The 56,289-nt window shown below is 64.4% G+C and carries 52 protein-coding genes and 1 riboswitch (2 of these 53 running past the window's edge); of the genes, 19 read left to right on the top strand and 33 right to left on the bottom strand.

The genetic code is table 11. The annotated features are described in order from the left end of the window. The 4 genes from spoT to BM279_RS02290 all read right to left on the bottom strand — a co-directional run. Positions 1-1,970 carry the 5' portion of a bifunctional GTP diphosphokinase/guanosine-3',5'-bis pyrophosphate 3'-pyrophosphohydrolase gene (gene spoT, locus BM279_RS02305; protein ID WP_093500558.1) on the bottom strand. It extends 139 nt beyond the left edge of the window, so only the first 1,970 of its 2,109 coding nucleotides appear in the window; the start codon lies at positions 1,968-1,970; the stop codon falls past the left edge of the window. Between the two features lie 60 nt (positions 1,971-2,030). Beyond that, positions 2,031-2,294 (bottom strand): DNA-directed RNA polymerase subunit omega, encoded by a 264-nt coding sequence (gene rpoZ, locus BM279_RS02300; RefSeq protein WP_013789418.1) that lies wholly within the window; start codon positions 2,292-2,294, stop codon positions 2,031-2,033. 177 nt (positions 2,295-2,471) lie between these two features. Continuing rightward, on the bottom strand, positions 2,472-3,092 hold the full coding sequence (gene gmk / locus BM279_RS02295) for a guanylate kinase (RefSeq protein WP_093500556.1): 621 nt from the start codon (positions 3,090-3,092) through the stop codon (positions 2,472-2,474). Between the two features lie 45 nt (positions 3,093-3,137). Further along, a complete protein-coding gene (locus BM279_RS02290) occupies positions 3,138-4,001 on the bottom strand; it encodes a YicC/YloC family endoribonuclease (protein ID WP_093500554.1) in 864 nt (287 codons plus the stop codon). A 163-nt stretch (positions 4,002-4,164) separates the two neighbouring features. Between BM279_RS02290 and rph the strand changes: the two genes are divergently transcribed. The 3 genes from rph to BM279_RS02275 all read left to right on the top strand — a co-directional run bounded on the left by rph (position 4,165) and on the right by BM279_RS02275 (position 6,419). Further along, complete coding sequence (gene rph, locus BM279_RS02285; RefSeq protein ID WP_093500552.1) at positions 4,165-4,887, top strand: ribonuclease PH; 723 nt, start codon at positions 4,165-4,167, stop codon at positions 4,885-4,887. Between the two features lie 26 nt (positions 4,888-4,913). Further along, complete coding sequence (locus BM279_RS02280; RefSeq protein ID WP_093500550.1) at positions 4,914-5,288, top strand: DUF4870 domain-containing protein; 375 nt, start codon at positions 4,914-4,916, stop codon at positions 5,286-5,288. Between the two features lie 132 nt (positions 5,289-5,420). Further along, positions 5,421-6,419 (top strand): hypothetical protein, encoded by a 999-nt coding sequence (locus BM279_RS02275; protein WP_093500548.1) that lies wholly within the window; start codon positions 5,421-5,423, stop codon positions 6,417-6,419. Positions 6,420-6,425: 6 nt separating this feature from the next. Here the strand turns inward: BM279_RS02275 and BM279_RS02270 are convergent, their stop codons facing one another. The 11 genes from BM279_RS02270 to BM279_RS02220 all read right to left on the bottom strand — a co-directional run bounded on the left by BM279_RS02270 (position 6,426) and on the right by BM279_RS02220 (position 15,633). After that, complete coding sequence (locus BM279_RS02270; protein WP_093500546.1) at positions 6,426-6,749, bottom strand: DUF3392 domain-containing protein; 324 nt, start codon at positions 6,747-6,749, stop codon at positions 6,426-6,428. A gap of 77 nt (positions 6,750-6,826) precedes the next feature. Next, positions 6,827-7,981 (bottom strand): radical SAM family heme chaperone HemW, encoded by a 1,155-nt coding sequence (gene hemW / locus BM279_RS02265; RefSeq protein WP_093500544.1) that lies wholly within the window; start codon positions 7,979-7,981, stop codon positions 6,827-6,829. 84 nt (positions 7,982-8,065) lie between these two features. Beyond that, on the bottom strand, positions 8,066-8,659 hold the full coding sequence (rdgB, locus tag BM279_RS02260; protein WP_093500542.1) for an RdgB/HAM1 family non-canonical purine NTP pyrophosphatase: 594 nt from the start codon (positions 8,657-8,659) through the stop codon (positions 8,066-8,068). After that, on the bottom strand, positions 8,656-9,060 hold the full coding sequence (locus BM279_RS02255) for a DUF4426 domain-containing protein (RefSeq protein WP_093500540.1): 405 nt from the start codon (positions 9,058-9,060) through the stop codon (positions 8,656-8,658). Before BM279_RS02255 ends, rdgB begins: the two co-directional genes overlap by 4 nt. Positions 9,061-9,068: 8 nt before the next feature. After that, positions 9,069-9,689: a methionine biosynthesis protein MetW gene (metW, locus tag BM279_RS02250; protein WP_093500538.1), complete on the bottom strand. Its 621-nt coding sequence runs from the start codon at positions 9,687-9,689 to the stop codon at positions 9,069-9,071. Between the two features lie 2 nt (positions 9,690-9,691). Further along, complete coding sequence (metX, locus tag BM279_RS02245) at positions 9,692-10,831, bottom strand: homoserine O-succinyltransferase MetX (protein WP_075959572.1); 1,140 nt, start codon at positions 10,829-10,831, stop codon at positions 9,692-9,694. A gap of 123 nt (positions 10,832-10,954) precedes the next feature. Next, complete coding sequence (locus BM279_RS02240; protein WP_093500535.1) at positions 10,955-12,937, bottom strand: dynamin-like GTPase family protein; 1,983 nt, start codon at positions 12,935-12,937, stop codon at positions 10,955-10,957. 109 nt (positions 12,938-13,046) lie between these two features. Beyond that, positions 13,047-13,343 (bottom strand): DUF167 family protein, encoded by a 297-nt coding sequence (locus tag BM279_RS02235; RefSeq protein WP_093500533.1) that lies wholly within the window; start codon positions 13,341-13,343, stop codon positions 13,047-13,049. Between the two features lie 145 nt (positions 13,344-13,488). Next, complete coding sequence (locus BM279_RS02230) at positions 13,489-14,079, bottom strand: YggT family protein (protein ID WP_093500531.1); 591 nt, start codon at positions 14,077-14,079, stop codon at positions 13,489-13,491. Positions 14,080-14,090: 11 nt separating this feature from the next. Then, complete coding sequence (gene proC, locus BM279_RS02225) at positions 14,091-14,909, bottom strand: pyrroline-5-carboxylate reductase (RefSeq protein WP_093500529.1); 819 nt, start codon at positions 14,907-14,909, stop codon at positions 14,091-14,093. A 37-nt stretch (positions 14,910-14,946) separates the two neighbouring features. Further along, the gene (locus BM279_RS02220) at positions 14,947-15,633 is read right to left on the bottom strand and encodes a YggS family pyridoxal phosphate-dependent enzyme (RefSeq protein WP_093500527.1); all 687 of its coding nucleotides are present in this window, start codon (positions 15,631-15,633) and stop codon (positions 14,947-14,949) included. 137 nt (positions 15,634-15,770) lie between these two features. Between BM279_RS02220 and BM279_RS02215 the strand changes: the two genes are divergently transcribed. Together BM279_RS02215 and BM279_RS02210 are read left to right on the top strand one after the other, a co-directional pair. After that, positions 15,771-16,805: a type IV pilus twitching motility protein PilT gene (locus tag BM279_RS02215; RefSeq protein WP_013789435.1), complete on the top strand. Its 1,035-nt coding sequence runs from the start codon at positions 15,771-15,773 to the stop codon at positions 16,803-16,805. 85 nt (positions 16,806-16,890) lie between these two features. Beyond that, complete coding sequence (locus tag BM279_RS02210; RefSeq protein ID WP_093500525.1) at positions 16,891-18,036, top strand: PilT/PilU family type 4a pilus ATPase; 1,146 nt, start codon at positions 16,891-16,893, stop codon at positions 18,034-18,036. Here the strand turns inward: BM279_RS02210 and BM279_RS23700 are convergent, their stop codons facing one another. Together BM279_RS23700 and BM279_RS02200 are read right to left on the bottom strand one after the other, a co-directional pair. Continuing rightward, positions 18,037-19,416: a TIGR03915 family putative DNA repair protein gene (locus tag BM279_RS23700; protein WP_167363081.1), complete on the bottom strand. Its 1,380-nt coding sequence runs from the start codon at positions 19,414-19,416 to the stop codon at positions 18,037-18,039. Further along, complete coding sequence (locus BM279_RS02200; protein WP_093500523.1) at positions 19,416-20,627, bottom strand: putative DNA modification/repair radical SAM protein; 1,212 nt, start codon at positions 20,625-20,627, stop codon at positions 19,416-19,418. Before BM279_RS02200 ends, BM279_RS23700 begins: the two co-directional genes overlap by 1 nt. Positions 20,628-20,767: 140 nt before the next feature. On the opposite strand from BM279_RS02200, the gene BM279_RS02195 reads away from it, so the two are divergent. Beyond that, the gene (locus BM279_RS02195) at positions 20,768-21,166 is read left to right on the top strand and encodes an NINE protein (RefSeq protein ID WP_075928473.1); all 399 of its coding nucleotides are present in this window, start codon (positions 20,768-20,770) and stop codon (positions 21,164-21,166) included. A 106-nt stretch (positions 21,167-21,272) separates the two neighbouring features. Here BM279_RS02195 and BM279_RS02190 read toward each other — a convergent pair whose 3' ends face one another. The 7 genes from BM279_RS02190 to gshB form a co-directional block, all read right to left on the bottom strand. Further along, positions 21,273-22,544 carry a dihydroorotase gene (locus BM279_RS02190; protein WP_093500521.1) on the bottom strand — a complete coding sequence of 424 codons (1,272 nt, stop codon included), beginning with the start codon at positions 22,542-22,544 and terminating at the stop codon, positions 21,273-21,275. Next, positions 22,544-23,551, bottom strand: a complete 1,008-nt coding sequence (locus BM279_RS02185) for an aspartate carbamoyltransferase catalytic subunit (protein WP_075928475.1) — start codon at positions 23,549-23,551, stop codon at positions 22,544-22,546. Before BM279_RS02185 ends, BM279_RS02190 begins: the two co-directional genes overlap by 1 nt. Next, positions 23,548-24,069, bottom strand: a complete 522-nt coding sequence (gene pyrR, locus BM279_RS02180; RefSeq protein ID WP_075928476.1) for a bifunctional pyr operon transcriptional regulator/uracil phosphoribosyltransferase PyrR — start codon at positions 24,067-24,069, stop codon at positions 23,548-23,550. Before pyrR ends, BM279_RS02185 begins: the two co-directional genes overlap by 4 nt. Positions 24,070-24,090: 21 nt before the next feature. Next, the gene (ruvX, locus tag BM279_RS02175; RefSeq protein WP_075959559.1) at positions 24,091-24,534 is read right to left on the bottom strand and encodes a Holliday junction resolvase RuvX; all 444 of its coding nucleotides are present in this window, start codon (positions 24,532-24,534) and stop codon (positions 24,091-24,093) included. Then, complete coding sequence (locus tag BM279_RS02170; RefSeq protein ID WP_093500519.1) at positions 24,534-25,103, bottom strand: YqgE/AlgH family protein; 570 nt, start codon at positions 25,101-25,103, stop codon at positions 24,534-24,536. The genes ruvX and BM279_RS02170 overlap by 1 nt, the downstream gene beginning before the upstream one ends. Before the next feature lie 70 nt (positions 25,104-25,173). Then, positions 25,174-26,070: an energy transducer TonB gene (locus tag BM279_RS02165; protein WP_093500517.1), complete on the bottom strand. Its 897-nt coding sequence runs from the start codon at positions 26,068-26,070 to the stop codon at positions 25,174-25,176. Between the two features lie 101 nt (positions 26,071-26,171). Beyond that, the gene (gene gshB, locus BM279_RS02160; RefSeq protein WP_093500515.1) at positions 26,172-27,134 is read right to left on the bottom strand and encodes a glutathione synthase; all 963 of its coding nucleotides are present in this window, start codon (positions 27,132-27,134) and stop codon (positions 26,172-26,174) included. Positions 27,135-27,361: 227 nt separating this feature from the next. Between gshB and pilG the strand changes: the two genes are divergently transcribed. The 9 genes from pilG (at position 27,362) to BM279_RS02115 (ending at position 41,690) form a co-directional block, all read left to right on the top strand. Beyond that, complete coding sequence (gene pilG / locus BM279_RS02155) at positions 27,362-27,769, top strand: twitching motility response regulator PilG (protein ID WP_013789447.1); 408 nt, start codon at positions 27,362-27,364, stop codon at positions 27,767-27,769. 49 nt (positions 27,770-27,818) lie between these two features. Beyond that, positions 27,819-28,184: a twitching motility response regulator PilH gene (gene pilH / locus BM279_RS02150; protein WP_013789448.1), complete on the top strand. Its 366-nt coding sequence runs from the start codon at positions 27,819-27,821 to the stop codon at positions 28,182-28,184. 43 nt (positions 28,185-28,227) lie between these two features. Next, on the top strand, positions 28,228-28,767 hold the full coding sequence (locus BM279_RS02145) for a chemotaxis protein CheW (protein ID WP_027903969.1): 540 nt from the start codon (positions 28,228-28,230) through the stop codon (positions 28,765-28,767). Between the two features lie 82 nt (positions 28,768-28,849). Continuing rightward, on the top strand, positions 28,850-30,898 hold the full coding sequence (locus BM279_RS02140; protein WP_093500513.1) for a methyl-accepting chemotaxis protein: 2,049 nt from the start codon (positions 28,850-28,852) through the stop codon (positions 30,896-30,898). Between the two features lie 68 nt (positions 30,899-30,966). Then, positions 30,967-31,815 carry a protein-glutamate O-methyltransferase gene (locus BM279_RS02135; RefSeq protein WP_027903967.1) on the top strand — a complete coding sequence of 283 codons (849 nt, stop codon included), beginning with the start codon at positions 30,967-30,969 and terminating at the stop codon, positions 31,813-31,815. A gap of 14 nt (positions 31,816-31,829) precedes the next feature. Further along, a complete protein-coding gene (locus BM279_RS02130; RefSeq protein ID WP_093500511.1) occupies positions 31,830-39,311 on the top strand; it encodes an Hpt domain-containing protein in 7,482 nt (2,493 codons plus the stop codon). After that, on the top strand, positions 39,308-40,366 hold the full coding sequence (locus BM279_RS02125) for a chemotaxis protein CheB (protein WP_093500509.1): 1,059 nt from the start codon (positions 39,308-39,310) through the stop codon (positions 40,364-40,366). The genes BM279_RS02130 and BM279_RS02125 overlap by 4 nt, the downstream gene beginning before the upstream one ends. A gap of 12 nt (positions 40,367-40,378) precedes the next feature. Beyond that, entirely contained in the window at positions 40,379-40,849 is a 471-nt protein-coding gene (locus BM279_RS02120) for a chemotaxis protein CheW (RefSeq protein WP_093500507.1), read from the top strand. A gap of 313 nt (positions 40,850-41,162) precedes the next feature. Continuing rightward, positions 41,163-41,690, top strand: coding sequence for a ferritin-like domain-containing protein (locus tag BM279_RS02115; RefSeq protein ID WP_093500505.1), 528 nt, complete (start codon positions 41,163-41,165; stop codon positions 41,688-41,690). 34 nt (positions 41,691-41,724) lie between these two features. On the opposite strand, the gene BM279_RS02110 is transcribed toward BM279_RS02115, so the two are convergent. Continuing rightward, positions 41,725-42,246: a cytochrome b gene (locus tag BM279_RS02110; protein WP_093500503.1), complete on the bottom strand. Its 522-nt coding sequence runs from the start codon at positions 42,244-42,246 to the stop codon at positions 41,725-41,727. Between the two features lie 126 nt (positions 42,247-42,372). Further along, positions 42,373-43,092, bottom strand: a complete 720-nt coding sequence (locus tag BM279_RS02105; RefSeq protein WP_093500500.1) for a 16S rRNA (uracil(1498)-N(3))-methyltransferase — start codon at positions 43,090-43,092, stop codon at positions 42,373-42,375. Positions 43,093-43,475: 383 nt separating this feature from the next. Between BM279_RS02105 and BM279_RS02100 the strand changes: the two genes are divergently transcribed. Then, positions 43,476-44,786, top strand: coding sequence for an OprD family porin (locus BM279_RS02100; protein ID WP_093500498.1), 1,311 nt, complete (start codon positions 43,476-43,478; stop codon positions 44,784-44,786). A 45-nt stretch (positions 44,787-44,831) separates the two neighbouring features. Here BM279_RS02100 and BM279_RS02095 read toward each other — a convergent pair whose 3' ends face one another. Next, positions 44,832-46,235 (bottom strand): adenosylmethionine--8-amino-7-oxononanoate transaminase, encoded by a 1,404-nt coding sequence (locus BM279_RS02095; protein ID WP_093500495.1) that lies wholly within the window; start codon positions 46,233-46,235, stop codon positions 44,832-44,834. A 265-nt stretch (positions 46,236-46,500) separates the two neighbouring features. Between BM279_RS02095 and BM279_RS02090 the strand changes: the two genes are divergently transcribed. Continuing rightward, positions 46,501-47,046 (top strand): cytochrome b, encoded by a 546-nt coding sequence (locus BM279_RS02090; RefSeq protein WP_093500493.1) that lies wholly within the window; start codon positions 46,501-46,503, stop codon positions 47,044-47,046. Between the two features lie 62 nt (positions 47,047-47,108). Beyond that, complete coding sequence (locus BM279_RS02085) at positions 47,109-47,687, top strand: YceI family protein (RefSeq protein WP_093500491.1); 579 nt, start codon at positions 47,109-47,111, stop codon at positions 47,685-47,687. Positions 47,688-47,785: 98 nt separating this feature from the next. Here BM279_RS02085 and rhlE2 read toward each other — a convergent pair whose 3' ends face one another. The 5 genes from rhlE2 to ahcY form a co-directional block, all read right to left on the bottom strand. Then, positions 47,786-49,636 carry an RNA helicase RhlE2 gene (gene rhlE2 / locus BM279_RS02080; protein WP_178109841.1) on the bottom strand — a complete coding sequence of 617 codons (1,851 nt, stop codon included), beginning with the start codon at positions 49,634-49,636 and terminating at the stop codon, positions 47,786-47,788. 239 nt (positions 49,637-49,875) lie between these two features. Further along, positions 49,876-50,622, bottom strand: coding sequence for a siderophore-interacting protein (locus tag BM279_RS02075; protein WP_093500489.1), 747 nt, complete (start codon positions 50,620-50,622; stop codon positions 49,876-49,878). Positions 50,623-50,691: 69 nt separating this feature from the next. Continuing rightward, positions 50,692-52,065, bottom strand: a complete 1,374-nt coding sequence (gene ppnN / locus BM279_RS02070; protein ID WP_093500487.1) for a nucleotide 5'-monophosphate nucleosidase PpnN — start codon at positions 52,063-52,065, stop codon at positions 50,692-50,694. Between the two features lie 249 nt (positions 52,066-52,314). Then, positions 52,315-53,157 (bottom strand): methylenetetrahydrofolate reductase [NAD(P)H], encoded by an 843-nt coding sequence (metF, locus tag BM279_RS02065; protein WP_093500485.1) that lies wholly within the window; start codon positions 53,155-53,157, stop codon positions 52,315-52,317. A gap of 56 nt (positions 53,158-53,213) precedes the next feature. Beyond that, the gene (ahcY, locus tag BM279_RS02060; RefSeq protein ID WP_093500483.1) at positions 53,214-54,623 is read right to left on the bottom strand and encodes an adenosylhomocysteinase; all 1,410 of its coding nucleotides are present in this window, start codon (positions 54,621-54,623) and stop codon (positions 53,214-53,216) included. A gap of 66 nt (positions 54,624-54,689) precedes the next feature. Then, a riboswitch (S-adenosyl-L-homocysteine riboswitch) is annotated at positions 54,690-54,842 on the bottom strand. Positions 54,843-55,096: 254 nt separating this feature from the next. Between ahcY and BM279_RS02055 the strand changes: the two genes are divergently transcribed. Then, on the top strand, positions 55,097-55,486 hold the full coding sequence (locus BM279_RS02055) for an acyl-CoA thioesterase (RefSeq protein ID WP_093500481.1): 390 nt from the start codon (positions 55,097-55,099) through the stop codon (positions 55,484-55,486). A gap of 85 nt (positions 55,487-55,571) precedes the next feature. Here BM279_RS02055 and ligB read toward each other — a convergent pair whose 3' ends face one another. After that, a protein-coding gene (gene ligB, locus BM279_RS02050; protein WP_093500479.1) for an NAD-dependent DNA ligase LigB crosses the window boundary here: on the bottom strand, positions 55,572-56,289 show its end. It continues 953 nt past the right edge of the window; only the last 718 of its 1,671 coding nucleotides appear in the window; the start codon falls outside the window, past its right edge; it ends in the stop codon at positions 55,572-55,574.

Raw genomic sequence — 56,289 nt, 5'->3', positions numbered from 1 at the left:
ATTTTCTCGATGTTGCCGTCGGCGGCGTTGACGCTGCTCGCCAGTAGTGCGATCAGACCGCGCTGGTGTTCCAGCTCGACGCGCAGTTCGACGTTGAATTCGCCGGTCACATCCTTGGCCCAGGCCAGCTGGATGCATTTTTCCGGGTTGTGGCGCACTTCGCTGATGTTCCGGCAGGTGTCCATGTGCACCACCATGCCCTTGCCGGCCGAGAGGTGGCCAACGATCGGGTCACCCGGAATCGGCGTACAGCACTTGGCGTAGCTGAGCACCAGGCCCTCGGTGCCACGGATCGCCAGGGGGCCTTCGGCGTTTGGCAGCTCCTCGCCCTCGCTGGCCAGCAGGCGGCGCGCCACCACGTAGGCCATGCGGTTGCCCAGGCCGATGTCTTCGAGCAGGTCGTCGAAGGTTTCCATGCGGTATTCGTTGAGCACGGCCAGCTGGCGCTCGGCGGGCACCTTGTCCAGATGGGTTTCGAAGCTGGCCAGCACCTTGTTGAGCAGGCGCTCGCCCAGGCTCACCGACTCCGAGCGGCGCTGCAGTTTCAGCGCGTGACGAATATGGGTGCGCGCCTTGCCGGTGACCACGAAATTCAGCCAGGCCGGATTCGGCCGCGCCCCCGGCGCGCTGACGATTTCCACGGTGGAGCCGCTTTCCAGCGCCTGGGACAGCGGCGCCAGGCGGCGATTGATGCGGCAGGCGATGCAGGTATTGCCGACGTCGGTATGCACCGCGTAGGCGAAGTCCACGGCCGTGGAGCCCTTCGGCAGCTCCATGATGCGGCCTTTGGGTGTGAAGACGTAGACCTCGTCCGGGAACAGGTCGATCTTCACGCTCTCGATGAATTCCAAGGAGTTGCCAGCACGCTGCTGCAGCTCCAGCACGCCCTTGACCCACTGGCGGGCGCGGGCGTGGTTGCCCTTGGGCAGCTCGTCCTCGTTGGATTTGTACAGCCAGTGCGCGGCGATGCCGTTGTTGGCCATCTCTTCCATCTCGCGGGTGCGGATCTGGATCTCGATGGGCACGCCATGCATGCCGAACAGCGTGGTGTGTAGCGACTGGTAGCCGTTGGCCTTGGGGATCGCGATGTAGTCCTTGAAGCGCCCCGGCAGCGGCTTGTAGAGGTTGTGCACGGCGCCGAGCACGCGGTAGCAGGTGTCGACCTTGTCGACCACGATGCGAAAGGCGTAGACGTCCATGATCTCGTTGAACGACTTACGCTTGCCGCGCATCTTCTGGTAGATGCTGTAGAGGTGCTTCTCGCGGCCAACCACTTCGCCGCTCAGGCCTTCGCGTTCGAGGCAGTGCAGCAGCGATTCCTCGATGCGCGTGACGATTTCCTTGCGGTTGCCCCGGGCGCGGCGCACGGCGGCGCGGATGCGCTCGGAGCGCATCGGGTGCATGGCCTTGAAGCCCAGATCCTCGAATTCCACGCGCATGCTGTGCATGCCCAGCCGGTTGGCGATGGGTGCGTAGATTTCCAGGGTTTCCTTGGCGATGCGCCGGCGTTTCTCTCCGGACAGCACTTCCAGGGTGCGCATGTTGTGCAGGCGGTCGGCCAGCTTGACCAGGATCACGCGGATGTCGCGGGCCATGGCCATGGCCATCTTCTGGAAGTTCTCGGCCTGCGCCTCGGCCTTGGTCTCGAAGTTCATCTGGGTCAGCTTGCTGACCCCATCCACCAGCTCCGCCACGGACTCGCCGAACTGCGCGTGCAGGGCTTCCTTGGCGATGCCGGTGTCTTCGATCACGTCGTGCAGCATGGCGGCCATCAGGCTCTGATGGTCCATGTGCATGTCGGCGAGGATGCTGGCCACGGCCAGCGGATGGGTCACGTAGGCTTCACCGCTGCGGCGGCGTTGCCCGTCGTGCGCCTGTTCGGCGTAGAAGTAGGCGCGACGAACGAGGTTGACCTGTTCGTCGCCCAGGTAGCCCGAAAGCCTGTCCGCGAGGGCGTCTATGCTCGGCATGGGAGGCTCCCCTGCCGTGCATTGTGCACCTGCGACGTACGCTTTCGACCCGGCATAGGCTTACAGAGGCTCGTTCGCCTCTTCCTCGAAGGCTGCGAACAGCGGTTCTTCTTCGATGATGTCTTCCTGGGCGACGATTTCGGCGTCAACCAGGCCGCTGGCGATTTCGCGCAGGGCGACTACGGTCGGCTTGTCGTTTTCCCAGGCTACTTTCGGCTCTTTGCCGCCAGTGGCGATTTGACGAGCGCGCTTGGTGGCAAGCATGACCAGCTCGAAGCGGTTATCGACGTTGTCCAGGCAGTCTTCAACGGTAACGCGAGCCATGGTGTTCCTCGTAGCGAATGCAAAATTGGCTGGGCCCGAATGGGCGAGCGGACTGAATAGTCTAGAAAAACGCCAGCATTAAGGGAAGCGAAACTCGCTGAGAGGCACGCGTTCGCAACGCCGGGCGGGATTTTGTCGACTTGAATGGGCGGTTTTGCACCGCCCTTCGGCTTCGGCTCAGGCCAGCAACTCGCTCAGCAGGCCGGCATGGCGTTGATGTTGGGCGGTCTGCAGCAGCTGGTTGGCGCGAAACACCGCCTTCAGGTCGCTGAGAGCATGGCTGAAATCATCGTTGATCACCAGGTAGTCGTATTCGACGTAATGACTCATCTCACTGACGGCGTCGCGCATGCGGCGTTCGATGATCTCGCCGCTGTCCTGGCCGCGATTGGTCAGGCGGTGGCGGAGCGCTTCGCGGGTCGGCGGCAGGATGAAGATCGATTTCGCTTGGGGCATCAGCTTGCGCACCTGCTGGGCGCCTTGCCAGTCGATCTCCAGGATCAGGTCGATGCCCTCGGCCAGGGTCTTTTCCAGTGCGCGCTGTGAGGTGCCGTAGAAATTGTCGAATACCTGAGCGTGCTCGAGGAATTCGCCCTGCTCGAGCATGGCGGTGAACTGTGCGTGATCCACGAAGTGGTAGTGCACGCCGTCGACCTCACCTGGGCGCATGGCACGAGTGGTGTGCGACACCGACACGCGAATGTGCGGCTCGCTGTCGATCAGCGCGTTCACCAGGCTGCTCTTGCCAGCGCCCGAGGGGGCGGAAATGATGTACAGCGTGCCGCTGGTGGTGCTCATGGATCAGTCCTGAAACGGTTGGGGTCGGAAGGCGCCTGGGCACCATTATTCGATGTTCTGCACCTGCTCGCGCATTTGCTCGATCAACACCTTGAGGTTGACCGCCGCCTGGGTGCTGCGCGGGTCGAATGCCTTGGAGCCGAGGGTGTTGGCTTCGCGGTTGAGTTCCTGCATCAGGAAGTCCAGGCGGCGCCCGGCTGCGCCGCCGGCCTTGAGGACGCGGCGCACTTCGGTGACGTGGGTGCTCAGGCGATCCAGCTCCTCGGCGACGTCGCTCTTCTGGGCGAGCATCACCAGCTCCTGCTCCAGGCGCTGCGGGTCGAGCTCGGCCTGCATTTCGCGGCAGCGCTCGATGATCTTCTGGCGCTGCGCCTCGAGCATCTGCGGCACCAGCTCGCGCAGGGCGGCGACTTCCTCAAGCATGCTGTCGAGGCGCTCGTTGAGCAGCTTGGCCAGCTCGGCGCCTTCGCGGCCGCGGCCACTCTTCAGCTCGTCGAGGGCATTGCCGAACAGCTCCAGGGCGGCTTTATTCAGCGCTTGCGGGTCGCTGCTATCGGCAACCAACACGCCGGGCCAGCCGAGCACTTCCAGAGGGTTCAGCGGCGCGGGTTGCTTGATCAGTGCGGCGACGCTTTCGGCGGCAGCGATCAGTTGGGTAGCCCGCTCGCGGTCGACCTGCAGCGGCTTGCCGGTGTTTTCTTCGGTGTAGCGCAGGGTGCATTCCACCTTGCCGCGCGACAAACCCTGACGCAGCGCTTCGCGCACCGCGCCTTCGAGATCGCGGAAGGCTTCCGGCAGGCGCAGGTGGGGTTCGAGGTAGCGGTGGTTGACCGAGCGCAGCTCCCAGCTCAGGGTGCCGTTGGCACCTGCCTGCTCGGTGCGGGCGAAGGCCGTCATGCTGTGGATCATGCTGCTTACCTCGGCTTGCTGTAGGGCAAAGGCGGCGATTGTAGCGCACAGCGCCGGTGGCTCCCAAACCCGGTGCGGTGCCATCGGGCAGGCGCGGTCGCGGCCCGGTGGCAACAGCCCCTATAATGCGCGGCAGATTCTACTTGAGAGCAGGTATTTGTTGATGAAACGTCCCAGTGGCCGCGCCGCCGATCAGTTGCGCCCTATCCGCATCTCCCGCAACTACACCAAGCACGCCGAAGGTTCGGTGCTGGTCGAGTTCGGCGACACCAAGGTGATCTGCACCGTCAGCGTCGAGCAGGGCGTACCGCGCTTTCTGAAAGGCCAGGGCCAGGGCTGGGTGACCGCCGAGTACGGCATGCTGCCGCGCGCTACTGGCGACCGTAACCAGCGTGAAGCCAGCAAGGGCAAGCAGGGCGGCCGTACCCTGGAGATCCAGCGCCTGATCGGCCGCTCGCTGCGCGCCGCACTGGACATGAGCAAACTGGGCGAGAACACCCTGTACGTCGACTGCGACGTGATCCAGGCCGACGGCGGCACCCGCACCGCGTCTATTACCGGCGCCATGGTTGCACTGGTGGATGCCCTGAAGGTGATGAAGAAGCGTGGCGGCCTGAAAGGCGGCGACCCGCTCAAGCAGATGATCGCGGCGGTGTCCGTCGGGATCTACCAGGGCGAGCCGGTGCTGGATCTGGATTATTTGGAAGATTCCGCCGCCGAAACCGATCTGAACGTGGTGATGACCAGCACCGGTGGCTTCATCGAGGTGCAGGGCACCGCCGAAGGCGCGCCGTTCCAGCCTGCCGAGCTGAATGCCATGCTGGCCCTGGCGCAGCAAGGCATGGGCGAGTTGTTCGCCCTGCAGCAGGCTGCGCTGGCCGAGTGATGTTTCGCTGATCGAGGAGAGTCGTGATGGATGAGCATAACGCCGTGACGCCTGCTGACGAGCCCGATCGGGATGCGCGCCAGTGGGCGATGATCTGCCACTTCGCGGCCGCCCTCGGCTTCGTGTTTCCCTTCGGCAATCTGATCGGTCCGTTGGTGGTCTGGCAGGTGAAGAAGGATCAGCACGGCTTTATCGACGAGCAAGGCAAGGAGGCGCTCAACTTCCAACTGACGGTGGCCATTGCCGGCATCGTCTGCCTGCTGCTGATGCTGGTACTCATCGGTTTTCTGCTGATGGGGCTGCTGTGCATCGGCACCGTGGTACTGACCATTATCGGCGGCATCAAGGCCGGTGAGGGTAAGCATTACCGCTACCCGTTCTGCCTGAGATTGATCAAGTAATCCTCGCCTGATCGCAGAAAAAGCCAGCGCAATGCTGGCTTTTTTATTGAAGTGTAACCAAGTGTTGATTCGACCGAAGGCGACTCTTAAGCTCTGCCACGAAAACGCCCCATCGAGCTCACAAGGACGCCCATGATCCCCATCAACCCACTGGCCATGATGCTCGGATCATTGTTCCTGCTGGTGTCTCTGGTGTGCGTCGCGGCCCTGGCGGCACTGCTGGTCGCCTTGCTCAATCGCCGTTCCCGGCGCTTTATCCGCTTGCACCCCTGGTGGTTCGGACTGCTGGCCGTATTCCTGATCGCTGGCAGCCTGCCTACCGTCGAGTTTCTGCGCTGGGAGGCCAAACAGTTGGCCGAGCAGCGCGCGCTGAGCCCGCGTCTGGACAGCGAGCAGGTCCTCGGTGAGCTGGTGCTGCCCGCCGGCACGCGGGTGTGGCTGGAGCGCCTGGAGGCGGGCAGGAACCTCAGTGGCGATAACCTGCCCTACGGTTTGCAGAGCCTGCAACGCGCCGAATTCGACAGTCAGCCGCTTATGCTGCAGGGCGCCGCGGTGCGCCGTCTTGATCTCGGCGACCAGCTGGCCGAGGCGAAGCTGGTCGATGATGCCAAATTCGGCGGCTGGCAGTGCTCGGCGCAGGCGCCGGTAACCTTCGGCTATCCGTCCGGTGCGCGCTTCGAGGTCCGTCAATGGCAACTGGAAAGCTGCACGCTGGCGGCCGGCAGCCAGGTGGCCGGCATTACCTGGCCGGAGCCGATGATCGTGCATGCGGTCGGCGAGAGCCGCTGGCAGCTGGAAACCACCGACACCCCGGTGCAGTTCCAGGGGCTCAAGGTGCGGCTATGGAACCTGTGGGTCGACGGCCCTTATGGCGCGCTACAAGACTGGCAGGGCGAGTTGGCCGAGCCTATGCAGCTCGGCCCCATGCAGTACCCGGTAGATACCCGGGTGCGGGCATTCAACGGCAACCTGCTGTTCAGCCCACTGAGCGGGGCGCCGGCTGTCGACCGTCGTGATGGCAAGCCGGTCGAGCCGGATATCTCGGTAGAGCAGCGGGCCGACGGTGAGGTGCTGGGCACCCACCGCAATGGCGATGTGGGCGTGGTCGACTGGTTCAAGGTCGTGCCCTGAGCCGGCTCAGCTGCGATCCGCCAGCACACCGATCAGGAACATCACCACCAGCAGCACCGGCGCCAGGGTGTAATTGTTGAAGTGACCCAGCAATTGAGTGAGCAGCGGCGTCAGGTAGACCAGCGCCAGGCCGTAGCCGACCACGCAGACCGCGACGAATATCAAGGTGCGCAGCACGAAATTGAGGCCGCCGATGCGCGCCTGGATCCAGGCATTGATCGCCGGGCCGAACAGCACCAGCAGGGTGGCCATGAGCCCCAGTGAAATCTCGCTGAGGTGGCCGCGGCCCCAGCGTGACACGGTGGCGATCAGGTCCAGCACATAATCCATGGTTGCTCCTCAGACGTGACGATTGAATCCTGCTGCCTCGGATCATCCGGCGCGCCGTTGGTTCGCAGCGCGGCGATTCAGGGCAGGAAATACTGCAGCAGATCATTGAGAAACAGCTGGCCTTCGCGGGTGGCCGTCAGGCGCGCCGGATCCGCTTGCAGCAGGCCGCGACGCTGGGCCTGTTCGCGGGCCTCGGCCAATTGCTCCAGGGGCAGGCCCGTGCGTTGGCTGAACAGCTCGGCGCTGCAGCCATCGCTCAGGCGCAGCACGTTCATCAGGAACTCGAACGGCAGCTCCTCGGCAGTGAGGAGCCGTTCACCGGCGCTGTAGCGCTTGGCGGAGTCGAGGTAATCCTTGGGCAAGCGGGTTTTCCAGGTACGGCTGATGCGGCCATCCGGCGTACTCAGCTTGCCGTGGGCGCCGGCACCAATGCCGAGGAAATCGCCGAAGGTCCAGTAATTCAGGTTGTGCCGCGCCATGCGCTCGGGCTGCGCGTAGGCCGACACTTCGTACTGGGCGTAACCGTGCTCGGCGAGCAGCGCCTGGCCAGCCTCTTGGATGTCCCACAGGGTATCGTCCTCGGGCAGCACCGGCGGCTGGTTCCAGAACACCGTGTTCGGCTCCACCGTCAGCTGGTACCAGGACAGGTGGGTCGGCGCCTGGGCGATGGCGATGCGCAGGTCGCCCAGTGCGTCATCTAGGGACTGATCTGGCAGGCCGTGCATCAGATCCAGGTTGAAATTGTCGAAGCCGGCGGCGCGTGCCATGTCGGCGGCGCGCACGGCTTCATCGCCGTCATGGATGCGCCCCAGGGCCTTGAGTTTTTCCGCCTGGAAGCTCTGCACGCCGATCGACAGGCGATTGATGCCCAGACGCCGGTAGGCGGCGAATTTCTCCTGCTCGAAGGTGCCCGGGTTGGCTTCCAAGGTGATCTCGATATCGCCGGCGAACGGAATGCGCCGCTCCACCCCTTCGAGCAGGCGGCCCAGGGCCTTGGCGGAAAACAGGCTGGGCGTGCCGCCGCCGAAGAAGATCGAGGTCAGCGGGCGGCCGTGGGCCTGGGCCAGATCAGCGTCGAGATCGGCGAGCAGCGCGTCGACGTAGGCCTCTTCCGGCAGGTTGGGGCCGGCGGCGTGGGAGTTGAAATCGCAGTAGGGGCACTTGCGCACGCACCAGGGAATATGGACGTACAGGGCCAGGGGCGGCAGCTGGAACACGGGCTTCTGGATCACGGCAGGGTGGTTGCGGGGCGCTATCGTGGCACGAGTTGGGCAAACTGCCAAAGTGCGTGGACGAAACGCCCTATTCGAAAGCGCTTACAACCCCAGACGCTGCTTGAGCAACTTCATGGCAATGGCGCGGTGGCTGAGCTGATTCTTGTCGGCCGGCGACAGCTCGGCGCTGGAGCACTGGCGCTCCTCGACCCAGAACAGCGGGTCGTAGCCGAAGCCGTGCTCGCCGCGCGCCTCATGCAGGATGCGGCCGTGCCACAGGCCTTCGCAGAGAATCGGCAGCGGGTCGTCGGCGTGTCGCACCAGGGCCAGGCAACAGACGAACTGGGCGCCGCGCTCGGCGTCCGGCACCTCCTTGAGGGCCGCCAGCAGCTTGGCGTTGTTGGCGGCATCGCCCTGGCCATCGGCGTAGCGGGCCGAATAGATGCCTGGCGCCCCGCCGAGAACATCCACCGCCAAGCCTGAGTCGTCGGCCAGCGCTGGCAGGCCGGACAGGCGCGAGGCATTACGCGCCTTGAGGATGGCGTTCTCGACGAACGACAGGCCGGTTTCCTCCGGCTCCACCTGGCTGAACTCACCGACCGAGCGCAGGCGCACGCGGTCGCCGAGCATGGCTTGCAGTTCCTTGAGTTTGCCGGCGTTGTGGCTGGCGAGGACGAGTTCTGGGAAAGGCATCATGGCTCCGGAAAGAGTTCCTGGTTGAAGTCCAGGCGCTGGCCGTTCACCTGCAGGTTGAACAGCAGCACCTCACGGGATTCGATGGGAAACTGCGCCAGGTAGGAAACGAATTCGCCCTCGCGCTGTTCGACGAAGGTCAGCGCCTGGCCATGGCCCAGCACGTTCTTCACCTCGCCGCTGATCTCTGCTGCCGTCGGCTTGCCGCCGCGCAGCACGCTGATGTTCAACACCCCCAGCTTGGCGCTGCGCACCAGGCCGCTGGCATGGGCGATCTGCGGTTGCAGGTAGTTGGCGTTGAAGGCGCTGTAATGCACCTGCAGGTCGCCAAGGCGCTGCATGCGGTTGTCGGCCAGTGCCGGCAGGCTCAGGCACAGGGCGATCAACATGGCGAGCAGGCGCATGGGGCGGCCTAGTTGGCGATGCGCACGTCGTGCGCATTGTGGCCGCTGATGCGGTAGATGCCGATCTCGCCCAGCAGGTTCGGCCATGCGCGGCTGGCCCAGCCATGCCGGTGCTCGCGGTCCACGGCCAGGCGGTCGAGCACCCGGGCGCTCTGCTGGTGGCACAGGCGTTCGAAGTCCTCGAAGGTGCAGAAGTGGATGTTCGGCGTGTTGTACCAGGTGTACGGGAGGAAGTCGGACACCGGCATGCGGCCCTTGCTGGCCAGGTACCAGCGGCAGCGCCAGTGACCGAAGTTGGGAAAGGTGATGATGCAGGTCTTGCCGACGCGCAGCATCTCGGCCAGCACCTTGTCGGGAAAGTGCAGCGCCTGCAGGGACTGGGTCATGACCACCACGTCGAAGCTGTCGCTGGCGAAGTTGCCCAGGCCTTCGTCGAGGTTCTGTTCGATGACGTTGACGCCCTTGCCGATGCATTGGGCGATCTTTTCCGGGTCGATTTCCAGGCCGTAGCCGGTCACCTGCTTGTTGGCGCCCAGCCAGGCGAGCAGTTCGCCGTCGCCGCAGCCCAGGTCGAGGACGCGGCTGCCGGCAGGAATCCATTCCTGGATGATCTCTAGGTCGGCTCGCATGCTTACACCTCGATCCGTTTCATGTAGCTGGCAAAACCCTGCAGGTAGCGGGGGATCGGCATCAGGAAGGCGTCGTGGCCTTGCGGCGCGTCGATCTCCAGGTAGCAGACGTTCTTGCGGGCGGCGAGCAGGGCGTCGACGATTTCCCGCGAGCGGGCCGGCGAGAAGCGCCAGTCGGTGGTGAACGACATCACGCAAAAGTCCGCCTTGGCCTTGGCCAGGGTCTTGGCCAGGTCGCCGTCGTGCTCGGCGGCCGGGTCGAAGTAGTCCAGCGCCTTGGTCATCAGCAGGTAGGTGTTGGCATCGAAGCGCCCGGAGAACTCTTCGCCCTGATAGCGCAGGTAGCTTTCCACCTGGAATTCCACGCTGTGGAAGTCGTAGTTGAGTTTCTCGTTCTTCAAACCGCGGCCGAATTTCTCGCCCATGGCGTCATCGGACAGGTAGGTGATGTGGCCGACCATGCGTGCCAGCATGAGGCCGCGCTTGGGTATCACGCCCTGGTCTTGGAAGTGCCCGCCATGAAACTCCGGGTCGGTGAGAATCGCCTGGCGCGCCACTTCGTTGAAGGCGATGTTCTGCGCCGAAAGCTTCGGTGCCGAGGCGATGGCCAGGCAGTGGCGCACGCGCTCCGGGTAGCTGATCGTCCACTGCATGGCCTGCATGCCGCCCAGGCTGCCGCCAACCACCGCGGCCCACTGCCCGATGCCCAGCAGATCGGCCAGGCGTGCCTGGCTGTTGACCCAGTCCTCCACGGTCATCACCGGGAAATCGGCACCGAATGGCTTGCCGGTGGCCGGGTTGATGTCGGACGGGCCGGTCGAGCCGTTGCAGCCGCCCAGGTTGTTGAGGCTGACGACGAAGAAGCGGTTGGTGTCCAGCGGCTTGCCGGGGCCGATGCAGCTGTCCCACCAACCCGGCTTGCGGTCATCGGCACTGTGGTAACCGGCGGCGTGGTGATGGCCGGACAGCGCGTGGCAGATCAGCACCGCGTTGCTGGCGTTGGCGTTGAGCTCGCCGTAGGTTTCGTAGATCAGCTGGTAGTCGGCCAGGCTGCGGCCGCAGGCCAGCGCCAGTGGCTCGGAAAACCTGGCGATCTGCGGCGTCACCAGGCCAACGGAGTCTTGAGGAAAAACAGTCGACATCGACTCTGCTCGGCTAAGGAAGGTACGGGAAAGTGCAGCAGTCTAAAGAGCGCGCCTGTCAGCGGCAAGGAAACTGCTGGCCGCGCTGGCTGAGCCCGCTAGCGCGGCATATCCCGCTGCCGGCTACTCGAGGTTGCCGACCGGGCGCGGCATGCCCTTGAGGGTGACCACCTTGGCTTGCCGCTGGATGGGTGCCGGGCGGCGCATCACGCGCAGCATTTCGCCGGCCTGGGTCAGTTGCTGCTTGAGTTCATCGGCATACTGGGCCAGTTGCTGGTGGCGCTGGCGACCGTGCTGGGTGTCCTGGGCCAGGGCCTTGAGGCGCAGCATGTGGCCTTCCAGCAACTGCTTGTGCTCCAGGGTGTGCTGCATCAGCGGCATCAGCGCCTCGTCGGCCCAGCGCTCGGCGTCGCGGCGCAGGCGGCGGTGCAGGCCGATGACTTCCTGCACCAGTGTGGCGAAGAAACGTCGGCCCAGGCTGCGCTGCTCGGTCAGCAGGGTCTTGAGGCGCAGGCGGAAGCGGTCGCCCTTCTTCTGCAGATGGCGCAGTTCGCGCACGTAGTCCGCCAGTTCGAAGCGCGGCGCATCGACCGCCTGCAGCGGGTTCTCCTCGTTGTGCCGGCGGTAGATGGCCTCGACCATGCGGTTGGCCATGTCGGCATCGTGGGACAGGCTGTGCAGGTCGTCCTCGACCGCGGTGAAGAAACCGAGGATCGCCTGGTTGATGCCCAGGGTCGTCCAGGCACCATTGAGCTGACGACGCAGCTGGGCGAGGTGCGCTTCGAGCTTTTCCGCCTGGGCCGAGGTCTTCAGGCGCTCGCCCTGGTTGCGCAGCAGGCGCTGATTGGTGCGCAGCGCCACCAGGCGCTTGTGGTGCAGGGTGTGATCGTCCTTGGTACGGCTGGTCAGCTCCATGAGCATCTGGCCGTTGTCCTGGCGGCGCTCATCGAGCAGCTCCAGCTGTTCGTTGACCTTGGCCAGGCGCAGGCCGAGCACGTGCTGGCTGTTGTTGAGCATGGCCAGCACCTGGCGCACCACGCGCTCTTCGAGCAGCCGTTCCTTTTGCGCCACGATGCGCTCGCAGAGCAGCGTCTCGAGTTCGGCCATTTGGCTGCGCGCCAGCAATGCCGGATCCTGACGCACCTTGGCGAGCAGCGCCTGCTTGGCCGACAGCGGCAGGATGTCCCGGCCGGCGATGCCCAGATGGCGGGCGGCCTGCATGCGCACCCGCTCGATGGCGTTGGCCACGAAGGTGTCGCCGGCCAGGTCGTCCCACAGCACGTCGATCTTGTTCAGCACCGCGTACAGACAGCCCTGGCGCTCCTCGTCGAGGGGCTGTACGTGCTGCTGCCAGATATCCAGGTCGCTGGCGGTCACGCCCGTGTCGGCGGACAGCAGGAAGATCACCGCCTGGGCGCTGGGCAGCATCGACAGGGTCAGCTCCGGCTCGCAGCCCAGGGCATTGAGCCCCGGCGTGTCGAGAATGCGCAGGCCCTGGCGCAGCAGCGGGTGGTCGAAGTTGACGATGGCGTGGCGCCAGGCCGGCACCAGCACCTGGCCGGATTTGTCGGTACTTTCCAGATTGTCCGGGTGAAAGCCGAGGCTGATCGCTTTCTCCACCGGCATCGCCTTGCTGGCGGCGACCTGGGCGAAAGCCTTGGCCATGCCGTCCGGGTCATTGGTGTCGAGGGCGACGTTCACCCAGTGGCGAGGCGTGCGCTTGAACTGCGCGACGCTCGCCTCGGCGATACGCGTCTCGATGGGCAGCAGGCGGATATAGGGCTGGTCGGCGCCCGGATCGAAGAGAATCTCAGTGGGACACATGGTGGTGCGTCCGGCCTGGGAGGGCAGCAGGCGCTGGCCGTATTCGGAGAAGAACAGGCTGTTGATCAGCTCGGTCTTGCCGCGGGAGAACTCGCCGACGAAGGCCAGGGTGATGTGGTCGGTGCGCAGCAGGCGCAGCGCCCGCTCCAGGCGTGCCTCGACGCCCTCGCTGCTCAGCCGGTTGTGGGCCAGCCAGCTGCGGTAGCGGGTGATCTCGCGGACCAGTTCGCGCTTCCAGGCGACGTACGCATCGACCTGCTCACTGAGACGTTCCATGCTCATCGGTAGGTTCCCTGACAAGGCATCGACTTCGATGCGGGCTGCCGAGCATTATGCGAGGGGCGCAGGCGGCGTCAATGGCGAGTGGGGTGCATTGGCACCTGATGGTCGTTCAGGATGGGCGAGCGGTCAGGCCGAGTTCGCCGGGCAATTTGCTGGGTGCTTGAATGCGCACCCGCTTCTGGCGGCTCTGCTGGCCGCTTTCCAGGCTGACCTGGCTCTTGGCGACACCGAAGGCCGCGGCGAGAAAAGCCAGCAGGTGGGCATTGGCCTTGCTGTCCACCGGCGGGGCGGTGAGGCGGATCTTCAGGCGTTCGCCGTGCAGCCCGGCGAACGCATCGTTGCTCGCCTTGGGCTGCAGGTGGCAGTCGAGGATCAGCGCATCGCCGTCCCAGCGAAAGAAACTCATCGACTTTTAGAACCTGTTCATGATCTCGCGAGCTAGAGCGCTACAAGGCAAAAACAGGCGAGGACGCGGAGTTTACGAGTTGTAAATGAGCAGTCCGAGCCTGTTTTTAACGCAGTAGGGCCGACGCGCAGCAGATCATGAGAGCTTAGATCGCCAGGCTCAGGCCGCTGAACATACCGGTGCTGATCGCCAGGTTGCGGATCACCAGCATGTCGATCAGGTTGAGGATCAGGAACGCCACGATGGGCGACAGGTCCAGGCCGCCCAGGTTGGGTAGGACGCGGCGGATCGGCATCAGCAGCGGCTCGCAGATCTGGTTGACCAGCAGGGCGGCCGGGTTGTGGGTGCCCTGGGCGACCCAGGAGAGGATCACGCTGATGATCAGGGCGAAGAAGAACACCTTGAGCAGCAAGGCGGTCACGCCAATGATCGACCACACCAGAATCAGCAGCGGGTCGCCGATGCCGACGCCCATGAGCATCAGGGTCAGGGCCATCAGTACGAACTGGACGATCAGCGCCAGCACCAGCGACGCCAGGTCGAGGCCGCCGAGGCTGGGGATGATACGGCGCAGTGGTTTGAGAATCGGGTGGGTGGCGCGCACGATGAACTGGCTGAGCGGGTTGTAGAAGTCCGCGCGAACCAGTTGCAGGATGAAGCGCAGCAGCACGATCAGCAGGTAGAAGCTGCCGATGGTCTGCAGGATGTAAACGGCTGCGGTGTTCAGACCGATCATTGATTGTCTCCTTATTGACCCAGTTGTTCGGCCAGCTCGGCCGAGCGCTGATCGGCGGCCTTGACGGCCTGCTCGACCAGGGCTTCGAAGCCGCCAGCCTGGAATGTCTTGATCGCCGCCTCGGTGGTACCGGCCGGCGAAGTGACGCGGCGACGCAGCTCGGCGGCGTCGACATCGCTGTTCAATGCCATCTGTGCGGCGCCCAGGGCGGTCTGCAGGGTCAGCTTGGCGGCGACATCGCGGGGCAGGCCGAGCTTCTCACCGCTGGCGGTCATCGCCTCGATCAGCAGGAAGAAGTAAGCCGGGCCGCTGCCGGACACGGCGGTCACGGCGTCGATCAGCTTTTCCTCTTCCAGCCACACCGCCATGCCTACAGCGCCCAGCAACTGCTCGGCCTGCTGGCGCTGCGCGGCGCTGACCTGCGCATTGGCGTACAGGCCGCTGGCGCCCAGGCGCAGCAGCGATGGGGTATTGGGCATGCAGCGTACGATGGCCCGCGCGCCCAGCCAGTTTTCCAGGCTGGCGCTGGTGATGCCGGCGGCGATGGAGACGATCAACTGGCCGGCCTGCACATGGGGCGCCAGGTCCAGGCACACGTCCTTCATGACCTGGGGCTTGACCGCCAGGACGATCACGTCGGCGTCACGGCAGGCCTCGGCATTGCTGGCCACCACGTCGATGCCGTGTTCGGCGGCGATCTTCTCGCGCTGTTCGGTGCCGCGGTCGCTGGCGCGGATGGCGCCTGCTGGCAGGCCCTGGGCGAGCAGCCCGCCGATCAGGCTGGCAGCCATGTTGCCGGCGCCGATGAAGGCGATACGGGGAGTGGTCATGGAGCGGTTCCTATCTGAAGAGTCGAGATCGGGTAATTCAAACCTTGCCGTAATCGCGTTCGCCGAACAGCGCCGTGCCGATACGCACCCAGCTCGCGCCCTCGGCGATGGCCGCTTCGAGGTCGTGGCTCATGCCCATGGACAGGGTGTCGAGATCGAGGTTCAGCGCGTCCCGCAGTGCGCGCAGGCGGGCGAACGCCGCGCGTTGCTTGGCCACGTCATCGGTGGGCGCGGGGATTGTCATCAATCCGCGCAAACGCAGGTTGGGCAGTTGTGTAACCGCCTGTGCCAGGGCAGCGAGCTCCTCGGGCTGGCAGCCGGACTTGCTCGCTTCGCCGCTGACATTGACCTGCAGGCAGATGTTCAGCGGCGCCAGCTCGGCGGGGCGCTGGGCGCTCAGGCGTTCGGCGACTTTCAGGCGGTCCACCGAGTGCACCCAGGCGAAGTGCTCGGCGATGGGGCGGGTCTTGTTGGACTGGATGGGGCCGATGAAATGCCAGGTCAGCGGCAGGTCGGCGAGCAGCGCCTGCTTGTCGAGCGCTTCCTGCAGGTAGTTCTCACCAAAATCCCGCAGGCCGGCCGCATGGGCTTCACGAATCGCTTCGGCGGGCTTGGTCTTGCTCACCGCCAGCAGCCCGACAGAGGAAAAATCTCGCTGCGAGGCTTGCGCCGCCTCACGGATCCGCACTCCGACCTTTGCAATATTCTCTGCTATCGTGGACATTACCTGCGCCTGCCGCCTGAGCGTTTCTGCGGGCTTGACGGTGTTCTGCCAAGGGCGTGCTCGCGCAGCCGCCTGGTGATCCCCCCAAGGCCCCTATCCTTAAGTTACGCGGCATTCTACCGTCATTAGGGAGTCCCATGGATATCACCGAGCTGCTTGCCTTCAGCGCCAAGCAAGGCGCGTCGGACCTGCACCTTTCCGCAGGCTTGCCGCCGATGATCCGGGTCGACGGCGATGTGCGCCGGATCAACCTGCCTGCCCTGGACCACAAGCAGGTGCACGCGCTGATCTACGACATCATGAACGACAAGCAGCGCAAGGACTTCGAAGAATTCCTGGAGACCGACTTCTCGTTCGAAGTGCCCGGCGTGGCGCGCTTCCGGGTCAACGCCTTCAACCAGAACCGTGGCAGCGGCGCGGTATTCCGGACCATTCCGTCGAAAGTGCTGAGCATGGAAGACTTGGGTATGGGCGAGATCTTCAAGAAGGTCTCCGACGTGCCGCGCGGGCTGGTGCTGGTCACCGGGCCGACCGGTTCGGGCAAGTCGACCACCCTGGCGGCGATGCTCGACTACATCAACAGCAACAAGTACCACCACATTCTTACTGTCGAAGACCCCATCGAATTCGTCCACGAGTCGAAGAAGTGCCTGGTCAACCAGCGTGAAGTGCACCGTGATACTCACGGCTTCTCCGAAGCCCTGCGCTCGGCTCTGCGTGAAGACCCGGACATCATTCTGGTCGGCGAGATGCGTGACCTGGAAACCATCCGCCTGGCGCTGACCGCCGCGGAAACCGGTCACCTGGTGTTCGGCACCCTGCACACCACCTCCGCCGCCAAGACCATCGACCGGGTGGTCGACGTGTTCCCGGCCGAGGAGAAGTCCATGGTTCGTTCCATGCTGTCCGAATCCCTGCAGGCGGTGATTTCCCAGACCCTGCTGAAGAAGATCGGCGGCGGTCGGGTAGCGGCCCACGAAATCATGATTGGCACCCCGGCGATCCGCAACCTGATCCGCGAAGACAAGGTGGCGCAGATGTATTCGGCCATCCAGACCGGCGGTGCACTGGGTATGGAAACCCTCGACTCCTGCCTGAAACGGCTGGTTTCCAAAGGCCTGGTCAGCCGTGAAAGTGCCCGTGAGAAGGCCAAGACCCCGGAAAATTTCTGACCTTTTCACGATCCCGAGCCCAGGCTGGCGGATCTCCCCTCCGCCGGCAATTGAACATCGCGCCAGCGCATTTAGGTAGGCACCCATGGAATTCGAAAAACTGTTGCGCCTGATGGTCGAGAAGGGCGGCTCCGATCTGTTCATCACTGCCGGCGTGCCACCGTCGATGAAGGTCAACGGCAAGATCATGCCCGTGACCAAGACTCCGCTTTCGCCGGAAATGACCCGCGAAACCGTGCACGGGGTGATGAACGAGCAGCAGCGCCGGGAGTTCGCCGAAAACCACGAGTGCAACTTCGCCATCAGCGCCCGCGGCATCGGCCGATTCCGGGTCAGCGCCTTCTATCAGCGCAACCTGGCCGGCATGGTGCTGCGCCGTATCGAGACCAACATCCCGACGCTGGACGACCTCAAGCTGCCGGAAATCCTCAAGAAGCTGGCGCTGACCAAGCGCGGCCTGGTGCTGTTCGTCGGCGCCACCGGTACCGGCAAGTCCACCTCGCTGGCGGCGATGATCGGCTACCGCAACAAGAACAGCAGCGGCCACATCATCTCCATCGAAGACCCGATCGAGTACATCCACCAGCACCAGAACTGCATCGTTACCCAGCGCGAAGTGGGCATCGACACTGATTCCTTCGAGGTCGCGCTGAAGAACACCCTGCGCCAGGCGCCGGACGTGATCCTGATCGGTGAGGTACGTACCCGCGAGACCATGGACCACGCCGTGGCCTTCGCCGAAACCGGCCACCTGTGCCTGGCCACCCTGCACGCCAACAACGCCAACCAGGCGCTGGACCGGATCATCAACTTCTTCCCGGCTGACCGGCAGAACCAAGTGTGGATGGACCTGTCGCTGAACCTCAAGGCCATCGTCGCCCAGCAGCTAATCCCTACGCCTGATGGCAAGGGCCGCCGCGCGGTGATCGAGGTGCTGATCAACACCCCGCTGGCCGCCGACCTGATCCGCAAGGGCGAGGTGCACGAGCTCAAGGGCCTGATGAAACGCTCCACCGAACACGGCATGCAGACCTTTGATCAGGCGCTGTACAACCTCTACAGCCAGGGCGAGATCACCTACGAAGATGCCCTGCTGTACGCCGACTCGGCCAACGACCTGCGCCTGATGATCAAGCTCGGCTCGGAAACCGACGGCGAGCACCTGACCAGCATGTCGCAGGGGCTGTCGTTGGAAATAAGCGATGAAGACCAGGGGCGGCGGTTTCGCTGATCAGCCGCCTTCTCCAATCAGCCTTTTTGCATGTTTGAATGCCATCACTAAGGAGTCATATGCCCACTGACTATGCTTGGGATGGTTCCACAAAAGCTCGCTAGGGTGATCAGTGACAAGGATTCTCCTGCCAGCAGAGTCCTCCACCAATCTGCCATAGAGCTTACTAAAGTCGCTGCTCTCGCCCATAAGAGACATAGTTGCTGTCTTACCAAGAGCAAGCACAACTAAGGGGCTGACTCGATCAAGCTCAAGTTGGAGGCATGGGCGACAGTTCAGAATTTCTTGAACTGATGGATCAAGTAATTGTTTGCGGGCGCGCGCCTTGATTTCTACCAAAGGGTTAAAATTTTTGGTCGCAAATGTTAGGTGAGCTTGGCTCCTATCCAAGCCAGCCTCTTCTATGGCTTGGTTTAAGTAGCGACCGGCAGCTCCTCCAAAGGGGCGGGCGCCCGGTTGGTCTGCAACCATTGCCACTTTGTATTTCCCAACAGACACGCGAATCCCCGCGGCTCTTCGCTTGGGACAATTTTGGCAGCGCTGTTGTGCTGGTTTAGAGGCGATTGTTTGGCCATTCATATTACTCACGGCGCTGCATTGCCCGTCTATTTGCGCACCCGCTCGCGCATCACTCATTAACTTTGGAATCAGCGGGCCTTCCGGCAGGTTGCGCCAGAAGCGCACCGGCATATTGGTTTCCAGCACGCTGCGATTGAGCCGCGCCGGGTTGAAGGTGCTGCCGTAGTAGGCCAGCCACATCGCTTCGTTGCGGTCGTCGGTGCCCTGGGCCAGGCGTTGCCAGTCGGGAGGGCAGGGCTTGGCGTGACGCAGCTTCTCGCCATCCCAGTATACGCCGTCATCCGGTGTGGCGATCAGCCAGGTCTGGCGGCCGAGGCGTTCGGCGAAATGGCCCGAGGCGCTGGCCAGAATATCGTGGGCCGGCTCGTGCCAGGCCACCAGCTCCGGCCCGCCAGCGCTGGCGTCCCGTGGCTTGAAGCGCAGGAAGGCGTGCAGGTGGTGCGCTTCGCGGCGAACCGCCTTGAGGCGGGTGTGCAGTTCGCTGCCGTCGATATCGCCGGCCAGCATGGCGGCATGGTCGCCGTTCGCGACGCGCCAGAGGATGCGGTACAGCAACGCCCAGCGTTGCGCACAGCGAAAGCGAGCAGCGTTTTCCAGTTGTTCGATCAGGGCGCGCGGCACCCGCACGGGGCGGTCGGCAGCCGCGGCGGGTTGAGGTGCTTCCAGCGCGGCGAACAGATCCTGGTTTTCCTGGCTGTCCTGTACCCAGCTCAGTTGATGCGGCGCAATGCCTCGGCGCAGTTGCGCCCGGGCAGCGTCCCGCCAGCCGGCGAAACTGCCGTCGAAGTGCACCGCGTGCATCACCAGAGCCCCATCTGTTGCGGCGCTTCGCTCAATTGCTGGCGCAGCACCAGGGATTCGCGGGTCGCCTGAGCCGGGCGGTAATCCTGAGTGACGATGAACGGTTTGGCTTTTTCCAGTACGCAGCGCAGGCGGCCGACGTCCGCAAAACGGATGCGCTTCTGGCGGCGCAGGGCGACCAGGCGCTGGGCGCTGAGCACGCCAATGCCGGGGATGCGGGCGATCAGGGTCACGTCCGCGCGGTTGAGGTCGACGGGGAAATGCTGGCGATTGTTCAGTGCCCAGGCCAGTTTTGGGTCGATATCCAGCGCCAGGTTGCCGGGGCCGTCGAGCAACTCGGTGGCCTTGAAGCCGTAGCCGCGCATCAGGAAGTCCGCCTGATACAGGCGGTGCTCGCGCAGCAGCGGCGGCGCCTCGAAGGGGACGCTCTTGGGGCTTTGCGGAATCGGGCTGAAGGCCGAGTAATAGACGCGCTTGAGGCGGAAGTCGCCGTACAGCGACTGGGCGGTGTGCAGGATGGTGCTGTCGTCGGTGGCGTCTGCGCCGACGATCATCTGCGTGCTTTGCCCGGCAGGCGCGAAGGCGGGCGCGCGCTTCTCGCTGTCGGCCTCCTCGACGCCATTGCGAATGGTGCCCATGGCCTGCTTGATCGGCGCCACGCTCTTTTCCGGCGCCAGGCGGATCAGGCTGCTTTCGGTGGGCAGTTCGATGTTCACGCTGAGGCGGTCGGCGTAGCGACCGGCTTCGGCGATCAGCTCCGGCGATGCGTCGGGAATGGTCTTGAGGTGGATGTAGCCACGAAACTCGTTTTCCTCGCGCAGCAGCTTGGCGACCCGGTTGAGTTGCTCCATGGTGTAGTCCGCCGAGCGGATGATGCCGGAGCTGAGAAATAGCCCACTGATGCAGTTGCGACGATAGAAATCCAGGGTCAGGGTGACCACTTCCTCGGGCGTGAAGCGCGCCCGCGGCACGTCACTGGAACGACGGTTGACGCAGTATTGGCAGTCGTACAGGCAGAAGTTGGTCAGCAGGATTTTCAGCAGCGCGACGCAGCGGCCATCGGGGGTGAAACTGTGGCAGATGCCCATGCCGTCGGTGGCGCCCATGCCGCTCTGGCCTTTCGAGCTGCGTTTGGGCGCGCCGCTGCTGGCGCAGGAAACATCGTATTTTGCGGCGTCGGCGAGTACCGTAAGCTTTTCGATCAATTCCATGGGTACGATTCGATAGCTGTATTTATGTACAGTATTCGGTAAGCATTCGGTTCCCGCAAGGTCGTCTCGTCGGTGAAAGGCGAAACCTGCGGCGCCGCCATGGATCGAAGCGAATCAACCTGTCTTTTCTGGAGAATCTGATGCAGCGTCCTGATACCCACAGCAAGATCATCGGCTATCTGCTGTGGATCTTCGGCTTCCTCGGTGCGCACCGTTTCTATTACGGCAAGCCGGTGACCGGCACCATCTGGTTTTTCACCCTGGGCCTGCTGTTCATCGGCTGGATCATCGACCTGTTCCTGATCCCGGCGATGGATCGCGAAGCGGACCTGCGCTTCACGGCCGGCCGGCTCGATTACAACGTCGCGTGGATCCTGCTGACGTTCCTGGGCATCTTCGGCGTGCACCGCATGTATCAGGGCAAGTGGATCACCGGGATCCTTTATCTGCTGACCGGCGGGCTGTTTCTGGTCGGCGTGCTGTACGACCTGTGGACGCTGAACAATCAGGTGTCGATCGAGAATGCGCGTAATGGATAAGGGTGAGGGCAGGCATCGCTGCCGGCCCTTGTGGGGCGACAGGGATGCCTGGTTGATGCGGATTATTTCGCGGGCATGGCCCGCTCCCACATGAGCCGGTGGCAGATCAGCCTTGGAAGCTGATATGCCCGTCCACCAGGGTGTAGCGCACCTGGCTGGGCAGGCAGTGGCCCAGGAATGGGCTGTTACGGCCTTTGGAGTACCAGCTCTCGCCGGCCACGGTGGAGGCCTGGGGGTCGAACAGCAGGATATCCGCCGCATCCCCCTGCTTGAGCTGGCCAACCGGCAGGCGTAGTGCCTGCGCCGGGCCGCTGCTCAGGCGGGCGAGCAAGGTGGGCAGATCCAGCAAACCGTCCTGCACCAGAGTCATGGCCAGTGGCAGCAGCAACTGCACGCCGCTGATGCCTGGCTCGGTCTCACCGAAGGGCGCCAGCTTGGCATCGAGCTCGTGGGGCTGGTGATGGCTGGAGATGGCGCTGATCACTCCGCTCTTTACCGCCTCACGCAGGCCATCGCGGTCGGCGCGGGTGCGCAGCGGCGGTTGCACGTGATAGAGGCTGGAGAAGTCGATCAGCGCCTCGTCGGTGAGAATCAGTTGGTACAGCGCTACATCGGCAGTGACCGGCAGGCCACGAGCCTGGGCATCGGCGATCAGCTGGGCACCTCGGGCACTGGTCAGCTGGCTGAAGTGCGCCCGCACGCCGCTCTGCTCGACCAAAAGCAGGTCGCGCGCCAGGGCCACGGTCTCGGCGGTTTCCGGAATCCCCGACAGGCCGAGGAAGCTGGCGGTGGCGCCTTCATGGGCCAGGCCACCTTCGGCGAGGTCATGATCCTGGGAGTGGAAGATCACCGTGAGGTCGAAGGTGGCTGCATATTCCAGGGCGCGGCGCAGGGTGCGCGCGTTGCGGAAATTGTTCAGGCCATTGCCGAACGCGACGCAGCCGGCATCGCGCAGGGCGACCAGCTCGGCGAGCTGCTCGCCATCGAGCCCCTTGCTCAGGGCGCCGATGGGAAACACCTTGGCGTGGCCGGCTTCGCGGGCGCGGTCGAGGATCAGTTCGGCCACCGCCGAGGTGTCCAGCACTGGCTTGGTGATCGGCGGGCAGCACAGGCTGGTGACGCCGCCAGCGGCAGCGGCCAGGGTTTCACTGGCGATGCTGCCCTTGCGGCTGTAGCCGGGCTCGCGCAGGGCGACGGACAGGTCGACTAGGCCGGGTGCCGCGACCAGGCCGCTGGCGTCCAGGGTCTGGTCGGCTTCGAAGCCGGCCGGCGCCTGGCCGATGGCGCTCAGCTTGCCGCCTTCTATATACAGGTCGGCGACCTGATCGAAGCCGCTGCTCGGGTCGATGACGCGGGCGCCGAGGATACGGGTACGCATCAGTTTTGCTCCTCAGCGTTGAGTTGGCGTTGGGCGTTCTGGCCGCTCATGGCCATGGACAGCACGGCCATGCGGATGGCGATGCCGTAGGTGACCTGGTTGAGGATCACCGACTGCGGGCCGTCGGCCACCGCCGACTCGATCTCCACGCCACGGTTGATCGGCCCCGGGTGCATGACCAGCGCATCGGGCTTGGCCAGCTTGAGGCGCTGCTCGGTCAGGCCGAACAGGCGGTAGAACTCGCCCTCGCTGGGCAGCAGGCCGCCGGTCATGCGCTCGCGCTGCAGGCGCAGCATGATCACCACGTCGACATCCTTGAGGCCTTCATTGGCATCGCTGAACACGCGCACGCCGTAGCTTTCTTCCAGGCCGATGGGCAGCAGGGTCTTCGGTGCGATCACGCGGATGTCGGGGCAGCCGAGGGTCTTGAGCGCCAGCATGTTGGAGCGCGCCACCCGCGAATGCAGGATGTCGCCGACGATGGCCACCGAGAGGTTCTCGAAGCTGCCCTTGTGGCGACGGATGGTCAGCATGTCGAGCATGCCCTGGGTCGGGTGCGCGTGGCGGCCGTCGCCACCGTTGATGATCGCCAGGTTCGGGCACACGTGCTCGGCGATGAAGTGGGCGGCGCCGGAGCCGGCATGGCGCACCACGAAGATGTCGGCGGCCATGGCTTCGAGGTTGCGCAGGGTATCGAACAGCGTCTCGCCCTTGCTGGTCGAGCTGGTCGACACGTTAAGGCTGATCACGTCGGCGGACAGGCGCTGAGCGGCCAGCTCGAAGGTGGTCCGGGTGCGCGTGGAGTTCTCGAAGAACACGTTGCACACCGTCTTGCCGCGCAGCAGCGGGACCTTCTTCACGGCGCGGGCGCCGACCTCGAGGAAGGAGTCGGCGGTGTCGAGGATTTCCGTCAGCAACTCGCGGGGCAGGCCGTCGAGGGACAGGAAATGGCGCAACTGGCCTTGGTCGTTCAGTTGCAGGGGGCGCTTGGCATCGAGTGCGGTCATTGCGGACGGCCTTGGTCGGAAAGCGTCTGGAGTTCGAGGGTGAAGGGCGCGGGGCCGGACAATTTTACCCGCTGATCGGCCGCCAGCGACAGCGTCGCGCCGACCACGTCGGGGCGGATCGGCAGTTCGCGGGCGTCCAGGTCGAGCAAGCTGACCAGAGTCACGCTGGCCGGGCGACCGTAGTCGAACAGCTCGTTCAGCGCGGCGCGGATGGTGCGCCCGCTCATCAGCACGTCGTCGATCAGCACCAGGTGCTGGCCCTCGATCTCGAACGGCAGTTCGGACGGCTGCACCTGTGGGTGCAGGCCGTTCTGGGTGAAGTCGTCGCGGTAGAAGGATACGTCGAGCACGCCCAATGGCTCGTCGCGGCCCAATTGCTCGAGCAGCGCCTGGGCCACCCACACGCCGCCGGTGCGGATGCCTATGAAGCGCGGCGTGCCGATCTGCCGGCGGCTCAGGTGGTTGCTCAGCGAGGTCGCCATCTGCGGCAGCAGTTCGGCGGGGTTGGGTAGGCTCATCTAAAGCTCCTTGTGGCCGGGTCAGCCCAGGCAGTTTTCTTCCAGCCAGCCCTGCAGCAGCAGAGCGGCGGCCAGGGCGTCGACCGGGCGCTGGCGATAGCCGCCGGTCTGGCCCTGCTGCAGGCGCTCGCCCTTGGCGGCATAGGTGGTCAGGCGTTCGTCGTGGGTGAATACCGGCAGGTTGAAACGACCGTTGAGGCGGCGGGCGAACTTCTCGGCCCGTTCGCTCATGTCGCTCGGCGTGCCATCCATGTTCAACGGCAGGCCGACGACGATTGCATCGGGTTGCCATTCCTTGATCAGCGCTTCGACCTTCTGCCAGTCCGGCACGCCGTTCTGCGCCTTGAGGATGCACAGCTCGCGGGCCGAGCCGGTGATCGGCTGGCCGACGGCGACGCCGATCTGCTTGGTGCCGTAGTCGAAGCCGAGCAACAGGCGCAGCGATTGTTTGTCGATTTCGGCCATCAGGCGTGGCCCGCCTGGGCGGTGAGCAGGTTGAGGTCGATGCCGAGCAGCGCGGCGGCGGCGCCGAGGCGCTGATCGTAGGGCGTTTCGAACAGAATCGCCTGGTTCGCCGGGCAGGTCAGCCAGGCGTTATCGGCCAGCTCGGCCTCCAGCTGACCGGCGCCCCAGCCGGCATAGCCGAGGGCGATCAGGTGGCTGGCCGGGCCTTTGCCTTCGGCGATGGCGAACAGCACGTCCTGGGAGGTAGACAGACTGAGGTCGCCGAGATCGACGGTAGCCTGGAAGTGCTGGCCCTTGGGGTGCAGCACGAAGCCGCGGTCGGTCTGCACCGGGCCGCCACTGAAGATCGGCAGGCTTTGGCACAGCATCGAAGGATCACTGTCCGGCCGCAGCTGTTCGAGCACGTCGGCCAGGTTCAGGCCGTTGGGGCGGTTGATCACCAGGCCCATGGCGCCCTGGTCGTTGTGATCGATGAGGTAGATCACGGTATGCGCGAAATTCGGATCGTCCATGTGCGGCATGGCGATCAGGAAGTGGTGCTTGAGAATGCTCGGGCTGGCGTCTTTCATGGCCGTTAGTTTGAAGCTGCGCGGCGCAAGCTACAAGCTGCACGTATGGATGAAAACGTCGCGCCGGGGGTCAATTGCTCGACAGGCGGTCGCCCCGCTCGAAACGCCAGGTGCGGATGATTTCCAGGCGGTCGATGTCGGCCAGATCGCCGGTGAACGGCGCGTAGGGCGCGGCCAGGCGCACGATGCGCATGGCGGCCTGATCGAGCACCTGCTCGCCGGACGATTCCAGCACCATCACTTCGTACAGGCTGCCATCACGGTTGATCGACACCAGCAGGCGCAGGCTGCCGTGAATTTGCCGGCGGCGGGCGTCGTCCGGGTAATTGAGGTTGCCGATGCGCTCGACCTTCTTGCGCCATTCGTCCTTGTACCAGGCGCCCTTGTCGCGCATGGTCGAGGCGGCGTTGAGGCGGTGGATCTTCGGGCGCTTGGCGTACTGTTGCACCTGGTCGGACAGCTCGGCCTCCAGGCTGGCGATCTCGGCGGACAGTTGCGCGCTGTCGAAGGACGGCGCCTCCGGGCTCGGCGACGTCGGCTTGGTTTCCTCGCGCTTGGCCGGCGCCTTCTGCTGTTGCGGGGCGCGGGTGGTTACCGCGGCTTTCGGCGCTTCGGGCTTCACGGCGGGCGGCGGCGGTGCGGCGGCGGGCGTCACCTTGCGTACTTCGGTGTCCTGGAAGGGCGCCTGTTCGGTGGTAGTCGGCGCCGCCTTCTTGTCCAGGGTGCCGCTGCCCTGCTGGTTGTCCTGGGCGAGGAAGTCCGCCTCCTTGGGCTTTTCATCGCTCTTGAAGGTGGACAGGGTGATTTCCAGGGTCTTGCTGATCTGCCCGGGCTCGGCAAAGGTGAAGCCGACGCCGAGAATCAGCGCGGCGTGCAGTACCGCGGCCAGAAACAGGGTGAAGCCCAGCCGGTCCGCCGGGCGAACGCCGGAGGAGGTGAGATCGGGTGGGCTGGTTGTCGCGTTCATCACGGTCTGTCGTCGGGGCTGTCAACGTTTCGGCACGGTCGTGCTGAAACGTCAGCAGACCCTGGGTTGCCGCGCAGTCTGCCGAGGCGATGTGCAAAAGTCTATGAAGCACTCCGCGCATTGAGCTTTTCGGCAATCTTGTCCATCAGCTGTTCGCCGATGCGCGTATCGAAGGCCGCATCGATCTCGCGAATGCAGGTCGGGCTGGTGACGTTGATCTCGGTGAGGCGGTCGCCGATCACGTCCAGGCCGACGAACAGCAGGCCGCGCTCGCGCAGGCTCGGGCCGACGGCGGCGGCGATTTCGCGGTCGCGCTCGGTGAGCGGGCGGGCTTCGCCACGGCCACCGGCCGCCAGGTTGCCGCGGGTTTCGCCGCTGGCCGGAATACGCGCCAGGCAGTAAGGAACCGGTTCACCGTCTATCATCAGAATACGCTTGTCGCCGTCGACGATGGCGGGCAGGTAACGCTGCGCCATGATCTGCTGGCTGCCATGGGCGGTGAGGGCTTCGAGAATCACCGACAGGTTCGGGTCGCCCTCGCGGTGACGAAAGATCATCGATCCGCCCATTCCATCGAGGGGTTTGAGAATGATGTCACGGTGCTGTCTCGCAAAATCACGCAGAATGTCGGGTCTGCGGCTGACGATGGTCTCCGGTGTGAACTGCGGAAAGCGTGTGGCGAAGAACTTCTCGTTGCAGTCGCGCAGGCTCTGTGGTCGGTTGACCACCAGCGTGCCGGCTTCCTCGGCCTGTTCGAGCAGGTAGGTTGAATAGACGAATTCGTTATCGAAGGGCGGATCCTTGCGCATCAGGATCACGTCGAGTTCGGCCAGGGGCATGTCCTGCTCGTCACCGAATTCGAACCAGTGCTGGGGATCGGCGAACACCTTGAGCGGACGTGTGCGGCCGCGAGCAACACCGGCGGCCTGATAGAGGTCCTTCTGCTCCATATAGAAGAGGCTCCAGCCACGCGCCTGGGCTGCCAGAAGCATGGCCAGCGAGCTGTCCTTCTTGTAGGAAATCTGCGCGATGGGATCCATGACGATGCCGAGGCGAACGCTCATTGAAGTATCTCCGTAGAGGCGGTGCGAAGCAGCCGCGAAGGTAGCAGGGATGGGCGCCAAGGGTGGCGCTGACAGGGCGGCCGGTCAAGGGCGAGCAGGCCGATGGCTTGCATGTGGAGAGTGTGCTACAAAGGCCCAGCGATGGGCCGGGCCCATTGATTTCAGGGCCTCCGGCGCACTGGATATGGCGTAATACAACGACTCACCGAAGTGGTGGCAGGGCAGACATGGAACAGCATTCGGAAGGCTTGAGGGTGATGGTGATCGACGACTCGAAGACGATTCGTCGTACAGCGGAAACCCTGCTGAAAAAGGTGGGCTGTGATGTGATCACCGCAGTGGACGGTTTCGACGCTCTGGCGAAGATTGCCGACACCCACCCGAGCATCATCTTCGTCGACATCATGATGCCGCGTCTGGATGGTTATCAGACCTGCGCCTTGATCAAGAACAACAGTGCCTTCAAATCCACCCCCGTTATCATGCTGTCGTCCAAGGACGGCCTGTTCGACAAGGCCAAGGGGCGCATCGTCGGTTCTGATCAATACCTGACCAAGCCATTCAGCAAGGAGGAGCTGCTCGGCGCGATCAAGGCCCACGTCCCGGAGTTCTCTCCGGTCGAACAAGCGTCCTGACGCCCGGCTGTCGCTACCACCGCCTCTCTTCTATGTATTGGGAAACATCATGGCTCGAATTCTGATTGTTGATGACTCGCCGACCGAAATGTACAAGCTGACCGCCATGCTGGAAAAACATGGCCATCAGGTACTTAAGGCCGAAAACGGCGCCGACGGCGTCGCCCTGGCGCGCCAGGAAAAACCCGATGTGGTGCTGATGGACATCGTCATGCCCGGGCTCAATGGCTTCCAGGCCACCCGACAGCTGACCAAGGATGCCGAAACCAGCCATATCCCGGTGATCATCGTGACCACCAAGGATCAGGAAACCGACAAGGTCTGGGGCAAGCGCCAGGGCGCCAAGGACTACCTGACCAAACCGGTGGACGAAGCTACGCTGCTGAAAACACTGAACGCGGTGCTCGCCGGCTGAGGCCGCGCCCGCGACACGACAAAAGAAGAAGGTCACGACAGGCATGTCAGAGACACGCACCCCCTTTCAGATCCTTCTCGGTATCGAGCAGCGTTGCCGCGCGTTGGCAGCGGGCTTGCCATCGCAGCAGGTGGCGGTGCAGACCTGGAGTGGCATTGGCTTTCGCATGGGCGAGCGGTTTTTCGTCGCACCGATGGGTGAGGTCGGTGAAGTGTTGCACGAGCCACGACATACCTTGCTGCCCGGTGTGAAAAGCTGGGTCAAGGGCGTTGCCAACGTGCGCGGACGATTGCTGCCGGTGATGGACCTGTGCGGCTTTTTCGGCGGCGAGCTGTCGCCCTTGCGCAAGCAGCGGCGGGTGCTGGTGGTCGATCACCAGGACATCTTCGCCGGCCTGACGGTCGACGAGGTGTTCGGCATGCAGCATTTTGCGGTGGATACCTTCTCCGAGCAGTTGCCAGCGCTCGAGGCGTCCATCGCACCGTTCATTCACGGCGTGTTCCAGCGCGAGCAGCCCTGGTTGGTGTTCAGCCCTCATGCGCTGGCCCAGGCACCCGAGTTTGTGGACGTGGCATACAGATAGCTTTTCGGTGGGGGCGGCACAGCCTGCCTTCTGACGTTAGATGGAATTCGAAGTGCGGTAGGGTCCAGGCGGGGGCCAGATAATGAAAAAAGTAATCTCCAACAACGTGCTGGCGGGGACACGGGTCGGTGGGCTCGTGGCGGGGCTGTTCGTCGTCCTGATCGTTTCGATCGTGATGCTGTTCGCCAACTTCGCGTACATGAACACGCAGAGTAACCACGATACCGAGTACCTCGGTCACGCCGGTGAGCTGCGCGTACTGTCCCAGCGTATCGCCAAGGACGCCACCGAATCCGCCGCGGGCAAGCCCGAAGCCTTCGCGCTGTTGCGCGATGCGCGCAACGACTTCCAGAAGCGCTGGGCCTACCTGACCGATGGCAATGCGCAGAGCGGCCTGCCAGCAGCGCCCGCTGATGTACAGACGCAGATGGCTGCCGTGCAGCAGGACTGGGACGCGCTGCGCCAGAACGCCGACGCCATCCTGGCCAGCGAACAGACCGTTCTGTCGCTGCACCAGGTAGCCGCCACCCTGGCCGAAACCATTCCGCAGCTGCAGGTCGAGTACGAAGAAGTGGTCGACATCCTGCTGGAAAGCGGTGCGCCGGCGGCCCAGGTCTCGGTGGCCCAGCGCCAGTCGCTGCTCGCCGAACGTATTCTCGGCTCGGTGAATAAGGTGCTGGCCGGTGACCAGGATTCGGTACAGGCGGCCGACATGTTCGGCCGCGACGCCAGCCTGTTCGGCCGCGTACTGAGCGCCATGCAGGAAGGCAACGCCGCCATGGAAATCACCAAGGTCAGCGACCAGGAGGCCCTGGAGCGCCTCGGCGAGATTTCCGAGCTGTTCGAATTCGTATCCGGTTCGGTGGACGAGATTCTCGAGACCTCGCCCGAACTGTTCCAGGTTCGTGAATCGGCCAACACCATCTTCACCGTTTCGCAAACCCTGCTCGACAAGGCCTCGGCGCTGTCGGCGGGTTTCGAAGGCCTGGCCGACGGTCGTTCGCTGAACACCATCGCCGGCTACGTGCTGGGCGCCCTGGCGCTGGGTTCGATTCTGATCATCGGCCTGGTGATGGTGCAGGAGACCAACCGTCGACTGGCCGAAACCGCCGAGAAGAACGAACGTAACCAGACCGCGATTCTGCGTCTGCTCGATGAGATCGCCGACCTCGCCGACGGTGACCTGACAGTGGCCGCGACGGTAACCGAAGACTTCACCGGTGCCATCGCCGACTCCATCAACTACTCCATCGACCAGCTGCGCGACCTGGTCGCGACGATCAACATGACCGCCGTACAGGTGGCCGGTGCTGCCCAGGAAACCCAGGCCACCGCCATGCACCTGGCCGAGGCATCCGAGCACCAGGCCCAGGAAATCGCCGGGGCCTCGGCGGCAATCAACGAAATGGCCGTGTCGATTGACCAGGTATCGGCGAACGCCTCGGAGTCCTCCGCGGTAGCGGAACGTTCCGTAGCCATCGCCAACAAGGGCAACGAAGTCGTACACAACACCATCACCGGCATGGACAACATCCGTGAGCAGATCCAGGACACCTCGAAGCGAATCAAGCGCCTCGGTGAATCGTCCCAGGAGATCGGTGACATCGTAAGCCTCATCAACGACATCGCCGACCAAACCAACATCCTCGCACTGAATGCCGCGATCCAGGCCTCCATGGCCGGTGACGCAGGCCGAGGCTTCGCCGTGGTAGCGGACGAGGTACAACGCCTCGCCGAACGTTCCTCCGGCGCGACCAAGCAGATCGAGGCGCTGGTAAAGACCATTCAGACCGACACCAACGAAGCCGTTATCTCCATGGAACAGACCACCTCCGAGGTGGTACGCGGTGCACGCCTGGCGCAGGACGCCGGTGTGGCCCTGGAAGAGATCGAGAAGGTATCCAAGACCCTCGCCGCGCTCATCCAGAACATTTCCAACGCGGCACGTCAGCAGGCATCGTCTGCCGGCCACATCTCCAACACCATGAACGTGATTCAGGAGATCACCTCGCAGACCTCGTCCGGTACCACCGCCACCGCCAAGAGCATTGGTAACCTGGCCAAGATGGCCAGCGAGATGCGCAATTCGGTGTCCGGCTTCAACCTGCCAAACGACGGCGAGCAGGCGTGATCGTCTGCCGTCTGGCGCATTGAGCGATGCACCAGGCGGCGGGCGGGTGCTCGAGCGAGGGCTTCAACATGCAGTCAGGCGTCTGGGCCTTGCAGCCAGTGGCGGACATGTCCGCCAACGAGTTCCGCGACTGGCAACAGTTGCTGGAGTCGCGCCTGGGCATGGTGGTCAACGAACAGCGCCGCATCTTCCTGCAGACCAACCTGAGCACGCGAATGCGCGAACTGGGCATCGCCGACTATGCCGCCTATTACCGGCAGGTCACCGATGGCCCGCGCGGTGCCGTGGAATGGGCCAATCTGCTGGATCGGCTGACCGTACAGGAAACCCGCTTCTACCGGCATCCGGCGTCGTTCGAGGTGTACCAGGCGTACCTTGCCCGGCGCGGTGAGCAGGGGCTGGACAGGCCCCTGGCGATCTGGAGCGTGGGTTGCTCCAGCGGTGAGGAGCCCTATTCGCTGGCTATCGGCGCCAGCGAAGTGCTGGGACCTGAGGGGCGCTTTGGCGTTACCGGCACCGATATCAGCCGCAGCGCCCTGGCCAAGGCCCGTGAAGGTTTGTACGACGGACGCAGGCTGCAACCCATGGACGAAGCGCTGCGTGCGCGCTATTTCGCGCAGCAGGGCGATGGACGCTTCAAGGTTTTGCCGGAACTGGCCGCACGGGTGTGCTGCGCCAGGCTCAACGTGCTGGAGTTGGACAAGGCGCCAATGACCGGCATGGACGTTATTTTTTGCCAGAACTTGCTGATCTATTTCCGCCGCTGGCGACGCCGCGAGATCCTCAACCGCCTGGCCGAGTGCCTGGCGCCAGGTGGCTTGCTGGTGATCGGGGTGGGCGAAGTGGTCGGCTGGCAGCATCCGGACATGCTTCCGGTGGCCGATGAGCGAGTGCTGGCGTATACCCGCAAGGGCTAAGAGACGGAGTGTGTATGGGTGATCGGCACGACTATGTCGCCCTGGAGTGGGTCAAGGGCGAAATCGCGGAAACCCTGAAGCAGGCGCGACAGGCACTGGAGGCGTTCGTCGAGAATCCGCAGGATTCGACACGCATGCGCTTCTGCCAGACCTACGTGCATCAGGTTCACGGCACCCTGCAGATGGTCGAGTTCTTCGGCGCGGCCTTGCTCGCCGAGGAAATGGAGCACCTGTCCCAGGCGCTGATCGACGGCCGCGTGGCCAACCAGGGCGAAGCGCTGGAAGTGCTGATGCAGGCCATCCTGCAGCTGCCGGTGTACCTGGACCGCATCCAGACCGCACGCCGTGACCTGCCCATGGTGGTGCTGCCGCTGCTCAACGACCTGCGCGCCGCGCGGGGCGAGAAGCTGCTGTCGGAAACCAGCCTGTTCTCGCCTGACCTATCCGCCCGTGCTGCGGCGCTGTCGCCCGAGTCGCTGACCCAGCTGCGCACCGCCGAACTGCCGACCCTGTTGCGCAAGCTGCGGCAGATGCTGCAGGTGGCGCTGGTCGGCGTCATTCGCCAGCAGGACATGGATACCAACCTCGGCTACATGGCGCGGGTGTTCGCACGCCTGGAAACCCTGTGCAAGCACTCGCCCCTCGAGTCGCTGTGGCAGATCGCTTCCGGCGTCGTCGAAGGCCTGTCCAACGGCAGCATCGCCAACGGCACCTCGGTGCGCACGTTGCTGCGCCAGGTCGACAAGGAACTCAAGCGCCTGACCGAACAGGGCGCTGACGGCATCAACCAGAGTGCTCCGGACGAACTCACCAAGAACCTGCTGTTCTACGTCGCCAAGGCCTCGCCGCAGTCGCCGCGCAACCAGGTGCTGCGCGAGCGCTACAACCTCGACGAAGCGCTGCCCGACGATGGCGTGGTCGATGAAGAGCGTGCCCGCCTGGCGGGCCCCGACCGCGATGCCATGCGCTCGGTGGTTGGCGCGCTCTGTGAAGAGCTGGTGCGGGTCAAGGACAGCCTCGACCTGTTCGTGCGCAGCGACCGTGCCCAGGTCAACGAACTGCAAAACCTGCTGGTGCCGCTCAAGCAGATCGCCGATACCCTGGCCGTGCTCGGTTTTGCCCAGCCGCGCAAGGTCATCGTCGACCAGCTCGACGTGGTACGCGCCCTTACTGAAGGCACCCAGTCGCCAAGCGACGCGGTACTGATGGACATCGCCGGCGCGCTGCTCTATGTCGAAGCGACGCTGACCGGCATGGTCGGCCAGAACGATGGCAACAAGCGCGAAGAAAGCCACCTGCCTACCACCGATGTCGGGCAGATCCACCAGTTGGTGATCAAGGAAGCGCGCACCGGCCTGGAACAGGCTAAGGACGCGATCATCGAGTTCATCGCCTCGCAGTGGAATCACGACCACCTGGCCCGCGTGCCGGAACTGCTGACCCAGGTGCGTGGTGGCCTGGCGATGATTCCGCTGGAACGTGCCGCCGCGCTGCTCAATGCCTGCAACCGCTACATCCAGGAACAGTTGCTAGCCCGCAAGGCAGTGCCGAACTGGCAGAACCTCGACACCCTGGCCGATGCCATCACCAGCGTCGAGTACTACCTGGAGCGTCTGTCCGAAGACCACGCCACCCAAGGCGACCTGATCCTCGACGTTGCCGAGGAAAGCCTCGGGGCGCTGGGTTATCCGCTGCAGGACGCGCCGTCGATTCTCGATGCGCCTGCCGAGGACGAGCCGGCGCCACTGGATGATCCGCTGCACGATATCGACGTGCTGGCCGCGCCCGCTATCGAAAGCGCTGACGCGGATACCGCGGCTGAACCGGTCGCCGAGCTGCCCGTGCTGGACGAGCCGGCTTTCGAACAGCCGCAGCTGGCCAGTGAGCCGGTCGACCTGGCTGGCGATGTGGCCGATACGCATTGGCCGCAGGAGGAGCAAGCTGCCGAGCTGCCTGAACTGCATGACGAGGTGATCGAGCCTGGCGAGCAGGCGACCGAGACGCTGGTCGAGACTGCAGAAGCCGACAGCTGGTCGCTGGCCGACGAGCAGCCCCAGGCGCTGACGCCTGAGCCAAGCGACGCCGCGACCGACCCCTACGCACTCGACCTGAGCGAACTGGACGACGACCCCTACGGCGATGCCAAGGCCGCGGTGGCCGACGATGCCTGGTCGCTGGATGACAGCGAGCTGCTGGAGGAAGCGCCGAGCACCGCGAAGCAGGACGACGACTTCCTGCTCTCGGCCGAGCCGCTGGAGCTTGGTGAACTGGAGATGCTGCCGGTCATCGAGCAACCCGCTTCGGTCGCCGATAACGAGTGGTCCTTCGACCTCGACGATCGGCCGGCCGCGGCGTCCGAGCCTCACGGCCGTGCCGAGGACGAGCTGTGGTCGCTGGACGAGCTACAAAGCGATCTCGAACCGGTCGCTGCCGAACCGACTGTCGCCGAGCTGACGGTCCTCGATCTGCCGAGCCAGGGTTTCGAAGAACAACCGCTGGAGCTGGAGTCTTTGGATCTCGATGCCGGCGACGAGCCGCAGTGGAACGAGGTCGACCTCGACGACCTGCAATTGCCGGAAGTCGAGCTGCCCGGTTTGCCCGAAGCGCCTGTAGTCGAGGAGCCGGCTGCCGAAAAGCCGCTGTCCATGGCCGACGTGATGGCCGCGCCGGTGCAGGCCATCAATCCGCCAGCTGCGGACGTGCCGCCCAGCCTGCTGCCGCCGCCCGCCGATGAAGAGCCCATCGACGAAGAGTTGCGTGAGGTCTTTATCGAGGAGGCCGGCGAGGTGCTGGAAACCATCGCCGAATTCCTGCCGCGTTGGTGTGCCGACACCGACGACCGCGAGGCGCTGACCGAAATTCGTCGCGCCTTCCACACCCTCAAAGGCAGTGGTCGCATGGTGCGTGCACTGGTCATCGGCGAGCTGGCCTGGTCCATCGAAAACCTGCTCAACCGCGTGCTCGACCGCAGCATTCAGCCCGGTGACGAGGTCAAGCAGGTGATCAATCAAGTGGTTGCGCTGACGCCCGAGCTGGTCGACGAGTTCGCCGCCCAGGCCCAGCGTCAGCGTGACGATGTCGACCGGCTGGCAGCCGACGCCCACGCGCTGGCCAAAGGGCTGAGCCTCCCAAAGCATGACGCCCCGGCTGCAGCGGTAGCCGAGCCCGCGGGCGAGATCGAGGCTGCCGCACCTGTTCATCCGGAGCCTGCGTATGAAGAGCCGGCGGGTCTCGACCCGCAGTTGCTGGAGATCTTCCGCAACGAGGCGGAAACCCATCTGGATACCCTGGCCGCTTTCCTTGATGACTGCGCCCGCGAGATGCCGCAGCCGGTCACCGATGACCTGCAGCGTGCCCTGCACACGCTCAAGGGCAGCGCCTATATGGCCGGAATTCTGCCGATGGCCGAAGTGGCCGCGCCGCTGGAGAAGATGGTCAAGGAGTTCAAGGTCAACCTGGTGCCGCTGGACCTGGCCGAAGCCGAGGTGCTGGTCGAAGCCCAGGCGCTGTTCCGCCAGGGCCTGGCCCAGCTGGAAAGCGACCCGCTGCGACCGATCCCGGGCACCGACGCCTTCCTGGAGCGCGTGCGCCAGCTGCACGAGCAGCGCCTCGAACATGCCCAAAGCCAGCGCCAGGACGAACACGGTGAGAGCCGCGATCCGCAGCTGATCAGCATCTTCCTGGCCGAAGGCATGGACATCCTGCTGGACGCCGAAGACCTGCTGCGCAGCTGGCGCCAGCAGCCTTCCGAGCGCCAGGAGCTGAATACCCTGCTGGAAGAGCTGACTACCCTCGGCCGCGGCGCAGAAATGGCCGAGCTGCCGCAGATCGATGAGCTGTGCGAGGCATTGCTGGACGTCTACGGCGCTGTCGAAGATGGCAGCCTGGCGGTCAGCGAGCGTTTCTTCGACGAGGTCGAGCAGGCCCACGAGGCGCTGGTCAGCATGATGGATCAGGTCGCTGCCGGCCTCGAAGTCACGCCCAGCCCCGAACGCGTGGCCGCCTTGCGCGCGCTGTTCGATGAAGCGCTGGATCCGGCCAAGCTGGCTCTGCTGTCCGGCGACGTGCCGGGCTTGCAGGTAGTCGAGCTGGAAGAAGCGACCCGCGTGCTGGAAGCGTCTGAAATGACCGGCGAGCCGCTCGACGAATCCGTGGATGCCGCCGAGTCGGACGACAACGAGCTGGAGTCGATCTTCCTCGAAGAGGCGGTGGACATCCTCGACAGCGCTGCCGGCAATCTGCAGCGCTGGCTGGCCGAGCCGGAAAATCGCAGCCTGGCCTCGTCGCTGCAGCGCGACATGCATACCCTCAAGGGTGGCGCCAACATGGCCGGCGTGACGCCGATCAGCGCCCTGGCCCACGAGCTGGAAGCCCTTTACGAAGGCCTCGTGGATCGCCGTTATGGCGTTTCCGCGTTCGCCACCGACAGCGTGCAGCAGGGTCATGCACGGCTCGGCGACATGCTCGCTAGCCTGCAGGCCCGTCAGCCGGCACAGCCTGCCGACGAGCTGGTCGAAGCCATTCGCCAGTTCCGCCAGCGCGGCGGCCAGGACGAGCAGCCCGGCGAGCCCGAGGCGCTGGTCGCGGCCGAGCCGGTCGAGCACCCGGATGCCTGGCCTGAGCCGGAGCCCGAAGCGCCGGTCGCCGAGCCCGTCGCGGAAATCGTCGAGCCGCCGGTGGTGCGCGCTGAGCCTGCCCCGCAAGCTGCGGTGCATAGCGACCGCGACCCCGAGCTGGTCGAGATCTTTCTCGAAGAAGGCTTCGACATCATCGACAGCGCCGGTGCGGCGCTGACGCACTGGATGGACGATGTCGACAACAGCCTCGATCTGGAATCCCTGCAGCGCGACCTGCACACCCTCAAGGGTGGTGCGCGGATGGCCGAGATCCGTGAGATCGGCGATCTGGCACACGAGCTGGAGTTCCTCTATGAGGACCTCGGCAACGGTCGCCTGCGCCCCAGCCCGATGTTGTTCGAGCTGCTGCATGCCTGCCACGACCGCCTCGCCGAGATGCTCGACGCGGTGCGCTCGCAACGCCAGGTGCCCAACGGCGACGAGCTGATCGAGACCATTCGCCGCCTGCGTGCCAACCCGGACGAGCAACTGAGCATGCCGCGCGCCGTGCCGTTGAGCGCCGCGCCGCAGGAATTCGATGCCGACAGCGACGAGATCCTCGATATCTTCCTGGAAGAAGCCGACGATCTGCTCGAAGCCATGGAAGCCGGCATCGGCCGCTGGGAAGAGCGCCGTGACGATGCCAGCTGCATCGACGACCTGCTGCGTATCCTGCATACCCTCAAGGGTGGTGCCCGCCTGGCCGGGCAGAAGCAGCTGGGCGACCAGAGCCATGATCTGGAGCAGCACCTGACGGAAGCCCAGACGCAAGGTGCGCCCTGGCCGGACAGCTTGTTCCTGGACGTGCAGTCCGGCTTTGAGGGGCTGCAGAAGAGCCTCGACGAACTGCGCCTGCGTCTGCAACAGCAACCCCAGGACGAGCGCCCGGCAGCCGAGCCGGAGCAGCCGGTGGCGCGTGCGGCGACTTCTATCGTCGCCGCCAGCGAGCGGCCGGTGGTCGCGGCAGAGAACCGCGCGCTGCCGTTCGTGCAGCGTGCCGAAGTGGCTGCCGAAGAGGCCGCCGCACGACGTGCCCCGCAGGAGCTGGTCAAGGTGCCCGCCGATCTGCTCGAAGGCCTGGTCAACCTGGCCGGTGAGACGTCGATCTTCCGGGGCCGCGTGGAGCAGCAGGTCAGCGACTTCGGCTTTACCCTGAGCGAGATGGAAGCCACCATCGATCGCGTTCGCGATCAGCTGCGCCGCCTGGACACCGAAACCCAGGCGCAGATCCTCAGCCGCTACCAGGCCGAGGCCGAGCGCGCCGGTTACGAAGAGTTCGACCCGCTGGAAATGGACCGCCATTCCCAGCTGCAGCAGCTGTCGCGGGCCCTGTTCGAGTCGGCCTCCGACTTGCTGGACCTCAAGGAAACCCTGGCTTCGCGTAACCGCGATGCGGAAACCCTGTTGCTGCAACAGGCGCGGGTCAACACCGAGCTGCAGGAAGGCCTGATGCGCACGCGCATGGTGCCGTTCGATCGCCTGGTGCCGCGTCTGCGCCGTATCGTGCGCCAGGTGGCCAGCGAGCTGGGCAAACAGGTCGAGTTCACCGTCGGCAACGCCGATGGCGAGATGGACCGCACGGTGCTCGAGCGCATCGTCGCGCCCCTGGAGCACATGCTGCGCAACGCCGTCGACCATGGTATCGAAGGCGCCGCGGTGCGGGCCAAGGCCGGCAAGCCGGAGCAGGGTAGCATTCGTCTGGAGCTGGGCCGTGAAGGCGGCGACATCGTGCTGACGCTCAGCGACGACGGTGCCGGCATCAACCTCGATGCGGTGCGCCGCAAGGCCATCGAACGCGGCCTGATGGATGCCGGCGCCGATCTCAGCGAACACGAGATCCTGCAGTTCATCCTCGAAGCCGGTTTCTCCACCGCCGAGAAGGTCACGCAGATTTCCGGGCGTGGCGTCGGCATGGACGTGGTCAACGCCGAGGTCAAGCAACTCGGCGGCTCGATGAGCATCGACTCGGTGATCGGCGAAGGCACCACCTTCCGCATTCGTCTGCCGTTCACCGTATCGGTCAACCGTGCGCTGATGGTGCTGTCCGGTGAAGACCTGTACGCCATTCCGCTCAACACCATCGAGGGTATCGTGCGCGTTTCGCCGTACGAACTGGAAAGCTACTACGGCCCCGATGCGCCGCGTTTCGAATACGCCGGCCAAGCCTACGAACTGCGCTACCTGGGCGATCTGCTCAACAACGGCCAGCATCCCAAACTGGTCGGTCAGAGCCTGCCGCTGCCGGTGATCCTGGTGCGCTCCAGCGAACACGCCGTGGCCGTGCAGGTGGATTCCCTGGCTGGCTCGCGGGAGATCGTGGTGAAGAGCCTCGGCCCGCAGTTCGCCACGGTGCCGGGTATCTCCGGTGCGACCATCCTCGGTGACGGTCGCGTGGTGGTGATTCTCGACCTGCTGGCGACCATCCGCGAATTGCATGCCCACCTGCAGTATCAGGTGCGGCCGCGTCTGGCTGCCGATGCCGGCACCTTGGCAGAGGTCGAGGTCGAGCGCCCGACCCTGGTCATGGTGGTGGACGACTCGGTCACCGTGCGCAAGGTCACCAGCCGCCTGCTGGAGCGCAATGGCATGAACGTGCTGACCGCCAAGGACGGGGTCGACGCCATCGCCCAGCTGCAGGAGCATCGCCCCGACATCATGTTGCTGGACATCGAAATGCCGCGCATGGACGGCTTCGAGGTCGCCAACCTGATTCGTCACGACGAAGGTCTCAAGGATCTGCCGATCATCATGATCACCTCGCGTACCGGTGAGAAACACCGCGAGCGGGCGATGAGCATCGGCGTCAACGAGTACCTCGGCAAGCCGTACCAGGAGTCGTTGCTGCTCGACTCCATCGAGAAGTGGACGAAACGACCATGAATCCATCCAGTGCAGCGCGTATTGCAGTGATCGCCGACACCTCGCTGCAGCGCCATGTGTTGCAGCAGGCGTTGAGCAGCAACGGTTACCAGGTCGTGCTCAACAGCGACCCCGAGCGCCTCGACGATGCGGCGCTGCGGGCCTGTGAAGCGGACCTGTGGCTGGTCGACCTGGTGCAGTCCGAGGATCTGCCGCTGATCGACACCCTACTCGCTGATGCCGAGGTGCCGGTGCTGTTCGGCGAAGGCCACGCGCCGGAGCGCAGCTCGGAAAATTACCCGCGCTGGGAGCGCCGGCTGGTCGGCAAGCTGAAGAAGCTGGTCGGCGATCCTGCCCTGGCCACTGCTGGTGGCGGCCTGGACAGTTTGCTGGCGGAGGCGCAGCGTCCGGAACGCATCGATTTACCAGCGGTGCTGGCCAGTACTCCGCTGCAGGCCGGCGAGCCCGCCCGCCAGGTGTGGCTGCTGGCGGCATCGCTGGGCGGGCCGGCGGCGGTCAAGGCGTTTCTCGACGCGTTGCCGGGCGGTCTGCCGGTGGCCTTCCTGTACGCCCAGCATATCGACCCCAGCTTCGAAACCACCTTGCCCCAGGCCGTTGGTCGCCATAGCCAGTGGCGGGTTGGCAACGTGCGTGATGGCGACGCCCTGCGCTGCGGCGAAGTGGTGGTGGTGCCGATCAGCAACGAGCTGAACTTCACTGATGATGGTGTGATGCGTGTCGCCGCGCGCCCCTGGCCAGAGCCCTACAGCCCGTCGATCGACCAGATGATGCTCAACCTGGCCCAGCGTTACGCTGCCGGCAGTGGCGTGATCGCTTTCAGCGGTATGGGCAGTGATGGCAGCGCCGCCGCCGCCTACGTGAAGCGCCAGGGCGGCATCATCTGGACGCAGCGGGCCGACAGCTGCGCCTGCTCGAGCATGCCTGACAGTCTGCGCGAAGGCGGCTACAGCAGCTTCACTGCCGGCCCGCGGGAACTGGCCGCGGCGCTGGTCGAGCACCTTGCCGAGCAGTGCGCCACTGACCGGCAGTCTTCTTCTACCTCGTTCGCTGTCTGACAGGATGTTTTCATGAGCCAAGCCGTCGCTACCCAGAACAGCGTCAGCAGCCTGACCGGTCTGGTCGTGCCGCTGGCCGATCGCACGCTGCTGCTGCCCAACGTGGCGGTGGCCGAGCTGATTCCCTATCGCGCGCCACCGGCCATGGGCGGTATGCCGGACTGGTTTCTCGGTCAGGTGGCCTGGCGCGATCTGAGCCTGCCGTTGCTGAGCTTCGAGGCCGCCAGTGGCGGGCAGCCGGTGGTCGGCAGTGGCGCGCGGATCGCCATCCTCAACGCCCTGGGCGGGCGCGCCAACGTCAAATTCATTGCTCTGCTGGTGCAAGGAATTCCACGCTCCCTGCGAGTGACCGAGGATCTGCCACGTGCCGATGCCGAACTGGCGCCGCTGGAGCTGGCGGCGGTAAAGGTGGATGACGTCGTGCTGCGCATCCCCGATCTCGAAGGTCTCGAGCAACTGCTTGCCGATGCCGAGCTGATCTAAGAGTCTGTTCAAAGTCTCGCGAGCTAGAGCAAAGCAAGGCCTAGGCGGCCCCGCAAAAACAGGCGAGGACCGGTCGGAGTCGCGCTCGACTTTACGATCTGTAAATGAGCAGTCCGACTGGGCTGGCAATCCAGCCTGTCTTTAATGCCGCATTGCCCGCGCGCAGCTGACTTTGAACAGGTTCTAGGCCACAGACGAAACAGCAGTAACACTCAGAAACAGGTCAAACTTTTCTTCTTCGCAGCGACTCACACACGAGTGACGCCGGCCAGCAGAGCGGGCGCACTCAACCGTAAGCCGATGGAGAAAAGCCATGAGCACCCCTCTTACCGATATCAGCATTCTGCGCCAGCGTGCCCGCCAGCACCTCGAATCCGGAGCGATCACTGAGGGCTACACGGCCGACCGTGAAACCGTGCTGCGCCTGCTCAACGAGTCGCTGGCCACCGAGCTGGTCTGCTACCTGCGCTACAAGCGCCACTACCACATGGCCAGCGGCCTCAAGGCCAGCGTGGCGGCGGCCGAGTTTCTCGAACATGCCCAGCAGGAGCTGGAGCACTCCGACAAGCTGGCCGAGCGCATCACCCAGCTTGGTGGCGAGCCGGATTTCAACCCGGCGACGCTGACCGCGCGTTCCCACGCCGAGTATGTCGCGGGCAGTTCGCTCAAGGACATGGTGACCGAGAACCTGGTGGCCGAGCGCATCGCCATCGACAGCTATCGCGAGATCATTGCCTTCCTCGGCAACGATGATCCGACCACGCGACGCATCTTCGAAGACATCCTCGCCCAGGAAGAAGAACACGCCGACGATATGGCCGATATCCTCGACGATCTCTAAGGCGTTGGCCGGGGCGCGTTCAACGCCCCGGCGATCAGCGGCGCGGCAGCATCGCTCGCAGCACGCCGTCGCGCAGCCCATAGTGGTGCCAGAGCGCCATGCAGGCGTGGCCCAGAATCAAGGCAAACAGTAGGTACTTGGCCGTCAGATGAAACTGGCGGGCCAGGGCGCGGGTTGCATCGGAAACCGGCAACGGATCGATGGTCACCAACCAGAACATTTCCACCGGCCGCTTGCCGAACAGCAGGCCGCTCAGGGGCATCGCCAGCAACAGCACATAAAGGACGCCATGGCCCAGTTTCGCCGCGGTGTGCTGCCAGCGTGCGTGGTCGGCCAACAACCGCGGTGTGCCTTGCCGAGCACGCACCAGCAGGCGCAGCACGGTCAGCAGCAGAATGGTCAGGCCCAGGGATTTGTGCAGGGTGAACACCCCGCCAGTGCCGCCGAGCAGATCGGCAACCAGATCCTGGGCATAAGGCAGCGACAGGGTGCAGATGACCAGCAGGGCGCTGAGCCAGTGCAGCGTGATCTGGGTGCCGGAATAGCGGTCATTCATGGTGGGTTCTCATCATGCCCGGTGCGCACGGGCCGTCTGCTGATGATAGCCAATTGGCCACAGTTTTCTTGCGGCTTTGCGCGATGCGCTGTCTCCACACCGACGGAGTGGGTTTTGAACCGGTTCCTAGAAATCGCCCCACAAGTGCTGGGCTAGCGCCAGGCCCGCCACCGGCGCGGTTTCGGTGCGCAGTACGCGCGGCCCCAGACGCGCGGCGTGGAAGTCGGTGCCCTGCGCCTGCTCGACTTCGGCATCGGTCAGGCCGCCCTCGGGGCCGATCAGAAAGGCCACCGACGCGGGTTTGGCATGGCTGCTCAGCGGCTCGGCAACGGGGTGCAGCACCAGCTTGAGATCCGCCCGGGTTTGCTGCAACCAGTCGGTCAACGTGATGGGCGGATGGATCAGCGGAATCACCGAGCGTCCGCACTGCTCACAGGCGCTGATCGCCACTTGACGCCAGTGGGCCATGCGTTTGTCGGTGCGCTCATCCTTCAGGCGTACTTCGCAGCGCGCGCTGATGATCGGACTGATCACTTGGGCGCCCAGCTCGGTGGCCTTCTGGATCGCCCAGTCCATGCGCTCGCCACGGGACAGGCCCTGGCCCAGGTGGATGTGCAGGGGCGACTCGGCCTGCCCGGCGAACTGCTCGCGCAGCTCGACGCGCACCGTCTTCTTGCCCACCTCGACCAGCTCGCCGAGAAACTCCTGGCCGCTGCCATCGAACAGCTGCACCGCGTCGCCCGCGGCGTGGCGCAGCACCCGGCCAATGTAGTGGGCCTGAGCCTCGGGCAGTTCGTGTTGGCCGAGGGAAAGGGGGGCGTCGATGAAGAAGCGGGAAAGGCGCATGGTCGGTGACGGATACGGGCTGAGGGTGGGCAAGCATAACCGGATGGTCGTTTTTCTGCAGGCCGTCGATGACCGCAGCGCTGCTGCAGGCCACGCGGTGGTTGGTGTGAGTCGCTCGCGATCGGTGTACAGGAGCGCCGCTTGCCGGCATCGAGGGTTGCGACGATGCGTCCATTGGCCATAGGGTAAAAAAGAACGGCCTTGCTCCCGGGCCGCATTCCCGGGGCGCTTCAACACGGCAGGGCTGATCAAGGGGTGGGTGGCTCACGCGAACGCACGTCAGGCAGGGGAAACCTGTTGCCGTGCAGCGGCGTGGGCGCTGCAGCCCATCCTGTTCCAAGGGCGGACTATCCGCCGCTACATTCCACGCATAGGGAATAATAATGATCGTGCAACGTACCGGATTATCGTTGATGGCGCTGAGCGCCAGTCTTCTGGCCATTTCCACCGCTCAGGCGAACCAGGCCGAATCCAAGGGTTTTCTCGAAGACAGCACGCTGAATCTGCTGATCCGCAATGTTTACTGGCATATGGATCGCCATGCGAGCGGGGCCCAGGACAACCGCGAATGGGGCCAGGGTTTTCACCTCGAATACAGCTCGGGTTATACCCAGGGCGTCGTCGGTTTCGGCGTCGATCTCAATGCCTACATGGGCATCAAGCTGGACAGCGGGCGAGGGCGATCGGGCTCCGGGTTGCTGCCGGTGGACTCGTCCACCAACCAGGCTGACGACGAGTTCGGCACCCTCGGTGGTGCCGTGAAAATGCGCATTTCCAATTCGGAACTCAAGTATGGCCAGCTGCGGCCCTACAACCCGGTGATCGCGGTTGCCGATGCTCGCCTGGTACCTGCCACCGCGACCGGTTTCCAGCTGACCAGCACCGAGATTGATGACCTGACCATCGACGCAGGCCATTTCACTTCGTCCAAGGATTTCAACCAGGCCGGTAGCCGCGATGGCTTCTACAGCACCTACGCGCCAGGAGCCGAAGGTGGCAGTGTCGATTATGTCGGGGCCAATTGGGTAGCCAGCGATGCCTTGAGTTTCAGTGCCTATGCCTCGCGCTATGAAGACCTGTGGCGTCAGTACTACGGCAACGCCATCTACAACCTGGCAATCGATGACCAGCAGGCGCTGAACTTCGATTTCAACATCTATCGGACGCTGGATGAGGGCAAGTCGGTCGCCGGCGACATCGACGTCACCGCCTGGTCGCTGGCCACTGCCTACTCGATCGGTGCGCATACCTTCACCATCGCCCACCAACGGGTGCATGGCGATCAGCCGTTCGACTACCTGACGCTCGGCGGCGGCGGTGCGCAAGACTCCATCTACCTGGCCAACTCGTCGCAACTGGTGGATTTCAACGGCCCGGGCGAGCGCTCCTGGCGCGCTACCTACGCCATGGACCTGGCCAGCTACGGGGTGCCGGGGCTGTCTTTCTACGTCTCGTACATCCGCGGTGACAACGTCGATGGCAGCAAGATGGACGCGTCCAGCCCCTACGCCTATTACGCCGACAACGAGAAGCACTGGGAGCGCGATGTGAACGTGCAATACGTGGTGCAGAGCGGCGCGGCCAAGGACCTCAAGTTCCGTCTGCGCCAGGCCACGCATCGTATCTCCGGAACCTCGGATGTGGATTCCGGTCAGGTGCGTTTCATCGTCGAGTACCCGCTGAGCGTGCTCTGAGCACGGCATGACGGCAGGTAGGGGCGTGCCCACCTGCCGGCGCCGTCAGCCCGGATCGCGGAAGCCCGGATAGCGGGTGTCGCCAACCGGCACGCTGACCGAAGTGCGGGTGGCCAGGTCGATGCCTTCGCTTGCCACGTCAGCGAGAAAGCCGATCTGCTCCTCGCTGATCACGTAGGGCGGCAGGAAGTACACCACGCTGCCCAGCGGCCGCAGCAGGGCGCCGCGGGTCAGGGCGTGCTGGTACACCTTGAGGCCACGGCGTTCCTGCCAGGGATAGGCGACCTTGCCGGCCTTGTCCTGCACCATTTCGATGGCCAGGGCCATGCCGGTCTGGCGCACTTCGGCCACGTGGGGGTGATCGACCAGGTGTGCGGTCGCGCTCGCCATGCGCGCGGCGAGTCGTTTGTTGGCCTCGATCACGCCGTCCTCCTCGAAGATATCCAGGGTCGCCAGGGCGGCGGCGCAGGCCAGCGGGTTGCCGGTGTAGGTGTGCGAATGCAGGAAGGCGCGCAGGGTGGCGTACTCGTCGTAGAACGCGGCGTAGACCTCATCGGTGGTCAGCACCGCGGCCATCGGCAGGTAGCCGCCGGTGAGTGCCTTGGACAGCACCAGAAAGTCCGGGGTGATGCCGGCCTGCTCGCAGGCGAACATCGTGCCGGTGCGGCCGAAACCGACGGCGATCTCGTCATGGATCAGGTGCACACCGTAGCGGTCGCAAGCCTCGCGCAGCAGCTTGAGGTAGATCGGGTGGTACATGCGCATGCCGCCGGCGCCCTGGATCAAGGGCTCGACGATCACTGCCGCCACTTCATGGTGGTGTTCGGCGAGCGTCTGCTCCATGGCGGCGAACATCGTCCGTGAGTGGTCTTCCCAGCTCACGCCGTCCGGGCGCAGGTAGCAGTCCGGGCTCGGCACCTTGAGGGTGTCGAGCAACAGCGCCTTGTAGGTGTCGGTGAACAGCGCCACGTCGCCCACCGACATCGCCGCCACGGTTTCGCCGTGGTAGCTGTTGGTCAGGGTCACGAAGCGTTTCTTGGCAGGCTGGCCGCTGTTGAGCCAGTAGTGAAAGCTCATCTTCAGCGCCACCTCGATGCCCGAGGAACCGTTGTCGGCGTAGAACACCCGGCTCAGCCCCGGCGGCGTGATCTGTACCAGCCGCTCGGATAGTTCGACCACCGGCTGATGGCTGAAGCCGGCCAGCATCACGTGCTCGAGCTGGTCGACCTGCTCTTTGATGCGCTCGCCGATACGCGGGTTGGCGTGGCCGAATACATTGACCCACCAGGAACTGACGGCATCCAGATAACGTTTGCCCTCGAAGTCCTCCAGCCACACACCTTCGCCACGACGGATCGGAATCAGTGGCAGGCGCTCGTGGTCCTTCATCTGTGTACAAGGGTGCCAGAGGACGTCCAGATCACGCTGCATCCAGTGTTGGTTACTCATCGAGCCGCTCTCCCAATTGTCAGCGGGCAAGCCTATCAGATGCGCGCGCCTGCGGTTTTCCGCCGTCCGCCACCGTCGATCCGCTGAAAGTGACCGTTCGGGTGCGAGGCGTTGAACGGCTCGGATGCGTCAGGGACTAAGCTCCTTGGCTTCTGGTGATGGTGTTCAGCTATCGCCTTTCTCGATATTTCACAGCAACAATTTCTGCTATTACTCGATAGGTTTGTTGCTAATCTCTGTCCAACTCAATTCTTGGAATCAGGCCATGCAGTGGCGTAATTCTACCTCTCGTTACGGTCTCATCAGCGTTTCCCTGCATTGGCTGGTGGCCATCGCGGTATTCGGGTTGTTCGCACTGGGCTTCTGGATGGTCGGGCTGAGCTACTACAGCAGCTGGTACCAGACGGCGCCGAATATTCACAAGAGCATCGGTATCCTGCTGTTCATCGTCATGCTGGCGCGCCTGGCGTGGCGCCTGGTCAGCCCGCCGCCGCCGGCGCTGCCGGAGCATGGTCGGCTGACGCGAGTGGCCAGCAAGCTGGGGCATGGCTTCCTGTACCTGGGGCTGTTCGTGCTGATGACTTCCGGCTACCTGATCTCCACCGCCGATGGCCGGAGCATCAGCGTGTTCGGCTGGTTCGAGGTGCCGGCGAGCGTGACCAGCATTCCCAATCAGGGGGATGTCGCCGGCCTGATTCATGAATACCTGGCCTGGGCTATCGTGATCTTTGCGGTCCTGCATGGCCTGGCTGCGTTGAAGCACCACTTCATCGACCGTGATCGCACCTTGCTGCGTATCTTCGGGCGCTGATCTTCCTGCGGTTTCGGCGTTGCTCTGCAGCGCCATCCATTTTCATCTCACAAGGAGTTCCCATGTTGAAGAAGACTTTCGCTGCACTGGCGCTGGGTACCGCTCTGCTGGGCGCTGGCCAGGCAATGGCTGCCGACTACGCCATCGACAAGCAAGGCCAGCACGCCTTCGTCAATTTCAAGATCAGCCACCTGGGCTACAGCTGGCTGTACGGCACCTTCAAGGATTTCGACGGCTCCTTCAGCTTCGACGAGAAGAACCCCGAGGCCAGCAAGGTCGACGTAACCCTGAAGACCGACAGTGTCGACACCAACCACGCGGAGCGCGACAAGCACATCCGCAGCGCCGACTTCCTCAACGTCAGCAAGAACCCGACCGCGACCTTCAAGTCCACGTCGGTCAAGTCGACTGGCCAGGGCGCTGCCGACATCACTGGCGACCTGACCCTCAACGGCGTGACCAAGCCGGTTGTGATCGCTGCCAAGTTCATCGGCGAAGGCAAGGACCCATGGGGCGGCTACCGTGCCGGCTTCGAGGGCAGCACCAAGCTGAAATTGAAGGACTTCAACATCGAGAAAGATCTGGGCCCGGCTTCGCAGGAAGTCGAGCTGATCATCTCCGTAGAAGGTGTGCGCAAGTAAGTCTTACGCTAGAAACAAAAACGCCGGCTCTGAGCCGGCGTTTTTGTTTGTGGAGCTTTTGAATACCGGGGCCGCAAGCCCCGGTATTCAAGAGGCCGTCACTCGCTGTCGCGGTTGCGGGTCAGCAGAGCGGGCTTCTCGCCACGCGGACGGCTGCTCGGCAACTGATCGAGCTGTTCGGCGGTCGGCAAACGGTCGCTGCGCGAAGCCTTGTGCATGATGATCGGCTGCTTCTCGGGGGCGTCGCGACGCGGGCCTTCACGGCGTGGCAGCTCGTCGCGGTTCAGCGACGTGACGACGTTGTCACGCGCGCCACGGCTACGGTTGTCGCCGCCACGGCCACGACCGCCGCCTTGACCCTGGCCCTGACGTTTGCCGCCGCCATTGGCGCTGCCGCCACCGCCGGTGCGTGGGCCCTTGCCCTGACCGCGCGGTGCCTGACCGGCGCCGCCAGCATTCTGGCCGCCGCCCTGGCGACGGCCACGGCCCTGGGGCTTGTTCTGGGTCGGTACGTAGTCGACACGGTTGCCGAAGTTGTCGATATCGTCGTCGCGGAATTCATCCGGCGCGCGATCCGGTGGCAGGGCGGGAGCGCCTGCAGCCGGTGCCGGGCGTGCCTGGCTGCGCGGCTGCTGGCCGCGGGCCGGCTTGGCTTTGGCCTGGGGCTGGCTCTTGGCCTTGCCGCCATCCTTGCCCTTGTCGCGACGGCCGCCATTCTGGCGCTCGCCTTCGGCCTTGGCACCGCGCGGCTGGCGCGGCTTCTGCGGCTCGCGTACTTCCGGGCGCTCGGCCTCGACCTTGCTGGCATCGAAGCCCATCAGATCGCCGTCCGGGATCTTCTGCTTGGTCATGCGCTCGATGCTCTTGAGCAGCTTTTCCTCGTCCGGCGCGACCAGGGAGATGGCTTCGCCGCTACGGCCGGCACGACCGGTACGGCCGATACGGTGCACGTAGTCTTCCTCGACGTTGGGCAACTCGAAGTTGACCACGTGGGGCAGCTGGTCGATGTCCAGGCCGCGGGCGGCGATGTCCGTGGCGACCAGGATGCGCACCTTGTTGGCCTTGAAGTCGGCCAGGGCCTTGGTACGGGCATTCTGACTCTTGTTGCCGTGAATCGCGGCAGCGGTCAGGCCGTGTTTTTCCAGGTACTCGGCCAGGCGGTTGGCGCCGTGCTTGGTGCGGGTGAACACCAGCACCTGTTCCCAGGCACCGGCGGTGACCAGGTGAGCGAGCAGGGCGCGCTTGTGGCTGGCCTGCAGGCGGAACACGCGCTGTTCGATGCGCTCGACCGTGGTGTTCGGCGGCGTGACCTCGATGCGCTCGGGGTCGTGCAGCAGCTTGCTGGCGAGGTCGGTGATGTCCTTGGAGAAGGTCGCCGAGAACAGCAGGTTCTGACGCTTGGCCGGCAGGCGGGCGAGGACTTTCTTCACATCGTGGATGAAGCCCATGTCGAGCATGCGGTCGGCTTCGTCCAGCACGAGGATTTCCACGTGGGACAGATCGACGCTGCCTTGCCCGGCCAGGTCGAGCAGGCGGCCCGGGCAGGCGACCAGAACGTCGACGCCCTTGGCCAGGGCCTGCACCTGCGGGTTCATGCCGACGCCGCCGAAAATGCAGGCGCTGACGAATTTCAGATCGCGGGCATACAGCTTGAAGCTGTCATGCACCTGGGCAGCCAGTTCGCGGGTGGGGGTGAGCACCAGCACGCGGGGCTGTTTCGGGCCGTGGCGCTGTTCGCGATCCGGATGGCCGTTGGGGAACAGCCGCTCGAGGATCGGCAGGGCGAAGCCGCCTGTCTTACCTGTACCCGTCTGGGCCGCCACCATCAGGTCGCGACCTTGCAACGCGGCGGGGATGGCCCGCTGTTGCACCGGAGTGGGCTGGGTGTAGCCGGCGGCTTCGACCGCGCGGACCAAAGCCTCGGAGAGACCGAGGGAGGCAAAGGACATGTGCAATCCTGTCTGGTGAGGGCGTGGCCCTATAGGTGTAGTGCCTGGCTTGAATCGCACGTGGGGCGTGCAATCCCGTCCGGTACTGCTGGCCACTGGGGGCAGCATCCGGGCGCAAGCCTGGCGGGAAGGCCCGAGTGTAACAGGATTGGCGGGGTTGGGCACAACTTGCCGCCAATTGGTGTCGCGCTATCCCTTGTCACTCGGGGGTTACAGCGATTGGCCGGTGGCCTTGGCGATCACTCGCCCTGCGCCTCGGCGTCCTCGCGTTTTACGGTTTTGTGCTGATCTTCGCTGCTGCCCAGCTTCCAGTAACTGGAGATGTACAGGTCCTTGCGGTCGATCTGCCGCTCCTCACGAAAGTGCTGGCGCAGCGCGCGCATGCCGCTGAACTCACAGGCTGCCCAGATGCTCGGGCGGCCCGGCAGCCAGGCGAGCTGGCGCACGTGGTCGACCAGCAGCTGTGGGTTCTGGCCCGGATGCGGGTTGATCAGCCAGTGCAGCTCGACGCCAGCGGGATGGCGCAGCGGCTGAATGTCCTGGGCGTCGATCACTTCGATCACCGCATGGCCACGGGCATCGGCGGGCAGCTGTTCAAGGTTCACGCTGATCGCCGGCAGGGCGGTCATGTCGCCGATCACCAGAAACCAGTCGGCGCTGTTGTCGACCAGCTTCTTCGGCCCCGGCCCGCCGACGAGGATGCTGTCGCCAGGTCTGGCGGCCATGGCCCATTGCGAGGCCGGGCCGGCATCCTCGTGCAGCACGAAGTCGACGTCGAACTGGTCGACACGCTGCTGGCGCACGGTGTAGGTGCGTACCAGGTTCTTGTCGCTGCCCGGGGCGGTAAACATCAGCTTAATGTAGGCGCTTTCCTGATCCGCCGGAAAGCTGTCGATCTCACCGCCTCCCAAGGTCACGCGCAGCATGTGCGGGGTGACCTGGGTGGAGGCAATGACCTGAAGGGTGCGGGGAGCCGGACGTGCCATCGGATACTCCTGTGCAGGCGGCTGTTTGAGCCAAGCGGCGAAGGGCGCTGACCCCTCACCTTCGACGGTTTAGCTGACGACGCGATAGCAGGGCACGTAAGCCGAGCCGCCGGGCAGCTTCATGCGGTGCTGCTCGACGAACGCCTGCAGCAGACGATCCAGCGGTTGCATGATGCTCTTGTCGCCGCGCAGCTCGTAGGGGCCGTGCTCCTCGATCAGCTGGATACCGTGGGCCTTGACGTTGCCGGCGACGATGCCGGAGAAGGCGCGGCGCAGGTTGGCGGCCAGTTCGTGGGTCGGCTGCTCGCGAGTCAGGTTGAGGCCCGCCATGGCTTCGTGAGTCGGCTCGAACGGGTGCTGGAAGCTCTCGTCGATCTTCAGCAGCCAGTTGAAGTGGAAGGCGTCGTTACGCTCGCGGCGGAACTGCTTGACCGCCTTGATACCGGCCGCCATATGGCGGGCCACGGCAGCCGGGTCATTGGGGATCAGCACGTAGCGGTTCTGCGCTTCGCGGCCCAGGGTGGCGCCGATGAAGTCGTGCAGCTGCTGCAGATAAGGCTCGGCGCTCTTCGGGCCGGTGAGCACCAGCGGGAAGGGCAGCTCGGCGTTGTCCGGGTGCATGAGGATGCCCAGCAGGTAGAGGAATTCCTCCGCCGTGCCGGCGCCGCCCGGGAAGATGATGATGCCGTGGCCGAGACGCACGAAGGCTTCCAGGCGCTTTTCGATGTCCGGCAGGATCACCAGCTCGTTGACGATCGGGTTCGGCGCCTCGGCGGCGATGATGCCCGGCTCGGTCAGGCCCAGGTAGCGGGCGCCGACGATGCGCTGCTTGGCATGGGAGATGGTGGCGCCCTTCATCGGCCCCTTCATCACTCCCGGGCCGCAGCCGGTGCATACGTCCAGGGCACGCAGGCCCAGTTCGTGGCCGACCTTCTTGGTGTACTTGTATTCCTCGGTGCTGATCGAGTGCCCGCCCCAGCACACCACCATCTTCGGCTCAGCGCCGGCGCGCAGGGTGCGGGCGTTGCGCAGCAGGTGGAACACGTAGTCGGTGAGGCCGCTGGAGCTGTCCACGTCGACCCGCTTGTTCTCCAGTTCGCTCTGGGTGTAGACGATGTCGCGCAGGGCGCTGAACAGCATCTCGCGGGTGCTGGCGATCATCTCGCCATCGACGAAGGCGTCGGCCGGGGCGTTGATCAGCTCCAGGCGGATGCCGCGGTCCTGCTGGTGGATCTTCACTTCGAAGTCCGGGTAGGCCTCGAGTATGGTCTTGGCGTTGTCGCTGTGCGAGCCGGTGTTGAGGATCGCCAGGGCGCACTGGCGAAACAGTGCGTAGACGCTGCCCGAGCCGGTCTCGCGCAGTTGCTGGACTTCACGCTGGGAGAGGGTTTCCAGGCTGCCTTTCGGCGACACCGAGGCGTTGATTTTCTGGCGAGTGAGCATGCAGGCATCCCGTGGTAGCGCGACAACTCGAGCCGATCCTGGCTGATCGCGCATTGATGAATTCGTCCCGGCAGCCATGCCCCCTGTTGGGGCATCCGGGCGCCTGTACTGTCGACCAGCAGGGGGCTTCGGGTCAACGGGTACGCGGCTGACAGGTCCATGCAACTGGCTGGTGCAGTGGATTTCGTCGCCTGTTAGGAAAGAAAAAGGCCGCGAAAGTTCGCTCTTTCGCGGCCTCCGAGGCCGGTATCAGCCCTGCAGGTTCTTCCAAACCGCCAGGCTGGGGGCGGCCTGGTTGAGGGTGTAGAAATGCAGGCCGGGTGCACCACCTTCGATCAGGCGTTCGCACAGGCCGGTGATCATCTCTTCGCCGAAGCGCTGGATGCTCTGGGTGTCGTCGCCGTAGGCTTCCAGTTGCTTGCGAACCCAGCGTGGCAGCTCGGCGCCGCAGGCGTCGGAGAAGCGCGCCAGCTTGCTGTAGTTGGTGATCGGCATGATGCCCGGGATCACCGGGATATCGACGCCCAGCTTGCGAACGCGCTCGACGAAGTAGAAGTAGCAATCGGCGTTGAAGAAGTACTGGGTGATCGCGCTGTCGGCGCCGGCCTTGGCCTTGCGCACGAAGTTGGCTATATCATCCTCGAAATTGCGGGCCTGGGGATGCATCTCCGGATAGGCCGCCACTTCGATATGGAAGTGATCACCGGTTTCCGCGCGAATCAGCTCGACCAGGTCGTTGGCGTGGCGCAGCTCACCGCTGGACATGCCCATGCCCGACGGCAGGTCACCGCGCAGGGCGACGATGCGGTTGATGCCCTTGCTCTTGTACAGGTTGAGCAGCTCGACCAGTTCGGCCTTGCTGTCGCCAACGCACGACAGGTGCGGCGCCGTCGGTACCTTCACTTCGCTGTCGAGCTGCATCACGGTATTGAGGGTGCGGTCGCGGGTGGAACCACCGGCGCCGTAGGTGCAGGAGAAGAAGTCCGGGTTGTAGCCGGCCAGCTCTCGCGCGGTATTCAGCAGTTTCTCGTGTCCGGCATCGGTCTTCGTCGGGAAGAATTCGAAGCTGACGTTGGGGCGTTTCTGAGACATGACGATTCCTTCGGGCTACGCGGCGCGGACCTCGGGCCCGCGCCGCGTACCGCCTATCAGTAGCGGTAGCTGTCCGGCTTGAACGGACCTTCGACGGTCACGCCGATGTAGTCGGCCTGCTGCTTGGTCAGCTGGGTGACGACGCCACCGAAGCCCTTGACCATCTCCAGGGCGACTTCTTCGTCCAGCTTCTTGGGCAGCACTTCGACGGTCAGGCGCGCGGCTTTCTTCTCGGCGGAGAGGTCAGCGAACTTCTGCTCGAACAGGAAGATCTGCGCCAGTACCTGGTTGGCGAACGAGCCGTCCATGATGCGGCTCGGGTGGCCGGTGGCGTTGCCCAGGTTCACCAAGCGGCCTTCGGCCAGCAGGATCAGGTAGTCGTCGTTGGCAGCGTCGAAACTGCCGGCGCCGGTGCGGTGGATCTTGTGCACCTGCGGCTTGACCTCTTCCCATGCCCAGTTCTTGCGCATGAAGGCGGTGTCGATCTCGTTGTCGAAGTGACCGATGTTGCAGACCACGGCGCGCTTCTTCAGGGCCTTGAGCATGCCGGCGTCGCAGACGTTGGCGTTGCCGGTGGTGGTGACGATCAGGTCGATCTTGCCCAGCAGCGCCTTGTCGATGCAGGCGTCGGTGCCGTCGTTACGGCCGTCGATGTACGGCGAAACCAGCTCGAAGCCGTCCATGCATGCCTGCATGGCGCAGATCGGGTCGATCTCGGAAACCTTGACGATCATGCCTTCCTGGCGCAGTGAAGCGGCCGAGCCCTTGCCCACGTCGCCGTAGCCGATGACCAGCGCCTGCTTGCCCGACAGCAGGTGGTCGGTGCCGCGCTTGATGGCGTCGTTGAGGCTGTGACGGCAGCCGTACTTGTTGTCGTTCTTGCTCTTGGTGACCGCGTCGTTGACGTTGATCGCCGGGACTTTCAGGGTGCCGGCCTTGAGCATGTCGAGCAGGCGGTGCACACCGGTGGTGGTCTCCTCGGTCACGCCGTGGATGCGCTCGAGCATCTGCGGGTATTTCTTGTGCAGGATCTCGGTCAGGTCACCGCCGTCGTCCAGCACCATGTTGGCGTCCCACGGCTGGCCGTCCTTGAGGATGGTCTGCTCGATGCACCACTCGTACTCCTGCTCGGTCTCGCCTTTCCAGGCGAATACCGGGATGCCGGCGGCGGCGATGGCGGCAGCGGCCTGATCCTGGGTGGAGAAGATGTTGCAGGACGACCAGCGCACTTCGGCGCCCAGGGCGGTCAGCGTCTCGATCAGCACGCCGGTCTGGATGGTCATGTGGATGCAGCCGAGGATCTTGGCGCCCTTGAGCGGTTGGCTGGTGGCGTACTTGCGGCGCAGGCCCATCAGTGCCGGCATCTCGGATTCGGCGATGATTAGCTCGCGGCGGCCCCAGTCGGCCAGGGAAATGTCGGCGACCTTGTAGTCGTTGAAAGCAGCGCTCATGCAGTAACTCTCCATTAGGTTGTCTGCTGTCGACAGGTGCAACCTTGCCAGCGTCGGATGACGCGCAGGTGTCACACGATTGTCGAGTGGGCGCCGTTGATGCGTTTGCTAAACGCCCCATCCGAGCCTGACAGCCTGAAAGGTTGATTCGAATCTGCCGATAAGCATTGTGGGAATACAGGGCTTTGGGATTCGAAACAAATCTTTCAGGTTGCTGCAGCGCCCCTCGGACAGGTGGCGGGAACGCCCGGTAGCGGGCGCGTATAACTGGGCGATTATAGACGCGCCGGCGCGCGAGCCCAAGGTTTTCCATCGCGCTTATCGGCGTTTCTCGGCGGATGCCGACAGGCGTGACGCACGTTCGTCGCCAGCCTCGCTGAACCCGGCCCGATAGCCTGTGTCGATAACCATTATCGATAGCGCGGCAATGATCCACTCGCCAATCTTTGCGATCATTACGGCCAATGGAACGACGGACAGGAGGGTGCATGAACTTTCATACGCGCAAGTGGGTAAAGCCAGAGGACCTCAACCCCAACGGCACGCTGTTCGGTGGCAGCCTGCTGAAGTGGATCGACGAGGAGGCGGCGATCTACGCCATCATTCAGCTGGGCAGCCAGCGCGTGGTGACCAAGCTGATTTCCGAGATCAACTTCGTGTCCTCGGCGCGGCAGAGCGACATTATCGAGCTGGGCATCACCGCCACCGATTTCGGCCGCACCTCGATCACCATGCGCTGCGAAGTGCGCAACAAGATCACCCGCAAGAGCATCCTGACCATCGACAAGATGGTCTTCGTGAATCTCGGCGAGGACGGTCAGCCAGTGCCACATGGCAAGACCGAAATCACCTACATCAAGGATCAAATCAAGGATTGAGCCTGTGCCCGCCCGCCGCTGATCGGCGCCCCATGGCAAGGCCATGGGCCCGGCCAGCGGTGTCGGTCAGCCAGCGCTTTCGCCGCTACTGAAAGCCCGCCACGCCCGCTTCGCCCAACTGCTCGGACAGCGCGACGATGTCCTCATGCTGGAAAAACGCTTGCAGCCGGGTCGCGCGGGTCGGGCCGATACCGGGTAGCGTCTGCCAGTCGGCGAGGTTGCGTTGCTGCATTTGCCGCCAGCTATCGGCGGCCAGGCTGTCCGGGTTCACCGGTGCACCCAGTGCGCGCAACCAATCGTGGAAGGGCCGCTGTCGCGCTTCGGCAAAGCGCTGACCGAGCGCCCTGGCGCCTTGCGGGCCAATACCCGGCACCGCCATCAGCTTTTCTGAATCCAGATGCAGCCAGTCGAGCAGGCCATCGAGGTGCTGCGCCGCAAGCAGTTTCTGCCAGGTACCGGCGCCGATGCCCGTCAGGTTCAGGGCCTGCTTGCCGCTGAGCCAGGTGAGGCGAGCGTGAAACTGGCTGGCGCACGCGGGCGAGGCGCGCAGGCAACTCAGGGCGTGATAGTCATCCTCGTGCGGTATCTCCAGCACTGGGCGAGTGGCGCTTTGCAGTACCACGCTTTCCAACTGGGGAATGGTTTGTCCGGCCAGGCGAATGGCGACCTGATCGCCCGGGCGAATGTCCAATTGTCGCCAGCGCTCCAGCGAGCCGACACTGACCACGCGAATGGTGCGGTCATCGAGTTTTACCGGCTGCAGGCGCAGCAACGGGGTGATGCGCCCGGTACGGCCGATGCTG

This window comes from Phytopseudomonas straminea (assembly GCF_900112645.1).
In the GTDB taxonomy this organism is placed as follows: Bacteria; Pseudomonadota; Gammaproteobacteria; order Pseudomonadales; family Pseudomonadaceae; genus Aquipseudomonas; species Aquipseudomonas straminea.
This window is presented reverse-complemented; position numbering and strand designations above follow the sequence as displayed.

Bases quoted from the DNA above. Each gene is read 5' to 3' on its own strand.
- BM279_RS02190 (WP_093500521.1), bottom strand. From the start codon at position 22,544: ATGCGTACCCGTATCCTCGGCGCCCGCGTCATCGACCCGAGCAGCGGC.
- BM279_RS02290 (WP_093500554.1), bottom strand. From the start codon at position 4,001: ATGATCCACAGCATGACGGCCTTCGCCCGCACCGAGCAGGCAGGTGCC.
- BM279_RS02075 (WP_093500489.1), bottom strand. From the start codon at position 50,622: ATGGCACGTCCGGCTCCCCGCACCCTTCAGGTCATTGCCTCCACCCAG.
- rhlE2 (WP_178109841.1), bottom strand. From the start codon at position 49,636: ATGTCCTTTGCCTCCCTCGGTCTCTCCGAGGCTTTGGTCCGCGCGGTC.
- BM279_RS02170 (WP_093500519.1), bottom strand. From the start codon at position 25,103: ATGAAAGACGCCAGCCCGAGCATTCTCAAGCACCACTTCCTGATCGCC.
- gshB (WP_093500515.1), bottom strand. From the start codon at position 27,134: ATGAGCGTTCGCCTCGGCATCGTCATGGATCCCATCGCGCAGATTTCC.
- rdgB (WP_093500542.1), bottom strand. From the start codon at position 8,659: ATGATGCCTTTCCCAGAACTCGTCCTCGCCAGCCACAACGCCGGCAAA.
- pilG (WP_013789447.1), top strand. From the start codon at position 27,362: ATGGAACAGCATTCGGAAGGCTTGAGGGTGATGGTGATCGACGACTCG.
- BM279_RS02255 (WP_093500540.1), bottom strand. From the start codon at position 9,060: ATGCGCCTGCTCGCCATGTTGATCGCCCTGTGCCTGAGCCTGCCGGCA.
- BM279_RS02110 (WP_093500503.1), bottom strand. From the start codon at position 42,246: ATGAATGACCGCTATTCCGGCACCCAGATCACGCTGCACTGGCTCAGC.
- BM279_RS02185 (WP_075928475.1), bottom strand. From the start codon at position 23,551: ATGACCGCACTCGATGCCAAGCGCCCCCTGCAACTGAACGACCAAGGC.
- BM279_RS02090 (WP_093500493.1), top strand. From the start codon at position 46,501: ATGCAGTGGCGTAATTCTACCTCTCGTTACGGTCTCATCAGCGTTTCC.
- BM279_RS02085 (WP_093500491.1), top strand. From the start codon at position 47,109: ATGTTGAAGAAGACTTTCGCTGCACTGGCGCTGGGTACCGCTCTGCTG.
- BM279_RS02270 (WP_093500546.1), bottom strand. From the start codon at position 6,749: ATGGATTATGTGCTGGACCTGATCGCCACCGTGTCACGCTGGGGCCGC.
- BM279_RS02100 (WP_093500498.1), top strand. From the start codon at position 43,476: ATGATCGTGCAACGTACCGGATTATCGTTGATGGCGCTGAGCGCCAGT.
- BM279_RS02130 (WP_093500511.1), top strand. From the start codon at position 31,830: ATGGGTGATCGGCACGACTATGTCGCCCTGGAGTGGGTCAAGGGCGAA.
- BM279_RS02105 (WP_093500500.1), bottom strand. From the start codon at position 43,092: ATGCGCCTTTCCCGCTTCTTCATCGACGCCCCCCTTTCCCTCGGCCAA.
- pyrR (WP_075928476.1), bottom strand. From the start codon at position 24,069: ATGAGCCTACCCAACCCCGCCGAACTGCTGCCGCAGATGGCGACCTCG.
- ruvX (WP_075959559.1), bottom strand. From the start codon at position 24,534: ATGGCCGAAATCGACAAACAATCGCTGCGCCTGTTGCTCGGCTTCGAC.
- metW (WP_093500538.1), bottom strand. From the start codon at position 9,689: ATGCGAGCCGACCTAGAGATCATCCAGGAATGGATTCCTGCCGGCAGC.
- BM279_RS02135 (WP_027903967.1), top strand. From the start codon at position 30,967: ATGCAGTCAGGCGTCTGGGCCTTGCAGCCAGTGGCGGACATGTCCGCC.
- rpoZ (WP_013789418.1), bottom strand. From the start codon at position 2,294: ATGGCTCGCGTTACCGTTGAAGACTGCCTGGACAACGTCGATAACCGC.
- pilH (WP_013789448.1), top strand. From the start codon at position 27,819: ATGGCTCGAATTCTGATTGTTGATGACTCGCCGACCGAAATGTACAAG.
- metX (WP_075959572.1), bottom strand. From the start codon at position 10,831: ATGTCGACTGTTTTTCCTCAAGACTCCGTTGGCCTGGTGACGCCGCAG.
- BM279_RS02140 (WP_093500513.1), top strand. From the start codon at position 28,850: ATGAAAAAAGTAATCTCCAACAACGTGCTGGCGGGGACACGGGTCGGT.
- BM279_RS02055 (WP_093500481.1), top strand. From the start codon at position 55,097: ATGAACTTTCATACGCGCAAGTGGGTAAAGCCAGAGGACCTCAACCCC.
- proC (WP_093500529.1), bottom strand. From the start codon at position 14,909: ATGACCACTCCCCGTATCGCCTTCATCGGCGCCGGCAACATGGCTGCC.
- BM279_RS02200 (WP_093500523.1), bottom strand. From the start codon at position 20,627: ATGGAATTGATCGAAAAGCTTACGGTACTCGCCGACGCCGCAAAATAC.
- metF (WP_093500485.1), bottom strand. From the start codon at position 53,157: ATGTCTCAGAAACGCCCCAACGTCAGCTTCGAATTCTTCCCGACGAAG.
- BM279_RS02125 (WP_093500509.1), top strand. From the start codon at position 39,308: ATGAATCCATCCAGTGCAGCGCGTATTGCAGTGATCGCCGACACCTCG.
- BM279_RS02195 (WP_075928473.1), top strand. From the start codon at position 20,768: ATGCAGCGTCCTGATACCCACAGCAAGATCATCGGCTATCTGCTGTGG.
- BM279_RS02230 (WP_093500531.1), bottom strand. From the start codon at position 14,079: ATGATCGGTCTGAACACCGCAGCCGTTTACATCCTGCAGACCATCGGC.
- BM279_RS02115 (WP_093500505.1), top strand. From the start codon at position 41,163: ATGAGCACCCCTCTTACCGATATCAGCATTCTGCGCCAGCGTGCCCGC.
- BM279_RS23700 (WP_167363081.1), bottom strand. From the start codon at position 19,416: ATGCACGCGGTGCACTTCGACGGCAGTTTCGCCGGCTGGCGGGACGCT.
- BM279_RS02145 (WP_027903969.1), top strand. From the start codon at position 28,228: ATGTCAGAGACACGCACCCCCTTTCAGATCCTTCTCGGTATCGAGCAG.
- BM279_RS02240 (WP_093500535.1), bottom strand. From the start codon at position 12,937: ATGAGCATGGAACGTCTCAGTGAGCAGGTCGATGCGTACGTCGCCTGG.
- gmk (WP_093500556.1), bottom strand. From the start codon at position 3,092: ATGAGCACCACCAGCGGCACGCTGTACATCATTTCCGCCCCCTCGGGC.
- BM279_RS02220 (WP_093500527.1), bottom strand. From the start codon at position 15,633: ATGTCCACGATAGCAGAGAATATTGCAAAGGTCGGAGTGCGGATCCGT.
- BM279_RS02120 (WP_093500507.1), top strand. From the start codon at position 40,379: ATGAGCCAAGCCGTCGCTACCCAGAACAGCGTCAGCAGCCTGACCGGT.
- rph (WP_093500552.1), top strand. From the start codon at position 4,165: ATGAAACGTCCCAGTGGCCGCGCCGCCGATCAGTTGCGCCCTATCCGC.
- BM279_RS02165 (WP_093500517.1), bottom strand. From the start codon at position 26,070: ATGAACGCGACAACCAGCCCACCCGATCTCACCTCCTCCGGCGTTCGC.
- BM279_RS02280 (WP_093500550.1), top strand. From the start codon at position 4,914: ATGGATGAGCATAACGCCGTGACGCCTGCTGACGAGCCCGATCGGGAT.
- ppnN (WP_093500487.1), bottom strand. From the start codon at position 52,065: ATGCTCACTCGCCAGAAAATCAACGCCTCGGTGTCGCCGAAAGGCAGC.
- BM279_RS02235 (WP_093500533.1), bottom strand. From the start codon at position 13,343: ATGAGTTTCTTTCGCTGGGACGGCGATGCGCTGATCCTCGACTGCCAC.
- BM279_RS02275 (WP_093500548.1), top strand. From the start codon at position 5,421: ATGATCCCCATCAACCCACTGGCCATGATGCTCGGATCATTGTTCCTG.
- BM279_RS02095 (WP_093500495.1), bottom strand. From the start codon at position 46,235: ATGAGTAACCAACACTGGATGCAGCGTGATCTGGACGTCCTCTGGCAC.
- BM279_RS02210 (WP_093500525.1), top strand. From the start codon at position 16,891: ATGGAATTCGAAAAACTGTTGCGCCTGATGGTCGAGAAGGGCGGCTCC.
- ahcY (WP_093500483.1), bottom strand. From the start codon at position 54,623: ATGGAGAGTTACTGCATGAGCGCTGCTTTCAACGACTACAAGGTCGCC.
- BM279_RS02215 (WP_013789435.1), top strand. From the start codon at position 15,771: ATGGATATCACCGAGCTGCTTGCCTTCAGCGCCAAGCAAGGCGCGTCG.